The following is a 56875-nucleotide window of genomic DNA, read 5'->3' as shown; positions in this document are numbered from 1 at the left end:
GTTCCACTTCAGGCCGAGGTCGAGCGACAGCTCGTTCATCGTCTCGGCGAGGGCGGCGTCGGAGGCGATGATGTCGGCGGGCCGGGGGAGCGCCCGGGGGCGGCGGTCGTGCTCGGCGGCCGCGAGGAGGTCGCCGGGCTCGAGACCGAGAAGGTCGTCGAGGTCGGCCAGGGCGGCGAGCGACGTGGCCCGCGCGGGGAGGCTCCGACCGTTGCGCCAGTAGCTCAGCGTCGTGATGGACACGTCTTGGCCGCGCTCGGCCACGGCCCGATGGACGGCGTCGAGGGAGAGGCCGGCGTCGGCGATGGACGTCCGGAGCAGGACGGCGAACCGGTCGTTGGTCGTTGCCGGTGTCGTCACGGTTCCTCCTTCCTGCGGGGGTGACCGGCCTGGGCCGGTTCGGACACGTCCGACGGCGACTCCGGGTCAGCCCGACGTCGGAGCTGCCCAACGCTAACAGAGGCGACGGGGGTGTGGTCGGGTCGACAGTTAAAACGGAAACCTGGAAAAGCCGGCCATCCGAATGCGCGAAGCGCGCCGGAGCCCGGGGCGACGCGCGACGAATGCGGATAACCGTCCGAGTTCGCAACCCCCACAACGTCTTTGCGAATTCGGGCACGTCTTCGCAGGTCACGGCGGGCGGAGTCGGCCCCCCGGGGTGGCGACGTAACCCCTCAGCCCGGGGCCCCCCCGGCCGATCAGACAGTCGGCCACGGACGGCCCGGACCCGCCTCGACGCCGACGCGGTCCGACGCCACGGAACGGCACAGGACGCCCGCAGATTGCACGGCCGGCGGCGCGTGACCCGCGACCCGGCCACCCAGGGGGGACCCATGAGCGACTTCATCGGCGACGTGACGATGCGCACGCTGAGCCAGGCCATGTCCGGGCTCGCACTGCGCCAGCGCACGATCTCGGACAACCTCGCGAACGTCGAGACCCCCGGCTTCCTCGCCGGGAAGGTCGACTTCGAGGCCGCACTCAAGCAGGCGCTGGCCGACGGCGAGGACCCGCGTCTCGTCGAGGTCGCCACGGCCCGCTCGCTCGAGCCCACCCGCGTCAACGGCAGCAACGTCAACCTCGACGAGGAGACGCTCGCGGCGCAGCAGACGGTGCTGTCGACGCAGCTCGCCGCGCAGGCGATGACGAACAAGTTCAACGGCATCAAGACGGCGATCGGAAACTGACATGCCCATGTTCGACGCGATGAACATCGCCTCCTCGGGTCTGAGCACCAACCGCAAGTGGCTCGACGCCGTCTCCGACAACATCGCGAACATCAACGACGTGAGCGCGATGGACGAGGCCGCGTTCCAGGAGCGGTTCGTCGTCGCGCGTGCGGCGTCCTACGGCGAGCCCAAGGGCACCTACGTCGCCGGGAACATGTGGGGCGACCCCAACGGCCGCGTCGTCGAGATGCCCGACCACCCCCTGGCCGACGCGCAGGGCCGCGTCCGCCTGCCCGACATCAACCTCGGCGACCAGATGGCGCAGCTCATGATGGCCCAGCGGGCCTACCAGGCCAACGCCTCCTCGGCCGAGCGCGCCAAGACCACGTACGAAGCAGCGATCGGAATCGGCAAGTGAGCATCGCACCCATCCCGTCCATGCCCGACTTCGGGCTCGCGCCCGGGTTCGGCATCAACCCCGCCTACGGCGTCGCGGCCCAGGTGCCGCACACGGACGTGTCGTCGGTCGGCCGGGTCGAGGGCGTCGAGTCCTTCGGCACGATGCTGTCGTCCAAGCTCGGCCAGCTCGACTCGCTGCACGCCCGCAGCGACGCCCTCGCGGTGCGCGCCGTGACCGGCGACCTGCAGGACATCCACGAGTACACGATCGCCGCGAACGAGGCCGGCGTGGCCACGCAGCTCACCGTGGCCGTGCGTAACAAGGCCGTCGAGGCGTTCAACGAGATCATGCGGATGCAGATGTGAAGAACGCCAAGGTCCATCAGGTCATCACGCGCGTCCGCGGCACGTTCGACGGGTTCACCAACGGTCAGCGCGCCGTGACGGTCATCGCCGTCGTCATCGCCATCGTGGGTGGCGTCGTCTTCTTCCAGTGGGCCAACAAGCCGACGATGATGCCGCTGTTCACGTCGCTGTCCCAGCAGGACGCGAGCGCGATCACGCAGAAGCTCACCGAGTCGGGCACCCCCTACGAGCTCGAGGGCACGACGGTCCGGGTCCCCGCCGACGCGGTCGACCAGACCCGGCTCGACCTCGCCGGCGCGGGCCTGCCGGCCGACACGAAGGACGCCGGCGGGTACTCGCTCGTCACCGAGGCGCCGATGACGACCTCCGACAGCCAGCAGCGCATCCTCATCAAGCAGGCCACCGAGGGCGAGCTGCGCAAGACGATCGAGAAGATCGAGACGGTGCAGGCCGCCTCGGTCAACCTCGCGCTGCCCGAGCCCGACGTCTTCACCCGCGAGCAGGCCAAGACGACGGCGGCCGTGCTCGTCACGCCGCAGCCGAACAAGGAGATCACCGCGCCGCAGGTCGAGGCGATCGTGCACCTCGTCAGCTCGTCGGTGCCCAAGCTCGACGCGACGTCGGTCACCGTCACCGACAACGCCGGCAAGCTGCTGTCGGCGCCCGGCGCCGCCGGCGCCTCCGGCACGGGCGAGGCCCGCGTCGCGCAGCAGCAGGCGGCGTCGGCGACCGTGCGCCAGTCGGTGCAGGCCATGCTCGACAAGGCCGTGGGCCCGGGCAACTCCAGCGTGTCGGTGCAGGCCGAGCTCGGCTACGACGACAGCTACATCACCCGCAACGAGTACATCCAACCGCCGGCCAACGGGGTGCCGCTGCAGGAGGAGACGAAGACCGAGACGATGGACGGCTCGGGCCAGACCCCGGTCGGCGGCGTCCTCGGCCCCGACAACATCCCCGTGCCCCAGGCGAACGCGGCGGGCGGCACGTCGAAGTACGAGTCGAACACCGAGAAGAACATCAACGCCGTCGGCACGCAGACGACGGTGACGAAGCCGGCCGCCGGCGGTGTCAAGCGGCTCGCGGTGGCCGTCATGCTCGACTCGCGCCAGGCCGCGGCCGTCAACCAGGCGCAGATCCAGCAGCTCATCGCGACCGCGGCGGGCATCGACCCGAAGCGCGGCGACCTCGTCACCGTGCAGAAGGTGCCGTTCAACACGCAGGCCGCGCAGGCGCAGGAGGCCGCGGCCGCCGCGGCCGCCGAGCAGGAGCGACGCGACGACCTCATCGCGCTCATCAAGAACATCGGGCTCGGGTTGCTCGTCCTGCTCGCGCTGCTCATCGGGTTCCGCCAGAGCCGCAAGCGGACCCGCACCGTCGAGGTCTCGACCATCGAGGCCACGCCGTCCCTGCCGCAGCTGCCCGCCGGCGGCGGCGCCGCCGCCGCGATCGAGGCCGCGCCGTCGGCGTACGAGCTCGACGACGGTGACGACCTGCGGGTGCTCGAGGCGACGCCCATCGACGCCCAGGGCCAGGCGCGCATCGACGCGCGCGAAGAGATCGGGAACCTGGTCGAGGAGAACCCGGACGAGGTCGCTCGTCTGCTCCGCGGCTGGATGGCAGAACGGAACTGATCCCCCTCATGTCCACCCTCACCATGTCCGGCCTGCGCAAGGCCGCCATCCTCCTCGTCCAGCTCGGCCGGGAGCACTCCGCGTCGATCATGAAGACGCTCAAGGAGAGCGAGGTCGAGGCCCTCACGGCCGAGATCGCGCGCCTCGAGAGCGTCGAGGTCGACGTCCTCGACGACGTCCTCGAGGAGTTCCGGGCGCTCGCCAAAGCCCGCCAGTACTACGTCCAGGGCGGCGTCGGCTTCGCCGAGGAGGTCCTCGTCGCGACGATGGGCGAGGACAAGGCGGGCGAGCTCATGGCGCGCCTGTCGGCCTCGCTCGTCGAGATGCCGTTCGAGTTCCTCCGTCGCGTCGACGCGCGCATGATCCTGTCCTACCTGCAGGACGAGCACCCGCAGACGATCACCCTGGTCCTGGCCCACATGGGCGCGGAGCAGGCGGCGATCATCCTCTCGGGTCTGCCGCCGGAGGTGCAGGCCGAGGTCGCGCACCGCCTCGCGATCATGGACCGCACGACGCCGGAGATCGTCAAGCAGGTCGAAGGCCACCTCGAGCGGCGCATGTCGACGCTCGTGCAGGCCGCCGACACTACGGCGGTGGGCGGGCTCAAGCCGCTCGTCGAGATCATCAACCAGTCCGACCGGACCACCGAGCGCCTCATCCTCGAGGGGCTCGAGAAGCGCGACCTCGACCTCGCCGAAGAGGTCCGCGCGCACATGTTCATGTTCGAGGACATCGTCGGCCTCGAGGACCGCGCCATCCAGGTCGTGCTCCGCAAGGTCGACTCCAAGGACCTCGCGGTGGCCCTCAAGGGCGTGCGCGACGACGTGCGCGAGAAGATCACGCGCAACATGTCGGAGCGCGCGGCCCTGTCGCTCGCCGACGAGATCAGCGTGCTCGGCCCCGTCCGCCTCAAGCAGGTGGAGGAGGCGCAGGCCGTCGTCATCCGCCAGATCCGTTCGCTCGAGGAGGCCGGCGAGATCGTCGTGTCGCGCGGCGGTGGGGATGAGTTCGTTGCCTGATCCCGTGCGCCCCGCCTTCGTCATCCGCCGCGGCGAGGACCACGGCGCCCGCCCCGCCCGGCTGTCGACCGACCTCGCCCGCGCCGGGTTCGCCGGCGTCGGCGTCGCCGACGCGCGCCGGGTCGACCCCTACCTCGACGAGGTCATCGCCGCCGCCCGCGAGCAGGCGCACCGCGACGGGTACGTCGCCGGGCACGCCGACGGCATGGAGGTCGGTGTCCGCGAGGGCCGCGCCCTGCTCGCCGAGCAGCAGGCGGCGCTCCTGGACGAGGACGCCCGCGAGCGCGCCGCCCGGCGCGAGCGCCTGTCGCAGCTCCTCGGCGCCGTCGAGGAGGCCGTCGTCGGCGCCCTCGACTACCAGGCGCCGCGCGTGGAGGAGCTGCGCGACCTCATCGCCGGCCTGGCCGTCGACATCGCCGAGGCCGTCGTGGGCCACCACCTGAGCGTGGGGGAGTGCGCGGCGCAGGACGCGCTGCGGCGCGCCCTCGAGCAGGTGCCGCGGCGGACGTCCCTCGAGGTGCGCATGCACCCCGCCGACGTCGCGCTCGTCACCGACATCACCGGCGAGATCACCGAGTGGCACATCGCCCGCCTCGTGCCCGACCTGTCGGTCGAGCGCGGCGACGCCGTCGCGGTGGCCGAGAACCTCGAGGTCGAGGCGAGCGTGGCCGGCGCCTTCGAGCGCGTCCGGGCGGTGCTGCACCCGTGAACCCCCTGGCCGACCTGACGGCCGACCTCACCGCCGCCGCCCGACCCCGGGTGACCGGGGCCGTGACGAGCGCCGTCGGCCTGAGCATCGACGTCGCGGGCCTCGAGCTCGCCGTCGGCGAGGCCGTGCGCATCGAGGGCGACGAGGGGCCGATCATGGCCGAGGTCGTGGCCCTGCACGCGACGCACGCCACGTGCATGCCCGTCTCGGACCTGCGCGGCGTCCGCGCCGGCAACCGGGTCGCGCCCACGGGCGGCTCCCTGCGGGTGCCCGTCGGACCCGGCCTGCTCGGGCGCGTCGTCGACGCCCTCGGGCGCCCGATGGACGGCGGCCCGCCCCTGACCAACGTGCAGTACGTCGGCAGCGACGGCACGCCGCCGCCCGCGATGGACCGCGAGCGCATCGGCACCCCGATGCCGCTCGGGGTGCGGGCGATGGACACGCTCGTGCCGTGCGGGCGCGGGCAGCGTCTCGGGATCTTCGCCGGCTCGGGTGTGGGCAAGTCGAGCCTGCTGTCGATGATCGTGCGCGGCTCCGACGCGCCCGTGTGCGTGCTCGCCCTCGTCGGCGAGCGCGGCCGCGAGGTGCGGGAGTTCGTCGAGGGCGACCTCGGGCCCGAGGGCCTCGCGCGCTCGGTCGTCGTCGTCGCGACCTCCGACGAGCCGGCCCTCGTCCGCCTGCGCGCCGCCTCGACCGCCACCCGCATCGCCGAGTGGTTCCGCGACACCGGCGACGACGTCGTGCTGTGCATGGACTCCGTCACCCGCGTCGCGATGGCGCAGCGCGAGGTCGGCCTGGCCTCGGGGGAGCCGCCCGCGACCCGCGGGTACCCGCCGAGCGTGTTCGGGCTCATGCCCCGGCTGCTCGAACGCGCCGGCATGGCCAAGACCGGCTCGATCACCGGCCTGTACACGGTCCTCGTCGACGGCGACGACCTCAACGACCCCATCGCCGACAACGTGCGCTCGATCCTCGACGGGCACATCGTCCTGTCCCGCAAGCTCGCCACGCAGGGGCACTTCCCGGCCATCGACGTGCTCGAGTCGATCTCGCGTGCGAACAAGGCGCTGACGACCCCGGAGCAGCGCGCCGACGCGTCGGTGCTGCGTTCGCTGCTCGCGGCCCGCCGCGACGCGAAGGACCTCATCGACATCGGCGCCTACGTCCCGGGCTCGAACCCGACGGTCGACCGGGCGCTGCGGCAGGCCGACACGATCGACGGCTTCCTGCGCCAGGACATGGAGGACCTCACGCCCGCGGCGCTGAGCTGGTCCGCGCTGCACGACATCGCGAACGACGGCGCGCTGCCCGCCGGGCGCTGAGGGCCGCGACCGTGCCGAAGTTCACCACGCCCTACGACACCCTCCTGCGCGTCCGGCGCATCGAGGAGGACAAGGCGAAGGCCGCGCTCGCCGAGGCCAACCTCGGCGCGCGCCGGGCGGAGCAGGCGCTGCTCGACCGTCGGGAGCACTACCAGAGGCAGGCCGCGAGCCTGCCACATGGTGAGACGGACCTCGGCGGGTTCCTCGCGGCCGCGGCCCGGGGCACGGCGGCGGCGAAGGCCGTCGACGCGGCGCGTGCGGACGTCGAAACGGCCGACGCGGCAAGGGGGGTCGCCGTGCGGGCCACCTTGGCCGCCTCCCAGCGCACGCAGGGCCTCGAGCGCCTCGTCGAACGGGCGAAACAGGTCCGCGTGGAGGAAATGCTTGCCGCGGATCAGCGGACGGCCGAAGAGAGCATGGCCGGAGGACACGCGCGCCGACGCGGCGCGACCCCGCCGGCGCACCCGCCGCGGGACGCCGCGACGGACCCGAACCAGACGGACCCGAACCAGACGGACCCGAACCACCCGATGCCACCGGCGTCGGGCCCGACACCCCAGGCAGGAGCGGTATGACGGTCGAGGCCACGGGCATCGCGGGCACGCAGGGCCGGATCGCGGAGATCCAGGCCCGCGTCACCGCGTACCTCGGCACGACGTCGGGCGCCTCCCGCGTCGGCGCGGGCACGTCCGGCGCGGCGACGACGTCGTCCTCCTCCACGGCCGGCGGGTTCGACACCTCGATGCGCAAGGCCCTGACGAACGCCGCGCCGGCCACCGCCGCCGCGCCGTTCGTGTGGGACCCGAGCGCCCCGCCCACGCAGGTGGCCACCAAGCCCGGCGCCGCGCAGGCGCTCGCCGCGCCGCCGGCGACGACCGCTCCGTCGGCCGGAGCGGCCGCCACGACCCGCGGCTCGGGCGCCTCGGGCGACCCGTCGCCGGTGGCGGCGACCTCGGGCCCCACCGCGACCACGGCGACGAGCGGCCCGTCCGCCGTGACCGCCACCGACGGCACCGCCCGCGTCGACCGGCTCGTCGCGTCGGCGAAGAAATACCTCGGCGTGCCCTACCGCTGGGGTGGCACGAACCCGCGCACCGGCCTCGACTGCTCCGGCTTCACCCAGCTCGTCTACCGCGAGAACGGCATCTCCCTGCCGCGCGTCGCCCGCGCCCAGCAGGACGTCGGCACGCGGATCGGCTCGCTCGCGGACGCCAAGGCCGGTGACCTGCTCTTCTTCGGCGACCCCGCCACGCACGTGACGATGTACCTCGGCGACGGAAAGATGATCCACGCCCCGCGCACCGGCGACGTCGTCAAGATCGCCGAGGTCTACCGCAAGCCGACGACGATCCGGCGCTACCTGCCGGACTCGGCCTTCGTCTCCGGGACCACCCGCGGCGCCGGGACGACCGGCGACGCCCGCCTCGACGGCGTGGGATCGGCTCCGGCGGCTTCGATGGCTCCGTCGGCCACGACCGGTCCGACGTCGGCGCCCGGGGTGTCGGCCGTGCAGTCCGCCCGCGCCGCCTCGGCGGTCTCGGCCGCTCGCGCCGCCGTCGCGAACGCCGCGATCTCGCTCGGCTCGTCCTCTGCCGCCACCGGCGCGACGACGTCGGCCGGCGGCTGGGCCGGTGCGCCGGTCGACGACACGTGGGGCGACGCGTCGGCGACCGCCGCGAAGTCCGGGGTCGCCAACCTGCTCGGCGACGGCCTCGGCGGGGTCGAGGACGCGACGCCGGCGGCGTCCGTCGTCAACGCGACCACGGCCGTGCGTCCCGCGATGACCCGCCTGGGCAGGACGGGCGCGGCCCTGCCCGGCTCGGTCCTCGCGCAGGCGCCGGCCACGCTCCAGGCCCTGTTCACGGCGGCGGAGGCGAAGTACGGCGTGTCCGCCGACCTGCTCGCGGCCGTCGCGAAGCAGGAGAGCAACTTCACGACCACGGCGGTCAGCCACGCCGGCGCGCGGGGCCTCATGCAGCTCATGCCGGGCACGGCCCGCGGGCTCGGGGTGCGCGACTCGTTCGACCCGGCCCAGGCGGTCGACGGCGCGGCCCGCCTGCTGCGCGACCACCTCAAGACGTTCGACGGCTCCGTGCGGCTCGCCCTCGCGGCGTACAACGCGGGGGCCGGCGCGGTCCGGCGCTACGACGGCGTCCCGCCCTATGCGGAGACGCAGAACTACGTGCGCAAGATCATGGCCAACCTGGGGACGGTGTCCGCATGACCGATCTGAGCCTGCCCACCGCGGCGGTCGACGGCGTCTCGACGGGGCGCCGCGCGACCCGCACCGAGCGCCTCCGGCCCGCCGCCGGTGAGGCGTTCGGCCGCGCGCTCGACTCGGCCCTCGACGCCGCCGCCGGCGGGCGGACACGGATCGCGCGCGACGCCCGCGTGCCGGGCGGGGATCGCGGCGACACCGCCGACGCCTCGCCGGTCGGCTCCCGCTCCCGGGCCGTGGACCGCGAGCGGAACGGCGACGCGTCGACGCCCGTGGCCGCCGGCGACAGCGCCGCCGCCCTGCTCGCCCAGGCCGTCAACCGGTCCGCGTTCGAGGCCGTGCTCTCCGGGGCGGGCGAGGGGAGTGCCGCGGCCGGCGCCGTCAGCGCGACGAGCGGCGCGGTCACCGCCGCGACCGACGTCGCCCCTGGCACCTTCGCCTCCGCCGCCGGCCTGCCCGGCGCCGTCCTCCTGCCGGCCGGGGTCGCCGGGGTGACGGGATCCGCCGCGGCGACCGCCGCCGAGGGCGCCCTCCCGACGGTCTCTGCTGTGTCCGCTCTCTCCGCGGCCGACGCCGGCGGCCCGGCGGCGACGACCGCCGTGCCCACCACGGCGCTCGGTGCGGCCGGTCAGGGGCCCGCGGGCGCATCGAACGTGGCGACGGCCGGCGAGGTGACGTCGACATCGGCGACGGTCGGCTCCTCCGCGACGGACCGCCCGACGACCGGCGCGTCGGTTGCGGCGGTCGGTGCCACCGCGCCGTCGGCGACGCCCGCCGGCTCGGGTGCCGCCGGGGCGTTCGGCGTCTCGTCCGACGGTCTCCTCGCCGCGTCGGCGGCGGGCGCCGCCTCGGCCGCCGCCCCGGGACCCACCGCGGCCGCGCCGACGACGGCCGCGCCCTCGGCGCTCGCCGGTGGGACGGGCCCTGTCGGCGCGACCGGCCCGTCGGCGCTCGCGGCGACCGCGACCGCTCCTGCTTCTCCCGCGCCCGCCGCGTCGGAGGCGGCCGGCGCCACCGGTGCCGCTCCCGCCGCCCCGGTCGCCCTGGCCCCCGCACCGAGCGCGGGCGCCCCCGCCGGTGAGGTCGCACCGCAGGTCCCGGGCACGTCGGCGGCCCCCGCCGGCGCGACGACCCCCGATACACCGGCGTCCCCGGCGTCGCCCGTCGCGGCGACGCCCGTCCCGACCGACATCGTCGCCGACCCGGCGGGCCGGCCGGGCACGTGGGGTGGCGCCACGGCGGCCGCCGCTGCCGGGGCGACCGACCCCGACCCGAGCGCCGCGGTCCCGGGCACCCCGGGTACCCCGGCGACGCCAGACCCGACCGCGCCGGCCACCGACCCCGCCGGCACGCCCACCTCGAACACCGACGGCGACGCCCCGGACCAGGGCCCGAACGGTGGCTCGAGCGCGGGAACGAACGGCGGGGCCACCGGCGGTGGCTCGACCCCCGAGGGTGAGGTGCCCGTCCCGGCCGACGTCGACCTCGCCCCGCCGGTGGTCGCCACGCCACTGCCGGTCGACGCCGGCGGCGACGCCGTCGTGCTCCTGCCCGCGCCGGGTTCCACGACGTCGGCCCCGGCGGCCTCGGGCGTCGTCTCGGCGCTCGAGCCCGAATCGGCCGCCGACGCCTCGGCCCTCACCGGCGAGCCGTCCCGCACCGTCAACGCTGCGACCGACGTCGAGGCGCCCGAGCCGGCGCCGCGCGAGCAGCCTCGCCTGGACGTGACCCCGCGCGAGCGGGTGAGCGACTCGTTCGACCTGCGCGTCGACACGGCCCGCTCGTCGGCGACCGCCCGGGCCGAGGCCGCCGCCGCGGCGGCCTCGCCCGCGGCGGCGAACGCCGCGAGCCAGACGAGCTCCGCGTACGCGCCCCCGGCCGTGCCGACGCAGGTGCCGACGTCGTCGGCGCCGGTCACCCCCGCCGCGTCGACCGCGACCCTGGCCGGGAATGCGCCGGTGCCGGTCACGAGCCAGGTCGTCTCGGCCGTCGGCCCGCTGCTGCGGGGCCCCGACGGGTCCTACCACCTGCAGCTCAACCTCACCCCGGGCCACCTCGGCCCGGTGCGCCTCGTCGTCGAGATGCGGGGCGGGGAGGTGTCGATCCAGATGCACACCATCGAGACCGGCGCCCGCGACCTGCTCCGCGACAACCTCGACGGCCTCCGCCAGGAGCTCGCGCAGATGGGGCTGAAGTCCGGCTCCCTCGACGTGAGCACGAACCGCGACCAGGCCGCCCGCCAGTGGGCCCAGCACGCCGGCCTCGCCTCCGGTGACGGCGGCCGCGGCGGCCACGGCGCCCGGTCCGGCCACGGCGGCGGTCACGGCCACGGGGGCTCGCCCCACGGCGACGCGCCCCCATCGACCTCCGAGCCCATCACGAGGGACGCGGCCACCGGCCAGGCATCCCTCGACGTCCAAGTCTGAGAGGACACGCCATGAGCAGCCTGCCCGTGGGCCAAGCCGCCCCCACCTATGTCCCGTACACGCCGCCGAAGCCCGGTTACATCCGCGTCGACGGCCGCGAGGTGCCCTACACGCCGCCGACGGTGACCTCCGACGGCCAGGGCGGCTGGGTCTCGTCGCCCGCCGCCGGGATGACCGACACCGCGAAGTCGGTGAACAAGGTGACGTCCGGGTCGCTCGGTGCCGACGACTTCATGAAGCTCCTCGTCGCCCAGCTCAAGTACCAGGACCCGACGAAGCCGGCCGACACCGCGCAGATGATGCAGCAGACCGCGTCGATGGGCATGATCGAGCGCGTCAACGAGATGGCGACGAGCGCCGAGGCGATGAGCAAGGCCGTCGAGGCCCTCACCGCGACGACGCAGGCCGGCCAGTCGAGCTACGCCGCCATGCTCATGGAGCAGCGGATGAGCAGCGCCGTCGGCCTCGTCGGCAAGACGGTCACCTACGCCGAGGCGACGAACCCCGAGACCAAGGTGGACGGTGTCGTCGATTCGGTCAGGTTCGACACCGCCGGGCCGATCCTCATCGTGGGTGGCAAGGACGTGCCCCTCGCCTCGGTCGCCGGGGTGAAGGCGCCGACCGGCACCACCACCTCCTCCGCCACGGCCGGCACGACGACCCCGGCCACGGGGTCGGGCACCGCCTGACCGACCGGTCCGCACCGGTCTCATCACGAACCGCACGACGTCACGGATGACGACTCCCGTCAGGACGACGGACCCACCGAGAACGACAGCCCTCCGGTCGCGATCGGCCCCCGACGGACACCCCGTCCCGTATCAGCCAGCACGATCCTCGGGCCCCACGCGGCCCGACCAGGAGGAGTAATTCCATGATCCGTTCCATGTGGTCGGCCGTCTCCGGTCTGCGCAACCACCAGATCTACCTCGACGTCACCGGTAACAACATCGCGAACGTCAACACGACCGGGTACAAGTCGACCCGGGCGGTCTTCGAGGACAGCCTGTCCCAGGTCGTCCGGAACGCCTCGGGTCCCAACGTGGATAACGGCGTGGGCGGTATGAACCCCTCGCAGATCGGGCTCGGTGTGCGGCTCGGACAGATCTCAGGAAACTTCACCCAGGGTGGCCTCCAGGTGACCAACGTCGCCACCGACATTGCTATCCAGGGTGACGGCTTCTTTATCGTCGACAAGGGTGGGCAGAAGTTCTTCACACGCAACGGCGCGTTCTCCCTCGACAAGGAGGGGTACCTCGTGACGGGTGACGGCAGCTACGTCATGGGCGACGGTCCGGACGCCACGGATGCCAGCGGTGCCGAGAAGATCCAGATCAGCGCCGCTGCCTGGCAGAACTTCCAGATCGCCCCCAACGGGACGATCTCTGGTGTTGCTGTCGGGGATGCGACCGGCACGCTCGTCGACATCGGTAAGATCGCCCTGTCGAAGTTCAACAACCCGAACGGCCTCGAGCGAGTCGGTGGGACGATGTTCAAGGAGACGTTGAACTCAGGATCTCCTGAGCTGGCGTTCCCTGCCGACAACGAGAAGGGTATGGGCTTCGTCACCGCCGGAACGCTGGAAATGAGCAACGTCGACCTGGCCGGCGAGTTCACGAACCTCATCATGGCGCAGCGCGGATTCCAGGCGAACTCGAAGGTCGTGTCGGCCTCCGACGAGGTCCTCCAGGACCTCATCAACATGAAGCGCTGATCACTTGCGCTGATTCGCATCCTCCGGCCGCGGCGACCCACCCGGGCGCCGCGGCCGGGGCGCGCACCACCCCCTCACCCCCGTTCCGCCCGTATCGCCGTCGCGTCACCGAGGTGAGGACCCACCATGTTCCGTTCGTTCGACGTCGCGGTCTCCGGACTGCGTCAGCACCAGACGTACATCGACGTCACGGGCAACAACATCGCCAACGTCAACTCCGACGGGTTCAAGGCGAGCCGGGCGATGTTCGAGGACAAGCTCTCCCAGCTCGCGCGCGGCACCGGCATGACGCCGATGCCGCAGCCGAAGGGCGCCCGCAACGCCGCGATGGTCGGCCTGGGAGCCGACCTGCGCGGGATCGAGGGCGAGTTCCACCAGGGCGCGTTCAAGATCACGAACACGCTCACCGACTTCGCCATCGCGGGGGAGGGCTACTTCGTGCTGCAGGGCGCGAACGGGCCCGTCTACACCCGCAACGGCACCTTCACCTTCGACGCGAACGGCACGCTGCGCGCCGGCGACGGCAAGGCCGTCCTGGGCGTCGGCGGGCAGCCGCTCACCGTGCCGCAGGGCGCGGACCGGCCCCGGTCGATGACGATGAACGCCGCCGGCCAGCTCGTCGGCATGGGCGCGAACGGCGCCCAGAGGGTCATCGGGCAGGTGCAGCTCGCGCGGTTCACCAACGAGGCGGGCCTGGAGAGGGTCGGCGACACCGAGTTCGCGGCGACGAACGCCTCGGGCGCGGCGATCCTCGGCACGAGCGGCCAGAACGGCCTCGGCGACCTCATCTCCGGCGTCACCGAGCACTCCGGCGTCGACCTCGGCGCCGAGCTGACCCACCTGATCATGGCCCAGCGCGGCTTCTCCGCGAACGCCAAGGTCATGACGACGACCGACGAACTCGTCGACCGCATCAACCAGATGCGCTGACCCGGCCGCCGCCACCAGGCCCATCGCCCACCAGGCCGACCCCGGCCCACCAGGCCACGGACGCGTCGTCGCGGGACATCCCCGCCGGCGCCCGTGGCCTGCCGTCGTTTGCGCACGGCACCGCTCACCTGCGGTGATGCATCCGTCCGCCTATACCACGACCTTCAGCTCCACGGCAATGGTGCCGATGGGGATTCCGTCGGTCGAGGAACGTCCGGCAACGTCAGACCCCCGCCACGGATGGGACACCCGATGATCACAGTCACGCGCCGGAACGGCACGTCGTTCGCGCTCAACCCCGACCTCATCGAGCGGGTCGAGTCGACGCCCGACACCGTCATCACGCTGGTGTCCGGCACGCGCTACGTCGTCTCTGAGAGCGTCGAGGCGATCGTCGACGAGGTCTGCGGCTTCCGGGCCGCGGTGCTCAACGCCTCCGCCACCCCCGTCCAGCCGCGTGCGCCCAAGGGCCACCTGCGGTCCGTGTCGACTCCGGAGAACTGAGCCATGGACAAGGGAACCATCGTCGGCGTCGGCGTCACCTTCGCCGCCGTCATCGCCACCGCGATCCTCGACGGCGTCCACCTCAACGCCCTCTTCCAGCCGGCCGCGCTCGTGCTCATCTTCGTCGGCACGTTCGGTGCCGCCGCCGGAAGCCTCCTCATGTCGGAGTACAAGGTCGCGCTCGTCGGCTGTAAGGAGGCCTTCACGAAGAAGGCTCCGGACGGCTCCGGTCTCGTCGACGTCATCGTCAAGATGGCCGACCGCGCCCGCCGCGAGGGCCTGCTCGCCCTCGAGGACATGGCCAAGGAGATCGACGACCCCCTGCTCAAGGAGGGGATCCAGATGACCGTCGACGGCACCGACGCCGACGAGATCGCCGAGCTCCTCGACGCCCGCGTCGCCGCGAAGAAGGACCGCGACAAGATCGCCATCGGCTTCCTCGAGGCCCAGGGCGGATACGCCCCGACCATCGGTGTGGTCGGGGCCGTCCTCGGCCTCATCCACGCTCTCGGCAGCCTCGACGACGTGGGCGCCCTCGGCGGCATGATCGCCTCGGCGTTCGTCGCGACCCTGTGGGGTGTGCTCATCGCCAACGGCGCGTGGCTGCCGATGGCGGGCAAGCTCAAGCGGCTCAGCCAGCTCGAGGCCGCCAACATGGAGATGATCATCGAGGGCGTCCTCGCCGTTCAGGCGGGCACGAGCCCCCGCATGGTCGAGCAGAAGCTGCGCAGCGCCCTGCCCAACAGTGCGCCGGGCGACGCCAAGGAAGCGAAGGCCGCCTGATGGCCCGCAAGAAGAAGCACGAGGAGCACGAGGAGCACGCCAACCACGAACGGTGGGTGCTCTCCTACGCCGACATCCTCACCCTGCTGCTCGCCCTGTTCATCGTCATGTTCGCCATCAGCAAGGTGGATCAGAAGAAGTTCGAGGAGTTCAGCCGCGGCACGGCCGAGAGCTTCGGCCAGGCCAACCTCGCCCTCCAGGGCGAGACCGGCACCCTCTCCGGCTCCGACGGCATCATGTCGGACCAGAAGCCGGGCCAGGACAAGAACGTGCCCGCCGACGACCCGGCCGCCGCGCCCGCGCCGATGGCCCAGGCCGCGCTGCAGAAGCAGCAGGCCGCCGCGGCCGCCGCGCAGGCCGAGAAGGCGAACCTCGAGAAGCTCAAGGCCGACCTGGCCAAGCAGCTCAAAGCCGCCGGCCTCGACAAGGCGATCCAGTTCCAGCTCGACGAGCGCGGTCTCGTCGTCAACATCGTCACGGACAAGGTGCTCTTCGACACCGGCGCCGCCGACCTCAAACCGGGCGGGGTGAAGGTGCTCGACACCATCGCGCCGATGATCCGCAAGCTGCCCAACGCGATGACCGTCGAGGGGCACACCGACAACGTCCCGATCTCGGGCCGCTACAGCTCCAACTGGGCCCTGTCGAGCGCCCGAGCGACGACGGTGCTCGAGCGGCTCCTCGTCGACGGCATCCCGTCGAAGCGGATCTCGGCGGCCGGCTACGCCGACCAGCGTCCGATCGCGACGAACGTCAACGACACGGGCCGCTCCCGCAACCGCCGCGTCGCCGTCGTCATCCTGCCCACGGTCGCCCTCACCGGCGACTCGGCCGGCACGAAGGCCCCCACCGGTGCGGCCGCCGCGCCCATCCCGGAGGCGACCGGAGCCCCGAGCGTCGTGGACGGCGCGACCCCGGCCCCCGCGGCGGCCGGCGCCTCGTCCTCGGCGACTCCCGCGGCGGCGGCCACGACCATCACGTCCCTCGACCAGCCCGCCGGCCCCGTCGTCACGCCCGGGCACTGAGCCCGGGGTCCGACGCCCGACACCCGAACGAACCGACCCTTCCAGGAGAAGACCCCGATGAGCACAGCGACCGACGACACCGAGCAGGAGACCGAGAAGAAGGGTGGCAAGAAGCTCCTCTTCATCATCATCGGTGCGGCCCTCGTCGTGCTCATCGCGGGCGGCGTCGTCGCGTTCATGCTGCTCAAGCCGAAGGAGCCCGAGCCCGACCCGGCGAAAGAGCCGGGCGCGGTCGTCGCGCTCGAGGACGAGATGACCCTCAACCTCTCCGACGGCAAGTTCCTCAAGACGCAGCTCGCGCTGCAGCTCAGCGAGGCCGCGACGACCGCGGCCGGCGGCGAGGAGGCCCTCGCGAAGGGCGGCTTCGACGGCTCCAAGGCCCGCGACGCCGCCATCACGACCCTGTCGAAGTACAGCTACCAGCAGCTGCTCAAGCCCAAGACCCGCGAGGAGGCGCAGGCCGCGCTCTCCAAGGAGGTCAACGAGCGCTACGAGGGCGACGTGCTCAAGGTCTACTTCACCCAGTTCGTCATGCAGTGACGCGTCCGCCCATCCCTGCGCGTGCGGGCCGGTCACGGGCGCCCGACCTGCACCGCGACCCCGATCCGTCCCACCCTCCACCGACGGATAGCCCTCAGGTGGAGGCCGATTCGGCCGATGTGAGGTGCTGTGAACCCCGAACCGCTTCCCTACGACTTTCGTAGCCCGAGCCGGTTCAGTCGCGAGCAGGTCCGGGCGTTGCAGATGGTCAACGAGACCTTCGCGCGGCAGATGGCGACCGTGCTGTCGACGACGCTGCGCACCGTGGCGCACGCGACGTTGGAGGACGTCGAGCAGTCGACCTACGACGACTACACGCGCCGCCTGCCCGTGCCGTCCGTACTCGCGATCCTCAACTTCCCGCCCCTGACCGGCGCCGGCATCTTCCACCTGCCACTGCCGATCGTCATGAACGTCATCGACCGGCTCCTCGGCGGCCCCGGCCACGAGAACCAGCCGGAACGTGAGCTCTCGGAGATCGAGTCGGGCCTGATCCGCAACCTCGTGCAGCGGATCGTGCACGAGCTGGCGTACGCCTTCGACACGCTGGCCTCGATCCAACCGCAGGTCACGGCCCTCGAGGCGGACGCGACGTTCCTGCAGCTCGCCCCGCCGTCCGACCCGATGATCGTGTCCGACTTCGAGCTGAAGATCGGCGACCAGGTGGTCAACTCCAGCCTGTGCATCCCGGTCGCGACGCTGCAGCCGGTCCTCGACGCGATCGACGCGAAGCCGGAGCTCGAGCTCACGGGTGCGCAGGCGCTCGCCGCCGAGCACATCCAGGAACGCATGAGCGACGTGCCCGTGCGCGTCACCGTCGCGTTCGAGCCCATCAGCCTGGCCTCGAAGGACATCCTCCAGCTCGAGGTCGGCGACGTCGTGCCCCTGCGCCACCCGACCAATCAGCCCCTGACCATGACCGCCGACGGGGTCCCCGTCGCCAAGGCCGTCCCTGGTAGCCACGGCAAGCGCCTGGCCTGCCAGATCGTCAACGTCTGACCCACCCGCGAAGGAAGCCCATGTCAACCACCTCTCCGGACGTCGACGCCGCACTCGTGGCGGCCGCCCAGGTGCTGCCGGCGCATTTCGCGGACCCTGCCGAGCTGACGATCACGCCGCTCGACGCCATCCAGGCCACGACGATGTCGCTGCCCGGTGGCGCCTACGCCGTCGAGTCGGTGCTCAAGGGCGCCCCCGCGAACGTCGGCAACGTCACGCTCATCGTGACGGGCCTCGTCGACCACAAGGACGGCGAGATCTTCAGCCGCGACGACGCGCGCACCGTCTGGACCGCGGCCCTGACCGAGACGCTGACCGCCCTGACCGGCGAACTCGGGGAGTTCACCCCCGGCCAGCTCCACATGACGGACGCGTTCGACGCCCTCGACAAGGCCGACGAGGCGCAGATCGCCGGCGTCTTCAAGGGCGACACGCTCGCCGGCATGCTCCTCGCGATGCCCGCCACCTCCACCGGCGAGGGCGCGGCCGCTCAGCTCGCCGCCGCCGTCGCGGCGGCCGAGGCCGCGGAGGCGGGGGAGGACGCCGAGGAGTCCGAGGAGACCGACGCCTCGGGGGACACCGGGGCCGACGTCGCCGGGGCCGGCACCGGAGGCGCCGCCGAGGCGGCCGCCGCGGGCGGAGTCCCCGGCGGACCGGCGGGCGGGCCCGGCGACCCCGGGATGCCGGGCGGCGTGCCGGGGGTGCCGGGGGCCGGCTTCTCCGCGCAGGCGCAGGCCGCGGCCGCGGCGCGGGCCCAGCAGGACGCCGAGCGGTACGCGGCCGAGCAGGCCGCCCTCCAGGCCGGGGTCTCCGACGTCGCGTTCCAGCCGTTCGCGGGCGTGACGATGGGCTTCACCGACCCGCGCCGCATCGACCTGCTCCGCGACGTCGTCATGGGCGTCTCCGTCGAGCTGGGCCGGACGCGCCTGACCGTGCAGGAGATCCTCGGCCTCACCCCCGGGTCCATCGTCGAACTCGACCGCGCCGCCGGCGCGCCCGTCGACGTGCTCGTCCACGGCACCCTCATCGCGCACGGCGAGGTCGTCGTCGTCGACGAGGAGTTCGCCGTCCGCATCTCCGAGGTCGTCACCCCCGACCGGGACGGTCGGGTCACCACGTGACCGACGGCGGGACGCTCGTACTGGTCCTGCGCATGATCGTCTCGCTGGCGATCGTCCTCGGGCTGGTCGTGCTGTTCGCCCGCTGGCTCGAGCGCCGCGAGGCGAACGGCGCCCGCCGCGCCCGCCGCCGGCGGGTCCGTGGCGGCCGCTCCGCCCTCCCGGCCGTCGCCGTCGACGTCCTGGCGCGCCACCACCTCGCGCGGGGCGTCTCGGTCCAGGTCGTCCGCGTGGGCGGCCAACTGCTCGTGCTCGGCGTGACCGAAAACGGCGTTCAGGTGTTGACCGACCTCGGTCCTGCCGATCTGGAACCCGAGGAGGACGACGCCACCGTGCGATCCGTGCGCGCCCAGGGCGCCTCGGCCGTCGACCTCTTCGAGTCCATGCTCCGCAGGGAAGGGAAACACCGTGTCGGACCCCACGACGAGTCGCGTGAGTGAGACCCACTCGCCAACCCGCGTGACCGGCCGATCCGCGGCACTCCTGCGCGCGTGCGCGCTCGCCGCCCTCGCCGTGGGCGGGGTCGTCGGGCTCGCCGCCCCCGCCTCCGCCGCAGCCTCGGCGCACCAGGGCGCCGGGTCGGTGGTCGTCGTGCCCGCGTCGTCGGCGCGGACCGCGTCGGCGCACTCCGTGGCGGCGCCGTCGGCCGTCGCGGCGCTGCCCGCCGCGCCCGGCGACCCGAGCGCCCCGGCCACGCCGGCGCCGCCGGGCGCCCCGGGCATCTCGGTGGCCGTCGAGGGTGGGGCCGACCGCAGCCAGGCCGTGAAGATCATCGTCCTCATGACGGTGCTGTCGATCGCGCCGGCCATCCTCCTGCTCATGACGTCGTTCACGAAGATCGCCGTCGTCCTCGCCCTGACCCGGCAGGCGCTCGGCACGCCGACGATCCCGCCCAACCAGGTGCTCGCGGGCATCGCGCTGTTCCTGTCGCTGTTCGTCATGGGGCCGGTGCTCGGGCAGATCAACGACACCGCTGTGCAGCCGTTCCTCGGCAACAAGATCAGCCAGGACGTCGCCATCCAGCGCGGTTACGCGCCGATGCGCACGTTCATGCTCCAGCACACGGGCAAGAGCGAGCTCGCGACGATGATCAAGCTCGCCGGCGAGAAGACGCCCGAGACGCGGGAGAACGTGTCGTTCTCGACCCTCGTGCCCGCCTTCGTCCTCTCGGAGCTGAAGACGGCGTTCATCATCGGGTTCGTCATCTTCATCCCGTTCCTCATCATCGACCTCGTCGTCGCCTCGGTCCTCATGAGCATGGGCATGATGATGCTCCCGCCGGTGATGATCTCCCTGCCGTTCAAGCTCCTGTTGTTCATCATGGTCGACGGCTGGGCCCTCATCACGACCGCTCTCGTCACGAGTTATCGGTAGGGGCGCGCCATGAGCGACAACGACGTGATGCACATCGCCGTCCAGGCGATGATCCTCGGCGCGAAACTCGCCGGGCCCATCCTCATCGTCAGCCTCGTCATGGGGTTCATCATCTCGCTGCTGCAGTCGGTGACCCAGGTGCAGGAGATGACGCTGACCTTCGTCCCGAAGCTCGTCGCCGTCGCCGTGATCCTCCTGTTCATGGGCAACTGGATGATGCACGAGATGGTGGCGTTCACCACGGAGATGATCCGTGAGATCCCGGAAATGATCCAGAAGTGAGCGGCACCGCGCCGCTGGATCTGCTCATGGCGGTGCTGCTCGTCTTCACGCGGATCAGCGCGTTCCTCGTCCTCGCGCCGCCGTTCGCGAGCCGGTCCATTCCCGGGCGCATCCGGGTGCTGTTCGCGTTCGCGCTCGCGCTGCCCGTCGCGCCCCTCGTCGTGGGCCAGGTGCCGGAACTCACGAGCACGTGGGTCCTCGTCGGCGCGGTCGGGTTCCAGGTGCTGTGCGGCGCGACGATGGGGTTCATCACCCTGCTGCTCGTCTCGGCCATCCAGGCCGCGGGCGAACTCATCGACCTCTTCTCGATGTTCGCGATGGCGAGCATGCTCGACCCGTTCTCGAACACGAACAGCTCGATCTTCGGCCGCATCCAGTACCTCATCGGGACGACGCTGCTGTTCACCAGCGGCGGGCACCTGCTCATGATCCGCGGGGCCCTCAGCTCGTTCAAGGTGCTGCCCGACGTCCCGCCCGACCTCGGCGCCCTCGCCAAGCTGCTCATCGACGACATCGCGCGCATGTCGGTGTCGGCCGTCGAGATCGCGGGTCCGGTGCTTGCGTGCCTCTTCCTCGCCGACCTCGCGCTCGGCATGGTGAGCCGGGCCGTCCCGAGCCTCAACGTCTTCCAGCTCAGCTTCCCCGTGAAGACGATCCTCACGGTGAGCCTCGCGGCCGTCGCCGTCGCCCTCCTGCCCGTCGCGGTGACCGGGATCGTCGACCAGGTGGTCGGCCAGTACCAGCCCGCCCTCGTCATGTTGGGCGGGTGAGCCGTGGCCGGTGAGGACAAGTCGTCGAAGACCGAGAAGGCGACCCCGCAACAACTCAAGAAGGCCCGCGAGGAGGGCAACGTCCCGCGGACCGCCGACCTGTCGATGTGGCTCACGGTCCTCGTCTTCGTCGTGCTCGGGCGCGCCATGGTGAGCAACCTGTCGCGGGAGTTCGAGGTCCTCACGCACGGCATCGTGCGCATCATCGAGAATCCCGACCTCGGCGACGCGCAGAAGCTGTTCCGCGACGGCCTCCTCGCGTCGCTGCAGATCATGGCGCCGATCGTGCTCGGCTGCATGGTCGTGGGCGCCCTCGGGCACATCGTCCAGGGCGGCACGAAGATCCACTCGAAGCGGTTCAAGCCCAAGTGGAAGAAGCTCAACCCGTGGGCCGGGCTGAAGAACATGTTCGGCGCCCACGCCGCGTGGACGTTCGCGAAGACGCTCATCAAGTTCGTCGTGTTCGGGGTCATCGCCTATCAGATCGTGCAGCAGACGATGCGGGCCGTGACGGGCACGGGCGAGTGGTCCCTCATGTCCATCCTGACGATCACCGCCGACGCCGCCATGCGCGTGCTGACGATGATCTCGGTCGTCGGTCTCGTCATCGCCGTGGCCGACTACGCGATGGAACGGCACCGCGTCGGCAAGTCGCTGCGCATGAGCAAGGACGAGATCAAGCGCGAGAACAAGCAGCAGGAGGGTGACCCGCACGTCAAGGCCCAGCGCCGCGCCAAGCAGCGCGAGATGGGCTCGCGACGCATGATGGCGGCCGTGGGGGAGTCGACGGTCGTGCTCACCAACCCCGCGCACATCGCCGTCGCCCTCAAGTACGAGGCGGGGTCGGGGGCCCCGCAGGTCGTCGCCAAGGGCGCCGGCCACCTCGCCGCCCGCATCCGCACCGAGGCCGAGGCCAACGGCATCCCCCTCGTGCGGGACGTCATCGTCGCCCGCATGCTCTACAAGCTGTGCGAGGTCGACTCCTACATCCCGTTCGAGCTCTACGACGCCGTCGCGCAGGTGCTCGCGTTCGTCATGCGCATGTCCGACCTGCACGCGACGGACCGCACGCACGACTCGCCGCTGCGCCACCCCGAGTACAACGGCGTCGACCTGCCCGAGGACCTCACCGACGCCGCCCTCGGCATCGAGGCCTACGACACCGGCGACGAGGCCTCCGCGAGCCCGGCCGAGCCCCGGGTGGGCGCCGGCGTCTGAGACCCGCGCCGACCCCGCCCGGTCCCGGCCCCCGGGCCTGCCCGCACGCCGTTGCGCAGGGGTCGTGGCCGGCGGCCCCGCAGCTCAGGTCGGGTGCGCGCCGGTCGATGGGTTCGCGTAGGGCTGGGACCCGTGAGGTCACTTCTGAGAGTTCGAGGTCCGTGTGAAGTCAGGCACCATCGCACAGGTCGGGATCCCCGCGGCGATCATCGGCATCGTCGTCATGATGGTCGTGCCGCTGCCCACGCTGCTGCTCGACCTGCTGCTCGCGTTCAACATCGGCTTCTCGGTGCTCATCCTGCTCGTGAGCCTGCGGGTGACGCGCCCGCTCGACTTCTCGATCTTCCCGGCGCTCATCCTCATCGCGACCCTGTTCCGGCTCTCGCTCAACATCGCGACGACCCGCCTCGTGCTCCTCGACGGGTTCGCCGGCAAGGTCATCGAGGCGTTCGGCCACTTCGTCGTCGGCGGCTCGATCGTCGTCGGCCTCGTCATCTTCGTCATCCTCATGGTCATCCAGTTCGTCGTCATCACGAACGGTGCCGGCCGCGTGGCCGAGGTGGCCGCGCGCTTCACCCTCGACGCGATGCCCGGCAAGCAGATGGCCGTCGACGCCGATCTCAACTCCGGCCTCATCGACGAGAACGAGGCCCGGCAGCGGCGCAAGGACGTCGCCGCCGAGGCCGACTTCTACGGCGCCATGGACGGTGCGAGCAAGTTCGTCAAGGGCGACGCGATCGCCGCGGTCATCATCACGCTCATCAACCTCATCGGCGGCTTCGTCATCGGGATGGTGCAGAAGGGCATGGGCGCGAGCGAGGCCATCGAGGCGTACAGCCTCATGTCCGTCGGCGACGGCCTCGTCTCGCAGATCCCCGCGCTGCTGCTGTCCGTCGCGACCGGCCTCATCGTCACGCGCGCGACGACCGAGAACGACATGGGCACCGACCTGCTCAACCAGTTCGGTCGCCAGCGCCAGGCCGTGCAGATCGCCGGCGGGGCCGTGCTGTTCCTCGGCCTCGTCCCCGGCCTGCCCAAGCTGCCGTTCCTGCTCATCGGCGGCGGACTGCTCCTGCTCGCGACGCGGCTGCCCAAGCCGGAGGACCTCGCGGCCGCGGCCGAGGCCGAGGAGGTCGAGGAGCTGCCGACGACGCCGCAGAAGGACAGCCCGCTCGCCATCGCGCAGGACATGCGCGTCGAACCGCTCGAGCTCGAGCTCGCCTACGACCTCATCGACCTCGTCGACGCCGCGGCCGGCGGCGACCTGCTCGACCGCGTGCGGGCCCTGCGGCGAAAGCTCGCGCAGGAGATCGGCATCGTCGTCCCGCTCGTGCGCACCCGCGACAACCTCGACCTGCCGCCGCGGCACTACGCGATCCGCGTCCACGGCGTCGAGGTCGCGCGCGGCCAGGCGCCCGCCGGGATGATCCTCGCGATCGGCGACGACCTCGACCAGCTCCCCGGCACCCCGACGACCGAGCCCGTCTTCGGGCTCGCGGCCAAGTGGGTGCCCGCCGAGCTGCGCGAGCACGTGGCGCTCGCGAACTCCACCGTCGTCGACCGCAGCTCCGTCATCACGACGCACATGGCCGAGGTCGTCCGCGTCCACGCCGCGCAGCTGCTCGGCCGCGAGGACGTCAAGATGCTCGTCGACATGGTCCGCCAGTCCCACCCCGTCGTCGTCGACGAGCTCACCCCCGCGCCGCTGTCGCTGGGCGAGGTGCAGCGCACGCTGCAGGCCCTGCTCAACGAGCGCGTCTGCATCCGCGACCTCGTGCGGATCTTCGAGGCGATGTCGATGCGGGCCAAGCAGAGCCCCGACGCCGAGGGTCTCGTCGAGGCCGCGCGCACCGCGCTCGGGCCCGCCATCGCCGCCGGCCACGCCGTCGACGGTCGCCTGTCGGTCATCACCTTCGACCCGATCCTCGAACAGCGGATGCTCGAGTCGCTGCGCACGAGCGACTCCGGCTCCTTCCTCATGCTCGACCCCATGACGGCCGAAGGGTTGGCCGTGGAGACCGCACGCGTCGTCGCCGCCGCCGAGGGAGCCGGGGATCCCCCCGTCCTCGTGTGCGCGCAACCGCTGCGGCTGTCGGTCCGGCGCCTGCTCGAGCAGGCCGCGCCGCGCACCCCGGTGCTCTCCTACTCGGAGCTGGGTGGCCAGCTCACCCTCGTCACGTCAGGAGTGGTGAATGTCGCCGAAGTCACGGCCGCCTAAGGGGAAGAAGGGCAAGAAGGGCGCCAAGGGGACCGCCGGCTCGACCACCGAGACCGTGGTGGAGGAGACCGGGGGCGTGCCCTTCGGCATCGTCGTCCTCGGGGCCTTCGTCATGTCGCTGCCCGCGATCATGGGCTTCGTCGAGGGGACCATGCCCTTCGACGAGACGTGCCTGCGCTTCCTCGCCGCCCTCGCCGTGGCGTGGCTGCTGTCCCACCTCGTCTACGCCGTGGCCGCGAGCTTCCTCAAGGAGGGCCCGAACGCCAAGGTGAGCGAGACGCGGACGACCGAGACGTTCTCCGACGGCGGGTTCGATCCCAACATGTTCGCCTCGTCCGAGCAGCGCACGCCCTGACCCCTCACGCCGGACCACCGCCTCGCGACCGAGAACGACAGCGCCCCCGACGCCGTGAGCGTCGGGGGCGTCGCCGTGGCCGAGGACCCATCGGTCAGACGTGCGCGTGCAGCGCGGTGCGCTCGGTGCGCAGGTGCGCGCGCAGGGCCGACAGGTAGCGGTCGAGGCTGCCGCGTTCGAGATGCCCGGACATGTCGACGTGGGCGCGGTAGCTGGCCTCACGGCGGGGGGATCCGGTGCGTCCGCCGGCCGCGACGACGAGGCGCCGCTGGTGGTCGCGCAGGTTGCTGAAGAGGTCGACGAGGTAGGGGTTGCTGCACGCCGCGACGAGGCCCAGGTGGAAGCCGGTCTCCGCGTCGTAGAACTCGGCGGCCGTCCCGCTCTGCAGGCCGGTCTGCATGTGCGACAGGTGCAGCCACATGTTGTCGAGGAGGGCGGCCGGGAGGTGCTCGTTCTCGCTGAGCAGCTTCTCCGCGGCGAACGTCTCGATGATCTCGCGGGCCTCCATGACGGAGTCGACCTCCTCGGCCGACACGGGCACCACGACGGCACCCCGCTTGGGGTAGAGCTGCAGCAGCCCCTCCGCCTGCAGGCGCAGGAACGCCTCGCGGACGGGGGTACGACTGATACCGAGGGCGGTCGATACCTGACCCTCGGTGATGACGTCGCCGCCGGCCAGGACACCGTCGAGGATGCGTCCTCGTGTGTCGTGGTAAGCCCGGTCGGTCGCCGACTTCGGACGCGTCATGACCCCTCCATCTGGCCCGTCTTGCCGTGCGCACCGATACGTCACCGGGCACACGGTTCCCCCAAGAAGGACATCTCCGCTTTCGAAGGTAACCCGTCCGACACCTGTGAGCAAACTGCATCGCTGCAGGTGAGAGGGCCTTTTTACCGGTCGCACGTCCAGTTGGGAGCTGCCGGTCGACTGGTCGGTCGACCGTCTGCGAGCCCGGGTGGACCGATCGGTCCATCTCTCGTGTCCTCGCCTGTCGCTCTCCGATGGGTCACGATGGAGCCGTGAACCTCTTCGTCTCGCCCGGAGCCTGACCGTGGGTGGCACCGCGCGGTTCGGCGGCGACGACGACTTCCCACGCGTCGAGGACGTCGTGCGCGGCCGCGGCAGCCCCGGATACCCTCCGGGCGGACCGCCGCCACCCGGCTCGCCCGCGCCGGCGGGGTCACCGCCCGGCGGCGACCCCCCGTCGACCCCCGGCCGGGGCGTCGGCCATCCCCGTCATCTGCCCCGCACCCGACGCCGCCGACTCGCCGGCTGGGCGGTCGCCGGAGGCCTCGCGGGTCTGCTCGCCCTGAGCTTCGGCGGTGAACGACTCGTCATGACCACCTCCCGGCACGACGCCACGGTGGCCGCCGGGGTCGAGCGGATCGAGATCCGCACGGGGGACCGCGACCTCACCGTCCGCCCCCAGGCGAACGCGAACGCGGTGCGGGTCGCCATGCGCGGCCCGCGGTCCGAATGCACGGCGCGGTCGTGGCGGGAGGACGCGACCCTCGTCGTCGACACGTCGTGCACCGCCCCCCTCTCGCGCGCGGCCGAGGTCACCATCCCTCCCGGCTCGAACGTCGACGTCGTCGCCGCGTCCGGCGACGTCGAGATGGGGGGCGGCTGGTACAACAGCGTCCGCGTGACCTCGCAGGACGACGTCGACCTCGACGGCGTGGGGGGAAACGTGGCGGTGACGACGTCGGGCGACGTGCGCGGGCGTTCCGCCGGCGCCGATGTCGCCGTCACGGCGGGCGGCGACGTCCGCCTCGACCTCTCTGACCCCTCGTCGGCCCTACGCTCGGCCGACGTGCGGACCACGGACGGTGACGTCGACCTCGAGCTCCCCCGGGCGCCGAGTTACCGGATCGACGTGCAGACGAGCGGCGAGAACGACGTGGACGTGCAGGACGACCCGAAGGCCCAGGGTGTCGTGCGCGTGCGCTCCCAGAGCGGCGACGTCGACATCGAGCACTGACGTACGGCCACACCGGGCCGGCGGACGTGCGGCGGCGCGTCCGGGGTGACCCCGTGGGGCGCGCCCCACCCGAAAACTCGCTTCGGCCCCGCGCGGGGATGACCCAGACTGGTTCCCCGTGGGACACGTGGACCTGGCCGGCATCCGATACGACCTGCCCGACGGGCGGGTGCTGCTCGACGACGTCGCGCTCCGGGTGGGCGACGGCGCGAAGATCGCGCTGGTCGGCGCCAACGGGGCCGGGAAGACGACGTTGCTGCGGATCGTCACCGGCGAGCTGACCCCCCACGCGGGCGCGGTGACGCGCAGCGGCGGCCTCGGGATCATGCGCCAGCGGGTCGGCCGCGACGACGAGTGCGTGCGCGACCTGCTCCTGTCCGTCGCGCCCCCGCGGGTCCGCGCCGCGGCGGCCGAGGTCGACCGGCTCGAGCTCGCGCTCATGGAGACCGACGACGAGGCGACCCAGTTCGCGTACGCGCAGGCCCTGTCGGACTACGCCGACGCCGGCGGCTACAAGGCCGAGGTGCTGTGGGACGCGTGCTGCACGACGGCGATGGGGGTCCCGTACGAACGCTGCCGGTGGCGCGAGCTGTCGAGCATGTCCGGCGGGGAGCAGAAGCGGCTCGTGCTCGAGGCGCTGCTGCGCGGTCCCGACGAGGTGCTGCTGCTCGACGAGCCCGACAATTACCTCGACGTGCCGGGCAAGGTGTGGCTCGAGGAGCAGCTCGCCGCGTCGGGCAAGACCGTCCTGTTCGTCAGCCACGACCGGGAGCTCATGGCCGCGGTCGCCACGCGGGTCGCGACGATCGAGCTCGGCGCGGGCGGCAACTCGCTGTGGGTGCACCCCGGCGGCTTCCGGACCTATGCGCAGGCCCGCCGGACGCGCTTCGAGCGGCTCGAGGAGCTGCGGCGGCGCTGGGACGAGGAGCACGAGAAGCTGCGCGCCCTCGTCTTCATGTACAAGCAGAAGGCCGCGTACAACGACGGCCTCGCCTCGCAGTACCACGCCGCCCAGACCCGGCTGCGTAAGTTCGAGGAGGCGGGCCCGCCGCAGGGCATCCCGCGCGAGCAGCAGGTGACGATGCGCCTGCGCGGCGGGCGGACGGCCAAGCGGGCCGTCGTGTGCGAGGGCGTCGAGCTCACCGGCCTGATGCGGCCGTTCGACCTCGAGGTCTGGTACGGCGAACGCGTCGCCGTGCTCGGGTCGAACGGGTCGGGCAAGTCGCACTTCCTGCGCCTGCTCGCCGCCGGTGGCACCGACCCCGACGTCGAGCACCGGCCGGTCGAGGACCGTCCCGTGGACCCGGTCCCGCACACCGGCCGCGCCCGGCTCGGGGCGCGCGTGCGGCCCGGTTGGTTCGTCCAGACCCACACCCACCCCGAGCTGGCCGGGCGCACGCTGGTCGAGATCCTGCACCGCGGCGACGGCCATCGCGAGGGGCGCGGCCGCGAGCAGGCGGCCCGCGTGCTCGACCGCTACGAGCTCGCCCACGCCGCCGAACAGACCTTCGACTCCCTCTCGGGCGGTCAGCAGGCGCGCTTCCAGATCCTGCTGCTCGAGCTGAGCGGCGCGACGCTGCTGCTGCTCGACGAGCCGACCGACAACCTCGACGTGCAGTCGGCGCAGGCCCTCGAGGAGGGCCTCGACGCCTTCGACGGCACCGTCGTCGCGGTGACCCACGACCGCTGGTTCGCCCGCGGCTTCGACCGGTTCGTCGTCTTCCGCGCCGACGGCCGCGTCGTCGAGTCCGCCGAGCCCGTGTGGGACGAGGGGCGGGTGGAGCGGACGCGCTGATCCGGGGGCGCCGGTGCCGGCGCGGATCAGGCGCCGCGCCGTGGGGTGGCCGAGATCGAAGAACCGTATCGACGACACGGACCGCCTCACCCGCGAGGGTGCAGGCCCGTGACCGGCGCAGATGCACAAGCGCGTCCTGCCGATGTCGTCGGTACGGTTCTTCGTCCGCGGACCCCCGCCCGCCGAGGCTGCAGAGGGAAGCGGGGAACGACGAAGCCGCAGGGTCCCGGGGAGGGAACCTGCGGCTTCCGTGGTGGCCAGGGGCGGGGTCGAACCGCCGACCTTCCGATTTTCAGTCGGACGCTCGTACCAACTGAGCTACCTGGCCCTGGTGAATCAGAGCGACCCCGACCGGGCTCGAACCGGCGACCTCCGCCGTGACAGGGCGGCGCGCTAACCAACTGCGCTACGGGGCCTCGTTGAAGAGGGTACTTCTGGTGGTGCGTATCCCCAACGGGATTCGAACCCGTGCTACCGCCGTGAAAGGGCGGGGTCCTAGGCCGCTAGACGATGGGGACCTGGTGTCTCGTCAGGCCCCGCCGCCTTCGCTGTACCTACGCCTGCGTACCGCAGCAGCTCGGATCCGTTCGAGGACTCGATGAGCATAGGGGAGAAATGCGCCCAACTCCAAAACGGCTCCGCGGCGGGGTTCCGGACCCCTCGCGAGGGGATCGGCCGGGCCGGGACCGGGGCGCCGCCTCACGCCGCGGGTTCCGGTCGGGCCCAGGCGAGGAGCTGATCGACCGGCCACGTCGTGATGATCCGATCGGCGGGAACGCCGAGGCGCTGGGCGCGCTCGCAGCCGTAGGCGAGGAAGTCGAGCTGGCCGGGGGCGTGGGCGTCGGTGTCGATCGAGAACAGGCACCCGGCGTCGAGGGCGAGGCCGATGAGCTCGTCGGGCGGGTCGCACCGCTCGGGGCGCGAGTTGATCTCGACGGCGACGTCGTGCTCGGCGCAGGCCGCGAACACGGCGGCGGCGTCGAACTCGCTCTGGGGTCGCGTGCCCCGCCCGCCGGTGACGAGCCGGCCGGTGCAGTGGCCGAGGACGTTGGTGCGCGGCCGGCTCACCGCCGCCACCATCCGCCGCGTCATCTGCGCCTTCGGCATCTTCAGCTTGCTGTGCACGGAGGCGACGACGACGTCGAGCCGGTCGAGCATCTCCGGGGTCTGGTCGAGCGTGCCGTCGTCGAGGATGTCGACCTCGATGCCGCGCAGGAGGCGGAAGTCGTCGCCGAGGTGGCCGTTGATCGCGTCGACGATGCCGAGCTGGCGGGTGAGGCGTTCGGCGCTGAGCCCGTTGGCCACGCGCAGGCGGGGGGAGTGGTCGGTGAGGGCGAGGTACTCGCGCCCGAGTTCCATCGCCGTCGCCACCATCTCCTCGATGGGAGAGCCCCCGTCGGACCAGTCGGAGTGGCTGTGCAGGTCGCCGCGCACGGCCGCGAGCAGCTCCTGCCCACCCTCGACGAGCGGACCGGCGGCGGTCGCCTCCAGCTCGGCGAGCCGGTCGGGGACCTCGCCCGCGGCGGCCGCCGTGATGGCAGCCCCGGTGCTCTTGCCGATCCCGGGCAGGTCGGTGATTGTCCCGTTCGCGATGCGCCGGGCCACCTCGTCGGCCGGGGTGGCCAGCAGCGTCGCCGCCGCCTTGCGGTAGGCCTCGACCCGCCGCGTCTCGCCCCGCGTGCGTTCCATGAGGAAGGCGATCCGGCGCAGCGCGTCGACGGGTTCGAGGGGGGCGGGGGTGCTCATGTCGGCCAGGGTAGGCGCGCCCGCCGGGGCCCGCCCGGGACCGGCCCGCCCGCCGCGCCTCCGGCCGACGCGAGGCCGCCCGCGCGACGCCCCGAAGGCGCCCGGGCGCGTCGCGTCGCGCGCCCCTGTCGCGGGTGTGGTGCATCTGACAGACTCGCGACATGAACACGCTGAACCAGTCGCTGGCCGAGGTCGACCCCGAGATCGCGCAGGCCCTCGACGCCGAGCGCAACCGCCAGGAGACGACGCTCGAGATGATCGCGTCCGAGAACTTCGCGCCGGTCGGGGTCATGCAGGCGCAGGGCTCGGTCGCGACGAACAAGTACGCGGAGGGGTACCCCGGGCGTCGCTACTACGGCGGCTGCGAGCACGTCGACGTCGTCGAGAAGCTCGCCATCGACCGCATCAAGGAGCTGTTCGGGGCGGGCTTCGCCAACGTGCAGCCCCACTCGGGCGCCCAGGCCAACACGGCCGTGTTCTTCGCGCTGCTCCAGCCGGGCGACACGATCCTCGGCCTCGACCTCGCCAACGGCGGGCACCTCACGCACGGCATGAAGATCAACTACAGCGGCAAGATGTTCGACGTCGTGCCCTACCACGTCGACGGCGAGGGGCGCGTCGACATGGCCGAGGTCGAGCGCCTCGCCCAGGAGCACCGGCCGAAGATGATCATCGCCGGCTGGTCCGCCTACCCCCGCCAGCTCGACTTCGAGAAGTTCCGCGAGATCGCCGACGCGGTGGGCGCGTACCTCATGGTCGACATGGCCCACTTCGCCGGCCTCGTCGCCGCGGGCCTGCACCCCAACCCCGTCCCGCACGCGCACGTGACGACGTCGACGACGCACAAGACCCTCGGCGGCCCCCGCGGCGGCATCATCTTGTCCAACGACGCCGACATCGCGAAGAAGATCAACTCGGCCGTCTTCCCCGGCATGCAGGGCGGGCCGCTCGAGCACGTCATCGCCGCGAAGGCCGTCTCGTTCAAGCTCGCGGCCACCGAGGAGTTCAAGGACCGCCAGCGCCGCACCCTCGAGGGCGCCCGCCTCCTCGCCGAACGCCTCACCGCGCCCGGCATGGCCGAGAAGGGCGTCAAGGTGCTCTCCGGCGGCACCGACGTGCACCTCGTCCTCGTCGACCTGCGCGACAGCACGCTCGACGGCAAGCAGGCCGAGGACCGCCTGCACCGGGTGGGCATCACGGTCAACCGCAACGCGGTCCCGAACGACCCGCGGCCCCCGATGGTCACCTCCGGCCTGCGCATCGGCACGCCCGCGCTCGCGACGCGCGGGTTCGGTCCGGAGGAGTTCACCGAGGTCGCCGACGTCATCGCCGAGGCGCTCGACCCGGAGCTGTCCGACGAGCAGGCGACCGCGCTGCGCTCCCGGGTGGAGGCGCTGGCCGCGCGGTTCCCGCTGTACCCCGCGCTGGCCGGCTGAGCCGGGGCGGCGGACATGGCGCTGTCGGTCTTCGACCTGTTCTCCGTGGGCATCGGGCCCTCGAGCTCGCACACGGTGGGCCCGATGCGGGCGGCGGCGACGTTCGCCGACACCCTGCGCGAGGGCGGTGACCTGTCGCGGGTGCGTCGGGTGCGGGCCGAGCTGTTCGGGTCGCTCGGCGCGACCGGCCACGGCCACGGCAGCGACACCGCGGTGCTGCTCGGGCTCGAGGGCGCCCACCCCGAGAGCGTCGACCCCCGGGCCGTCGCCGGGAGGCTCGACCAGATCCGCGCCGACAAGAGGCTGCGGCTCGCGGGCGAGCACGACATCGCCTTCGACGAGAGCGACGACCTCGTCATGCACCGGCGCCGGTCCCTGCCGCTGCACCCGAACGGGATGACGTTCACGGCCTACGGCGGGGGCGGCCCGCATGCCGGCCCCGGCGACCACGACGTCGTCATCGACGCGCGCACCTACTACTCGGTGGGCGGCGGGTTCGTCGTCAACGACGTCGCCACCCGACCCGAGGACCGCGTCGTCGAGGACACGACCCCCGTCGCCCACCCGTTCCGGACGGGTGACGAGCTGCTCGCCGTCTGCGCGGCGTCGGGCCTGTCGATCGCGCAGGTCATGCTCGCCAACGAACTGTCGTGGCGCACCGAGGGAGAGGTGCGGGCGGGGCTGCTGCACATCTGGGCCGTCATGTGCGAGTGCATCGAGAACGGGCTGAGCACCCACGGCACGCTGCCCGGCGGGCTGCGCGTGCGCCGCCGGGCCCCCGACCTCTACCGCTCCCTGTGTGAGCGCCCCGACGACGACGACCCGATGCGCGGCATCGACTGGGTCGAGGTGTTCGCGCTCGCCGTCAACGAGGAGAATGCCGCCGGGGGGCGGGTCGTCACCGCCCCGACGAACGGCGCCGCCGGCATCATCCCCGCCGTCCTGTCGTACTACTCCCGGTTCGTGCCGGGCGCCTCGGACGACGGGATCGTCGACTTCCTCCTCACGGCCGGCGCGATCGGCGTCATCTACAAGGAGAACGCGAGCATCTCCGGCGCCGAGGTGGGCTGCCAGGGCGAGGTCGGGTCGGCGTGCTCGATGGCCGCAGGCGCGATGTGCGCCGTCATGGGCGGTTCGCCCGGGCAGGTGGAGAACGCCGCCGAGATCGGCATGGAGCACAACCTCGGCCTCACGTGCGACCCGGTGGGCGGGCTCGTGCAGATCCCCTGCATCGAGCGCAACGCCATCGCCTCGGTCAAGGCCATCGCCGCCGCCCGCACCGCGATGCACGGCGACGGCTCCCACGTCGTGAGCCTCGACAAGGTCGTCAAGACGATGCGCGAGACCGGCGCCGACATGAAGGTGAAGTACAAGGAGACGGCGCGCGGGGGCCTGGCGGTCAACGTCATCGAGTGCTGACGACGCGGCCGCCGACACCGGGTGGGTGCGCCCGGAGTGGTGGGCGGGTGTGAGGAAGCGCGACCAGAGGCTCGAGTGCTGACGACGCGGCCGCCGACACCGGGTGGGTGCGCTCGGAGTGGTGGGCGGGTGTGAGGAAGCGCGACCAGAGGCTCGAGTGCCGACGACGCGGTCGGCGGCCCCCGACGCGACCCTCGCCTTCGTCGCCCGAGGGGCGCAGGCCGACGCCGGAGCCGCCCCCGGCCCGCCGCGCGACGCCTCGCCGCGGGCGGGCAGGATGTGGCCCATGACGTACTCCGCCTCCGACACGCGCTACGACGACATGGTCTACCGGTTCTGCGGACGCAGCGGGCTGAAGCTGCCGGCGGTCTCGCTGGGCCTGTGGCAGAACTTCGGCGACGACAAGCCCTTCGAGACCCAGCGGGCCATCGTGCGCCGCGCCTTCGACCGCGGCGTCACGCACTTCGACCTCGCCAACAACTACGGCCCGCCCTACGGCCAGGCCGAGATCAACTTCGGCCAGCTGCTCGCCACCGACCTCGCCCCGTACCGCGACGAGCTCATCGTGTCGACGAAGGCCGGCTGGGACATGTGGCCCGGCCCGTACGGCCAGGGCGGCGGGTCGCGGAAGTACGTCCTCGCGAGTCTCGACCAGTCGTTGCGCCGCCTCGGCCTCGACTACGTCGACATCTTCTACAGCCACCGCTTCGACCCCGACACGCCCGTCGAGGAGACCATGCGCGCCCTCGACACCGCCGTGCGGTCGGGCAAGGCGCTCTACGCGGGCATCAGCAGCTACTCCGCGGCCAAGACCAAGGAGGCCGCGCAGATCGCGCGCGACCTCGGGACGCCGCTGCTCATCCACCAGCCGTCGTACAGCATGCTCAACCGCTGGATCGAGGAACAACACCTCCTCGACGAGCTCGAGGCGCAGGGCATGGGGTGCATCGCGTTCACCGCCCTCGCGCAGGGCGTGCTCACCGACCGGTACCTGAGCGGCGTGCCGCAGGACTCCCGGGCCGCTCGGGACGGCTCGCTCGACCAGGGGCACCTGTCCGAGGAGACGCTCGGGCACGTCCGGGCGCTCGACGCCATCGCGAAGGAGCGCGGCCAGACCCTCGCGCAGATGGCGATCGCCTGGGTGCTGCGCGACCCCCGCATGACCTCGACGGTGCTCGGGGCGAGCCGCGTCGAGCAGCTCGACGCCAACCTCGACGCCCTGAAGAACCTGTCGTTCTCCGACGAGGAGCTCGCCGAGATCGACGAGCACGCCGTCGAGTCCGGGGTCAACCTCTGGGCCGCGCAGACGGCGAACTGACGGGCGCGTCTCGCGGTCCGGTCGCCGCCGCGCCGCCGGACGGCGGGCGGCGCCGGGGCCCGCAGGTGCACGATGGTCGGGTGCGCCTCGAGGACTGGTTCCTGACCGAGGGGGAGCGAGGCAACCCCCACACCCGCATCGACGCCCGGCATCCGGGCGGGCACGCGTGGTCGTCGGGCAACCGGGCCGATCCCCTCGTGCACGGCGCCACCTACTACGGGGACCTCCACGCCCGCATCCAGGCGATGGGCCCGGGCGACCTCGTGTTCTTCGTCGACTGGCGCGGCGACCCCGACGAGCGGCTCACGGGCGAACCCGGCAGTGAGGTGAGCGCGGTCCTCGAGGACGCGGCGCGCCGGGGTGTCGACGTCCGCGGACTGGTGTGGCGCTCGCACTGGGACCGGCTGGGCTACTCCAGCACCGAGGCCGACCACCTCGGTGAGGAGATCGAGGAGGCCGGCGGGGAGTGCCTGCGCGACATGCGCGTCCTCTCGGGCGGGTCGCACCATCAGAAGTTCGTGGTCCTGCGCCACGGCGACGACCCGACCCGCGACGTCGCCTACGTCGGCGGCATCGACCTGTGCCACTCGCGTCGCGACGACGAGCGTCACCTCGGCGACCCGCAGCCGGTGTCGATGTCGTCCGCGTTCGGCGACACCCCCGCCTGGCACGACGTGCAGGTGGCCCTGCGCGGACCGGTCGTCCACGACGTCGAGACGGCGTTCCGGGAGCGCTGGGAGGACTCCAACCCCCTGACGCGGCACCCGGTCCAGCGGCTGCAGAGCTTCCTGTCCCGCGAGGACCAGACTCCCGATCCCCTTCCGCGCCAGGCGCCTCCGCCCCCGCCCGTCCCCTCAGGCGACGGCGGCACCCATCACGTGCAGATCCTCCGGACCTATCCGCGGCTGCGTCACGGCTACGACTTCGCGCCGCAGGGGGAGTACAGCGTCGCCCGCGGGTACGCCAAGGCGCTGACGCGGGCGCGGCGGATCATCTACGTCGAGGACCAGTACCTGTGGTCGGCGCCGATCGCGCAGACGTTCGTCGACGCGCTGCGGCGCGAACCCGACCTGCGGATCGTCTGCGTCCTGCCCAGGCTGCCCACCCAGACCGGCCCGATCGCCACCCCGCCGTCGCTCGTCGGACGGCGCGAGGCGATGGCCGCGATGCGCGCGGCGGGCGGCGACCGCGTCGCCTTCTACGGGCTCGAGAACGAGGCCGGCCTGCCCATCTACGTGCACGCCAAGGTGTGCGTCGTCGACGACCGGTGGGCGTCGATCGGCTCCGACAACTTCAACCGGCGCAGCTGGACCCACGACACCGAGCTCACCGCCGTGGTCTGGGACGACGAGCCGGTGCCCGGCCCGGCCTCCGACGGGCACCCCCCGGCCCGGTACGCCCGCGACCTGCGCCTGCGCCTCTCCCGCGAGCACCTCGGCGTGCCCGAGGGGGAGGACCGCCCCGATCTGGAGGACCCGCACGTCATGGCCGGCGCCATGGCCGCGTGCGCGCTCGACCTCGACGAGTGGCACGACGGCGGACGCCTCGGGCCCCGGCCGCCCGGCCGGCTCCGGACCCTGTCCGTGCCGACGGTGGCGGCCTGGCAGCGGCCGTGGGCGACGCTCCTCTACCGGCACGTCTTCGACCCCGACGGCCGCCCGCGCGGCCGGCGCGGTTCGACGGAGTTCTGAGCGACCCGCGCCCGGTGCGCCGACCCGGTGGCCGGTGCGCCCCGGCGTTCGCGGGGCGGGTGTCACAATCGGCGATGGTCCACCCGGGACCGCGGGGGAGGAGGTGAGGCGTGGCGTCGTCGTTCCAGCGCGCGATGCTCAAGCCGGTGCGGCTCGTGCCGGCCGCGTTCCTCGCCGTCATCCTGTTCGGGACCGCGTTGCTGCTGTTGCCCGTCTCGCACCCGGGCGACGTGCAGGTTCTCCCGGCGATCTTCACGGCCGTGTCCGCGACGACGATCACCGGCCTGACCACCGTCGACACGGCGACGTACTGGACCCCGTTCGGCAAGGCCGTCATCATCCTGCTCACCCAGATGGGCGGGTACGGGATCATGTCGTCGGCGACGCTGCTCGCGCTCATCGTCCGGGGGCGGATCCAGCTCAGCGACACCCTCGTCGCCCAGACCGAGACCCAGACCCAGACCCTCGGCGAGGTGCGCCGGCTGCTCGTGCGGATCGGTGTCCTCATGGCGAGCATCGAGGTGGCCGTGGGTGTCGTTCTCGGTATCCGGTTCTGGCTCGCCTACGGGATGGGCCCGTTCGCCGCGCTGGGCCACGGCCTCTTCTACTCGTGCATGTCGTTCACGAACGCGGGGTTCGCGCTGCACAGCGACAGCATCATGGGCTTCGTCGCCGACCCGTGGGTCATCGTCCCGATGTGCCTGACCGTCGTGATCGGCAGCCTCGGCTACCCCGTGCTGTTCGAGCTGTGGCTCAAGCGGCGCCGTCCCGACCACTGGACCGTGCACACCCGCATCACGTTCTACGGCTGGATGCTGCTGCTCGGGGTCGGCATCGCGACCTTCCTGTGGTTCGAGTGGACCAACCCGGCCACCCTCGGGCCCATGGCCGTGACGGAGAAGATCAACGCGTCGCTCGCGGGCGGTGTCATGCCGCGCTCGGGCGGGTTCAACATCGTCGACTACGCGGTGATCCGCGAGGAGACGGTGCTCGTCACGATCATCCTCATGTTCATCGGCGGCGGCAGCGCCGGCACGTCCGGCGGCATCAAGGTGACAACGTTCATCCTTCTCTCGTTCGTCATCCTCTCGGAGATCCGCGGCGAGACCGACGTGACGATCGCCCACCGGCGCATCAGCGAGGCGACCCAGCGTCAGGCCCTCGTGGTCGCCCTCATCAGCGTGGGGTTGGTCGCGCTCGGGTCCATGGTCATCGTGTCGGTCACCGACCTGCCGCTGACGCCCGTCGTGTTCGAGTCCGTCTCGGCGTTCGGCACGGTCGGGCTCTCGCTCGGACTCACGCCGCGACTCGACACCTCCGCCCAGGTCGTCATCATGGTGCTCATGTTCGTCGGCCGCGTGGGCACGATCACGGTCGCCTCGGCGTTGGCGCTGCGCAGCCACCGCCGCCACTACCACCTGCCCGAGGAGCGTCCCATTGTCGGTTGACCAACGCCGCGCGACCGAGGTGCGTCGTGATCGGTAGGAAGACGAACCGGCGGGTGCCCGAGTCGATCCTCGTCGTCGGACTGGGCCGCTTCGGATCCGCGGTGGCCAAGAGCCTCGTCGACATGGGCAAGGAGGTGCTTGCGATCGACGAGAACCCCGACCTCGTGCAGCGCTGGTCCTCGGAGCTGACCCACGTCGTGCAGGCCGACACCACCGACGAGGAGGCGCTGCGCCAGCTCGGGGTCGCGAGCTTCGACCGGGCCGTCGTAGCGATCGGCAGCGACATCGAGGCGAGCGTCCTCACCGTGCTCGCGCTCAGCGAGGCCGGGGTGGAGGAGATCTGGGCCAAGGCGATCACGAGCAAGCACGGCAAGATCCTCGAACGCGTCGGCGCCGATCACGTCGTCTATCCCGAGCGACAGATGGGTAAGCGGGTCGCGCACCAGATCTCGGGGTCGCTCGACGACTACCTCGAGTTCGAGGGGTACGCCCTGGCCCGGATCAAGGCGCCCGCGATCCTGTGGGGGGTGCCGCTCGGGAAGTCCGACATCCGCAGCCGATATCGCATCACGGCCGTCGGGGTGCGCCGGGCGGGGGAGACGTTCACGTACGCCGACCAGGACACGATCGTGCACCGCGGCGACGACCTCGTCATCTCCGGGTCGGTCAAGGCCATCGAGAAGTTCAGCGCTCTGCCCCACGACGCGCCCGAGCGCATCGACGAGGGCTGAGCGCCGGCCGCCGGCCGGGGTGGGAAGGGACGGTACGGGCGTCGCCCGTGACGTCTGCGGCTCGCTCGCGATCGTGGGGCAGGTGTCACACTCGACGCCGCTCGGTGAGGTCGCGGTGGCGGCCCACGTGGTCGCAGCGGATCGTGGCCACGAACCCGCCCCACCGGGGATCGACCTCCCCGGCGCGCGGCGCGATGCCCTGGGGTGCCCGTGACGACCCTCGTCGCGCCGCACGACCGGCGGACGGTCGGTGTGCCGGGAGGGGTGGGCGTCGGCGATCGTCGGGCTCTTCTCGCTGGTGGGGTTGCCACCGACGTCGGGCCTGTGCCGCCAGGCGCGTCGCCCCGCGCCGAGGCCGAGCGTGGCCGCGGAGTTCCTCGATCGGGAGTTCGGCGATCGCGTCGCGGCGTTGCGCCGGTCGGGCCGTGGCGGCGGGGAAGCCTGGCCGCGAAACTGCACGATCGCGCAGAGGTGGTCTACGCCGGTCGGGCCGTCGCGGCGGGCGAGACGAGGGTGGGCGACGGGGCGGGGCGGTGCTGACGCCGGGGCAGATGGGGTGCTGATCCGGAGCACCGCGTTGGGTATACGGCCCGTCAGGTCGGAGTTTTCACGACAACTGCACTGCCTTTGGCGGCGCCGTTTTCATCGTCGCTGGTCACAGGGTTGGCTCTCTCGCCGGTGCGCCATTGGCAGTGCAGTTGTCGCGAAAACTCAGCACACCGGAGGAGAGGGCGGCCGACCTGACGCCGGTCGGGTGCGTCGGGATGATTCGGGGTGGTGCCCCGAGGCCCCGCCCGACTCACGCATCTATGAGGACGAGCTCGCCGTCGCTATCGGCCGCACATGCGCGCTGCGTCGCTGGTCAGAGGGGTTGGCCTTCTCGCGGTGGCTGTGCAGTCGTCGCGAAGACTCAGCACACCGGAGGAGGGGGCGGCCCGACCTGACGCCGGGCCGGGGTGAATCGGGGTGGCGCCACCCGAGATCCCGCCCGAGCCACGCACCGATGAGGACGAGGTCGCCGTCGATCGGCCGCACGGGCACGCGGCCGGACGATCGGCAGGTGCCCCGCGTCGGGGGTTCGGGTCGGCCCGCTCTCGTGGTCTGACCGAGGGGTCAGACCACGGCGACGGGACCCGGCGAGCCGCCCGTCGGGCGTCGTGGCGGCCCGGGCATGATGGGAGGCATGCGGCTCCTCCTCGTGCGTCACGGCCAGACCACCTCGAACGTCGGTCACCAGCTCGACACGGACGTCCCTGGGGCCGACCTCACCGAGCTCGGTCGGACGCAGGCTCAGGCCGTCCCCGCGGCGCTCGCCGACGAGGCGATCGACGCCCTCTACGTCTCGGACCTCGTGCGGACGTCACAGACGGCCGCGCCCCTGGCGCAGGCCGTCGGCCTCAAGCCCCGGGTGCGCGGCGGGCTGCGCGAGATCCCGGCCGGGGACGTCGAGATGCGCAGTGACGAGGAGGCCGTCGATGCCTACCTCGGCACGATCTTCGCGTGGGACGTCGAGCCGGATCGGCGCGTGCCCGGCGGTGAGTCGGGGACGGAGGTGTTCGCCCGGTTCGACGAGGTCGTCGCCGAGGCGCACGCCGAGCACCCCGACGGGACCGTCGTCATGGTCAGCCACGGCGCGATGATCCGCGCGTGGGCGGCAGCCCGCGCCGACAACGTCGACCTCGACTACGCCGGCGAGCACTGGCTGCCGAACACCGGCCTCGTCGCCCTCGAGGGCGACCCGGGCCGCGGCTGGACCGTCGTGTGCTGGACCCAGGAACCACTCGGCGGCCCCGCCCTCGCCGACCGCGCCCACACCGGCCCCGGCGGCGAGCCGGAGGACGACGACGCCGCCGATGAGGCGGACGCGCCCGACTGACGCCGCGCGGGTGGTTGCGTCGGCCGCGGGCCGGTGATCTCGCGCCCTGGACCATGCCGATGCGGCCGATTTATGCCGCCGGCGCGGCAGGAGGGAGCGCGACCGGCATAGTTCAGATCGCCAAGCGACGGCCGGCCGGTCACGACCGCGAGGCCGGGCGGGGCTTCGCCCTGTGGGCCTGGCCGATCCGACCGATCTCTGCCGCCATGGCGGCACGAACGGTATGGCCGGCGTCGTGGCCCGGCCGTGATCCGACCTCGTCGCCCGCCCGCTACCTCCCGGACTGTCCGGCCTCCACGAACTACCGTGAATGACAACCGGTTTGGTGCTCGACCACGGAGAACCCCCGTCCATTCCCCTTGAGTCGAGGCCCCGGTGGTCCGATGTGGAACGAGGTGGAGTCCGCCCGGGCGCGGATCGGGCCGAATCGTCGGCCCGCATCCGAGCAGTGGGGGATCGGGAGAGTACGGAGGTCGGACATGGCGCGACGCGTCGATCAGACGACCGACGACACGTCGGTCGACATCCGTTCGGCCGCCCGGCGCGCCGACGACGCCCAGGCGTCCGCCGCCGACGCGCTCGCTCTGGGCGACGGCCACGTCGCCGCCGACGCGCTCGAGGGTGGCGATGACCATGTGATCGCTGGCCGTGCTCGCGACCGGGCTGCCGTCGACGATCCCGGGCGGGGCCACGCTGCCACCGACGATCCCGGGCGGAGCGACGACCACCCTGCCGACACGCTCGCGCAGGGCCACGGCCGCGTCGCCACGGACGGCGCTCACGACCGCGCCACGGCCGATGGCCCCGGTGTCCACCTCGTCGCGGACGACACCGCCGCGCTGCCCGTCGCCGGGTCGGATGGCGACGGGCTCGTCGCCCCCACTCGCCACGAGCGGCGCGAACGTCGCCGCCGGGAGCGCCGCGTCGCGACGACCCGCGCGGCCACCGCCGGCGTCCTCGCCCTGGCCGTGGCGGGGGGCGCCTACGCGCTGACGCGTCCTGACGCACCTGCCCCCGACGCCGCAGCGCCGCCGTCGACGCCCTCGGTCGCCTCCGCCTCGTCCCCCGCGTCGTCGGCCTCGCCCGGTGGCGCCTTGCCGTCGGCGCAGCCCTCGGTGAGCAGCCCGGCTCCGTCGGCGGCGCAGCCGTCCGCTCGGCCGTCGCCGCCCCCCGCGGCCACGCCCGTCACCGCTCCGACCACGCCCGTCACCGTCGCGGCGGGGCCGCCGAGTGTGCGGGCGCGAGGCCTGGTCGCCGCGTTCGAGCGCCTGTATACCGCGGGCGGGGGCGGCGCGCTCGTCGCGACGGCGCCGCTGGGGGAGAACGTGGCGTCGACGCCCGTGCAGGTCGTCGGGGCCGGGGCGGCCCAGGTGCAGCGTGCGGTCCGGGCGGGCAAGGTCTTCGGTTCTGGGGTCTCCGCGACGCGGGCCGCGAGCGGGGTCGTGACCGGCCCGGGGCGGCGTGCGGTGCGCCCGGCGCTGATGACGCCCGCGGCGGCGGTCGCGCAGCTCGCCCAGGCGACCTCGGCGCCGTGCCCGACGTGCCGCGCCGTGGGCCTCACCGGCCCCACGCCCACGCGCATCGCGTTGGAGACGACCGCCGGCCCGGTGACGGCGCCGGCGTGGTTGTTCGGGGTGCGGGGTAGTCGCGCCCGCGTCGTCGTGTCGGCCGTCGCGCCCGCCTCGTGGATCCAGGTGGCGCCGCCGTTCCGGACCGCCGCGCCGGCGGCCGTGGCGGCGAATCAGCTGCCGCTGTGGAAGGTGGCCGTGTCGCCGAACGGCCGGACGGTCGTCGCGAACATCGACCGGAAGGCGATGGCGGAGAAGCCCGGCTGCTGGCGGCTCGTCCCCGTGGAGTCCGCGCACGCCGTCGCCCTCACCGCGACGCGCGCGAAGGCCGACGCGACCGGCGCGTGCGCCCCGGCCTCGGGCCGGGTCGCCGCGACCCTGCCCCGCGCCCTGGGCACCCGCACGCTGCTCGACACGTACTGGCAGCGCGCCATCCCCGCTCGCTGACGGCGGCGGTCGCGCTCAAACGTCTCGCCTCGGCCACGGCTCGGCCGCGCCTCGGCCACGAAGGATATGAAATCGCGTTCACTGCGCGCTGAGGTTTGCGGCCGCCTCGGTCGCGTCTCGGTCGCGTCTTGGTCGCGCACCTCGGTCGCGCCTCGGCCCCCATGGCCCGCCCACGCCTGCTTCCGGGTGCGTCGGCGCTTGCCACCGTTCGACTGCCGCGGCCCGAGGCGCCTGCACGGCCGTGTCGCCGGACGTCGTGCCATGTCGGCCCCTTCGACACCCCGCGCCCGACCGCGCCAACTCGCTGACCTGCGCATCTTCCAATGCGGTCACGGTGGGGAGGCATCGAGGGGGCCGACATGGCACGATGCACTCCCGCGCGTCCGGCCACGAACACGGCCTGCGCTGCCCGAACGGGTGGTGGCGGGGCGGCGGCGATGCCCCAGGGTCGCCGTCGCGGGTGGGCCTTGTCGGGCTCGAACCGACGCGCTTCGGATTAAAAGTCCGCTGCTCTGCCAACTGAGCTAAAGGCCCGGGGTCTCTCACCGACCTCCGGGGCTCGCTCGCCCGGCGAATCGGCCACGCGAGGACCCACCCAGAGAGTATGCCGCAGGCGGTGTCCGCATCGGCCACCCGGAGGACGTCGAGGACGTCGCCGACGGTGATCGACGCGTATCGGGTGCGGCGGGTGCGGCCTCGGCGCAGGCGCTTCTGCTCGGCCCCCCGAGGCGGCGTGCCGTCAGACGGGGTCCGGTCTACGCCTCCTCCGGCCGCCGGAGCAGGATCAGGGCAGCAGCACCCCGTCGATGACGTAGATGGTCGCGTTCGCGGTCTGCACGTTGCCGCACAGCACCTTCGCCTTGTTCGCGCCGACGGTCATGTTCTCGCCGGACCCGGCCACCGTGAGCTGTCGACCGGAGAGGGTCGTATGGGTGCCGGCGACCTGCTCGGGAGTCAAGCGTTGCTGGACGACGTGGTACCGGAGGACGTCGCCCAGGGACTGCGGGTCGGCCATGAGTCGGGCCAGCCTCGAGGCGTCGACGTTCTGGAACGCAGCGTTCGCCGGGGCGAACACGGTGACGTCCTGCGCCGAGTCGAGCGTGTCGAGCAGGCCGGCCCGCTCGGCGGCACCCGCGAGGGTCGAGAGCAGCGGGTTGTCCTTCGCCGCCGTGCCAACCGGGGAGTCGGCCATGTCCTCGAACGACCCGGGGCCGCTCGCGGGGATCTGGGAACAGGCGGGACCGAACCGGGCCGCGGCTGCGTCGGTGGCGGGCGACGCCGAGTCCGTCGGTCCGCTGGGGCCCGTGGTGCCGGGCATGGCGGACCCGCTCGGCGCGCTGTTCGCGGACGGGGTCTCGGCGGGAGCGTCGGTGCTCCCGCTCGAGCAGCTCCCCAGTGCCAGCGCAGCGGTGAGAGCGAGCGCGGCGGTGGTCGTGGCGCGACGGGGGTGCATGTCGATGGCTCCATCCCTGGGTCGGTGACGATGGTTCGCTTCGATGACGACCGTTCCAGCATGGAGGAGTCGACGCGATCGAGCCCGCGCAGGGGCGCGAGGAACCTGGGTGTGAACGTACCGGTCGCCGTGGGAGGACGACGTGCGCCACGTGGACGGGACCGGTTCCGGTTGGCCGGCCCCCGATCAGGGTCGCGCTCGACCGGGGCGCCCAGCGGACTGATCGGCGCCGCCTCGTCAGCTCAGGTCTGCCAGCAGCCACGGGTCCGGTTCGGTGCCGTTGCGCAGGATGCTGATCTGACCGTTGCGTTCGAGGGTGACCCGGTGGACCTGGTCCAGGTGCGTCACCCCTGCGAGCCGGAGGCGCTGGCGCAGGTCGTCGTGACTCACCCGGGAGCGGCTCAGGACCTCCTCGTCCAGGCGGCCGTCGCGCAGGAGGACCAGCGGGGGCGGGGACAGGACGGATCCCAGGAACCGGTTACGGCGGAGCGTGGAGAGCAGCAACTGCATTCCGAACAACACGGCGAGGGCGACGGCCCCGGTCTCCAGCGTCGGCACCGCGAGGAGTGTGGTGCGACCGACGACGGCGCCCACGGCCACCACGCAGGCCAGGTCGGTCGGGGCCATCGTCGACAGGCTGCGCGGCCCCATGACGCGGACCAGAAGCAGCAGCACGAGGTACATCGCGATGGTGACCCCGATGACGTGCAGGGGGCTTGCCGGATGGAGCGCAGGCTCGGTCATCAGGATCCTTTCGTGTCCGGGATGTCGCCGCGAGCGGGAGCCGGCGACCCTCGTCGGCTGCCGCGGGGCGTCGCGGTGGTGGACGCTACCCGAACGGCGGGGCGGGGTCCGGCGGTCCGCAGGTGAGTCACCGTGGTGTCGCTGACGAGCACGCTGGTCGACGCGCAGTTCTGCGCGAATCCAGGTCGGAGCCGATGCCGTCTCCGGTCGTCAGCACGACGGCTACGGGATGATCGACTCGGTCACCACGGTCCGGCGGAACGACGTCGCCTCACGCGTCGGCGGCCAGGTCAGAGCCTCGTCGAGGTCGAACGGGCCCTGATGGTGTTCCTCGGCGTCGCCTGACTGCGCGCGTCGGCCTCGTCGCCCCGGTCAGCAGACGAGGCAGATGCCGCCCGCCTGTGGTTCACTCGTCGACGAGGTCGGTGGCGCGCAGGGGGATGGTGTGGTCGCCGATGCGGATCGTGGCGGCGGTGCCGTCGGTGTCCGGGGTCGCGTAGGCGCCGTCGACGATGCGGTCGAAGAGGACGACGGTGGGGCGGGGTCCTCGCACGTCGACGAGCAGGTAGGCGGGGATGCCGGCCCGGGCGTATTCGGCGCGTTTGGTGATGGCGTCGGTCTCGACCGAGCCGGGGGAGATCACCTCGACGACGAGCGCGATGTCGCTGGGCGTCACGCGGTGATGGGTCGGGTCGACTCCCCGCCTGACCACCGCGAGGTCGGGCTGCCGTACCGTGTGCCCTCCCTGCGACCGGCCGAGGTCGACCGCAAAGTGCGGGAGCGGCATCCAGTCGGGTCGGATGACGGGGTCGAACAGAGCGATGAGTCGCGCTGTCGCATCGACATTGTGCAGGGCTTCGTTGGGGGCCACGGTGGGGATGCCGTCGACGAGCTCGTACGCGTCCTCGCGCTGGGAGTAGTCCTCGTCCCACTCGGCCAGGCTCACGTGCGCCAGTGCGAGCGGAGGCGTGGCGATGCTCATGTGGCTCCTCCTCTCCATAGGTCGAAGTATCGGCGGGTTCGCCGTCGTCACGCTAGGGGTGTGGCCGTCCTCATGACGGCCGCGCCGTCGACGTCTGTGGACGGCTGACATGTCCGCCACCGCGGCGACCGCGCGACCCCGCACCGCACCTCAGGGCAACAACGCCCGGACGCGGCGCTCGTCGTCGTCGCTGAGCCCGGCGAGCCGCGGGGTGGTGCGCGCCTCTTCGTCCCGCAGGGCGGCACGCAGGGTGTCGCGCAGGTCGCGGGTGGTCAGGCCCGCGGCGCGCGCGGCGCCGGCGTCGTGGGAGGTGAAGAACCGCCAGTCGGGGTCGTCGACCCACAGCGGGAGCGAGCTGGGGCCCATCCACCCCGACACACCCGCCTCGGTGAGCACGTCGGTGGGCACCGGTCGGATCGCGGCGTCGCTGCCAGCGACCTCACGGGCCGCCTCCAGCACCTCGCCGAGCGGCGTGGTCGGTCCGCCGGCGTTGAAGACGCCCTGGACACGGCCGCGGGCGCACGCGACGATCCACGCCGCCAGGTCCCGGACGTCGATGATCGAGCACGGGAACGTGCGGTCCGGGGGCACGAGCACGTCGTCGCCGGTGGGGTGGGCGAACCGCCACGGGTAGTACCCGACCCGGCCGGTCTCGTCGCCGGGGCCGCCGATGAGGCCGGAGCGGAGGACGGTCCAGCTGTCCTGGTGGTCCCGGACGGCGTTCTCGCACGCGACCTTCGCCGGTCCGTACTGCGACATGTCGGCCAGGACGTCGTCGACGAGGGGCTCGTGCACCTCCGCGTCCTCGGCCTGCTGCGGTCGGTCGAACCGGGTGTAGACGTTGACGGAGGAGACGAACACCCAGTGGCCCGCGCGCAGCTCACGGGCGGCGCGGCGGGCGTGCCCGGGTTGGCTGGTCAGGTCGACGACCGCGTCCCAGGAGTGGTCGGCCACGGCCGCCAGTGCGTCGGTGCGGTCGCGGTCGGCCCGGACGAGCCGCACACCGTCGGGCGCCGCGGCGCTGCCCCGGGCGAGGCAGGTCACCGTCGCCCCGTCGGCCAGGGCTGCCCGCGCCACTGCCCGGCCCAGGAAGGCGGTGCCACCGAGCACGAGGACGTCCATGCCGTCCACCCTGACAGCCCTGGTCCCACGCCGCTCGGCGCGGCCGTTCGGCAGCGCACCCGTCGCGGAACACGGCGCCGTCTCGGGTGGGGACCCTGGCCGCGACCGACGTCGAGGTCCTCAGTCCTCGAAGGCGAGCGAGGCGGACAGGTCCTGGTGGGCGTGGGCCTGCTCGAGCAGCGACGCGGCCTTGGTCTCGAACGTCTCCACCGCGTCGGCGCCGGCGGCGAAACGGGCGGGCGGGTCCGCCAGCGCGGCGAGCCGCACGAGCGCGTCGGCGAGCTTGGCGGGGTCACCGCCCTGCTGCCCGTCCATGCCGCGCCACGTCTCCATGAGCTGAGCCCGGCGCTCGTCGTAGTCCTCGACGGACGCGTCGGCGTACTGCGTGGAGGTGGGGGTGAGCAGCTCGGTGCGGAAGAAGCCCGGCTCGACGAGCATCGTGCGGATGCCGAACGGCGCGACCTCGGGGGCGAGCGCCTCCATGAACCCCTCGACGCCGAACTTGGACGCCGAGTAGGCGGTGAGGAAGTCGCCGGCCGGGAGGATCCCGGCGGTCGCCGAGATCGTCATGAGCAGCCCCGACCGCTGGGCCCGCAGCTGCGGCAACGCGGCCCGGACGACGTTGACGGGCCCGAACAGGGTCGTCTCGATCTGGGAACGGAACGCCTCGGGCGTCATCTCCTCGAAGAACCCGGCCTCGAAGCTGCCGGCGTTGTTGACGACGACGTCGAGGCGCCCGAACCGCTCGACGGCCGCGTCGACGGCGGCGCTCGCGGCACCCGGGTCGGTGACGTCGAGGGCCACGGGGAGCAGGTTCTCGTGCTCGCCGACGGCCTCGGTGACCTTGCGGGGGTCGCGCGCCGTGGCCACGACGGCGTGCCCGGCAGCCAGCGCCGCCCGCACGATGTCGACGCCCAGGCCGCGGCCGGCTCCGGTCACGAACCACACGGTCTTCTCGGTCACGGGGGATCAGCATCCTTCGTTCGTCGGGGTATCGGCGCCGAACGCGCCGTCGGGAGGGCCGACCCCGATCCTCGCAGAGCTGCGCGACGGACCAGGGGCCCTCGCCGGGGAACCGGCGACCCCTGGCTGAGCGGGGTGCGAAGGGTGTGGGCGACCAGCGAGGCCCACGGGCGGCAATGCCACCATGATGCTACGTTTGTGGCATGCCGAAGGTTCGGGTCAGCACGACCGTGGACGAACACCTCCTGGCCGAGGCCCGGGCGGCCCACGGAGGTGGAAGCGACGCGTCCCTGCTCGAGGCCGCGCTCAACGAGTTGCTGCGCGGGCACCGCCGGGCCGAGATCGACGCCGCCTACGCACGGGCGTACCGCGACCACCCACTCGACGAGACCGACGCGTGGGGCGACCTGGGGGCGTGGCACGAGTCCGTCTCGGCGGCCCGTGGTTCCGCTGTCGCGGAACGGAATCCGCCTCGATGACGAGCCTGCCCGAGCGCGGCGAGATCTGGTGGTGCGAGGTCCCGCAGGTGGGTCGCCGTCCGGTCCTCGTGATGTCTCGCGATCAGGCGATCGTCGCTCGGCGTCTGGCCGTCGTGGCGCCCTGCTCGACCCGGGTGCGGGGCCTCCCCAGCGAGGTCGTGCTCGACCCCACGACGGATCCCGTCCCGCGCCCGTGTGTGATCTCGCTGGACTCCCTGGAGAGCGTCTCCGCCGCCTGGTGCGTGGAACGGCTCGGGCGACTCGGCGATCTGCGGATGCGCGAGGTGTGCGCAGCACTGGGCGTCGCCCTGGACTGCGTCTGAGAACCGGGTCGGCCCTAGGGGGTGCGTCGCGCCGAGAACCGTCGAACCAGGAACCGGCGGCTATGACGCTCCGCTCGGATGGCGAGACGAGTTGTCCGGTGAGTGGTCGACGGTCAGCATGGAGAGGTGACTGCCGCGCTCGACACCGCCCTGCCCACCGCCCTCGACGTCGAGGCGGCGTTCGTGCGCCTGCGCGCGGTGATCCGCGAGTCGCCCCTGCAGCGCAGCGAGCGGCTCTCGCAGCGCACGGGCGCGAACGTGTGGGTCAAGCGCGAGGACCTGCAGCCGGTCCGCTCGTACAAGCTGCGGGGCGCGTACAACCTCATCTCCCAGCTCGACGCCGCCGACCGGGCCCGCGGCGTCGTCTGCGCGAGCGCCGGCAACCACGCCCAGGGCTTCGCGTTCGCGTGCGCCGCCCTGGGGCTCGACGGGCGCGTCTACGTCCCCCGGACGACCCCGCGGCAGAAGCGCGACCGCATCGACGCGCTCGGCGCCGGCCGGGTCGAGGTCATCGTCGGCGGCGACACCTACGACGACGCGGCCGCCGCGGCGCTCGCGGACGCCGACCTGACGCAGGCGGTCCTCGTCCCCGCCTTCGACCACCCCGACACGATCTGCGGCCAGGGCACGATGGCGATCGAGATCGTCGAGCAGCTCGGCCACGCGCCCGACGTCATCGTCATCCCGGTCGGCGGCGGCGGGATGCTCTCCGGTTGCCTCACGTGGCTGCGCGCGCGCCACCCCGAGACCCGCGTCGTCGGCGCCGAGCCCGCCGGGGCCGCGTGCATGGCGGCCGCCGTCGAGGCCGGTCAGCCGCTCGAGCTCGACGACATCGAGACGTTCGTCGACGGGGCGGCCGTCCGCCGCGCGGGCGACCTCACGTATCCGATCGTCCGCGACGCCGGCATCGAGCTCGTGTCCGTGGCGGAGGGGCGCATCTGCACCGAGATGCTCGAGCTGTATCAGACCGACGGCGTCATCGCCGAGCCCGCCGGCGCGCTCTCGTCGGCCGCGCTCCTCGACCGGATCCACGTCGAGGAGGGCCAGGACGTCGTCGTCGTGCTCTCCGGCGGCAACAACGACGTGTCCCGCTACGCCGAGATCGTCGAGCGCTCCCTCGTCGACGAGGGGCGCAAGCACTACTTCCTCGTCGACTTCCCCCAGGAGCCGGGCGCGCTGCGCCGCTTCCTGTCCGAGGTGCTCGGCCCGGAGGACGACATCGCGCACTTCGAGTACGTCAAGCGGTCCAACCGCGAGACCGGGCCCGCCCTCGTCGGCATCGAGCTCGGCCGCCGCGAGGACCTCGAGGGCCTGCTGGCCCGGATGGACGAGAGCCCCATGTCGGTCGAGCGCATCTCCGCCGACAGCCCCGCGTACCGCTTCCTCGTCTGATCCCCGTCCGCCCTCAGCCGTGCGAGTCGTGCGGCGCGCCGACGGGCTTGGACTTGGGCGAGCCGCGTTCGCGCAGGTAGATGGTGAACACGGCCATGGTCCCGACGGCGAGCAGCTCGGACTGCCAGTTCTGCAGGGTGCGCGACCAGAAGTCCGGCGAGGTCAGGTACGCCCCCGTCGACAGGGGCGGGCGGAGGTCGCGCAGCCGCTCCTCGTTGAGGGCGACCCGGCCGGCGAGGCCCTGAGCGGCCCACGACAGCACGAACACCAGGCCCATCGTCAGGGTGAGCGAGTGGCCGTAGAGGCGGGCGCGCCATCCGCCGGCCCGCACCCACGCGGGGGCGTCGTCGGGGGCGAAGCGACCGGCCCGCGCGTCCTCGTCGCTGCCCGGCCCCGCCGCGTCGACGGGCTTCGACTCCGGAGAGCCCCGCTGAACGAGCCACACGGTGAGCCAGATGAACAGGAGGAACTGCAGGAACTCCGACTGCCAGTTCTCGGCGACGTCCACGGCGAAGGCGGAGCTGCTGACGTACGCGGGCAGGTCCAGCGTCTGCAGGCGGGCGGCGCGGGCCTCGTCGTTGTACAGGGCCAGCCCGGACAGGGCCTGCCCCGCGAGGACGAGCAGGAACAGCGCGGCGAACACGAGGCCGAGCCCGTTGTCCCGCCACCAGGACCGACGACTCGTCATCGCCCGAGCACCGGGAGGGCGAAGCACCAGGCCAGCCCGGCCGCGATGAGGACGGCGTAGAGCCAGAAGAGGCGTCTCATCATTCCCCCTGAAGGTCGCGGTCGTCGGGGAGGTCGCCGTCGCGGGCCGTGCACCCGGCGGCGGTGACGCGCCACCCGTCGGCGAACCGCGCGAGGTAGATGCGTTCCGCATCCGTCCGGGCGACGGCAGAGTGCCCGGCCACCTCGACGGACACGGACCCCGTCGTGGTCGGCAGGTCCTCGTCGGGCAGCGCCTGTGGGCACGGCGCCTCCGCACGGTCCTCGAGGGCGGTCCGCGTCGCGGGTGCCAGGCGGCCGCAGGCGCGCGGGAGGGGTGCGCACGTCGGCGACGAAGGCCCGGGCCGCCGCCTCGGCCTCGCCCTGCTCGGGCGGGGTCGCGCACGCGGACGTCGTCCCGACCGCGAGGGCGCACCCGACGGCCGCCACGCCCCGGCGTCCGCCGCGACCTCCGATCCGGCGTCCGACTTCCGGTCGTCCTCGACGCATTCGGCATCCACTCCGATCCGCCCGTCCCGCGCACCCGGTCACCCGCGCCGAGAGCGGAACCAAGCCTACCGACCCGGCCTCCCTCGCGCGCGGTACGCGGCGCCGCCCGCCCGTCTGGCGGCCTGCGACCATGGGAGGGCGATGACGACTCTCACGGACCTCCTGCCCACCGACGGCACGACCGACCCCGACGACCTCTACGCGGCCTTCGCCGAGTGGATCGAGGGGCGCGGGCTGCCGCCGTACCCGCACCAGGAAGAGGCGCTCCTCGAGCTCGTCACCGGCAGCAACGTCGTCCTCGCCACGCCCACCGGATCGGGCAAGTCGCTCGTCGCCGCCGGGGCCCACTTCTTCGACCTCGCCCGCTTCCGCGCGACGGGCGCCCGCAGTTACTACACGGCCCCGATCAAGGCGCTCGTCAGCGAGAAGTTCTTCGACCTGTGCGAGACGTTCGGCGCGGCGAACGTCGGCATGCTCACCGGGGACGCCGCGGTCAACCCCGGCGCGCCGATCGTGTGCTGCACCGCGGAGGTGCTCGCCAACATCGCCCTGCGCGAGGGCGCCGACCTGCGCGTGGGCTGCGTCGTCATGGACGAGTTCCACTTCTACTCCGAGCCCGACCGCGGGTGGGCCTGGCAGGTGCCGCTGCTCGAACTGCCGCAGGCGCAGTTCCTGCTCATGAGCGCGACCCTCGGCGAGGTGGAGTTCTTCCGCGACGACCTGGCCCGGCGCACCGGCCGCTCGACCGCGGTCGTCGCCGGCGCGGAACGGCCCGTCCCGCTCAGCTTCACCTACGCCCTCACCCCGATGCACGAGACGCTCGAGGAGCTGCTGACGACCAACCAGGCGCCCGTCTACGTCGTGCACTTCACGCAGGCCGCCGCCCTCGAGCGGGCGCAGGCACTGATGAGCCTCAACGTGACGACCCGCGCCGAGAAGGACGCGATCGCCGAGCACCTCGCCGACTTCCGGTTCGCGAAGGGCTTCGGCGCGACGTTGAGCCGCCTCGTCAAGCACGGCATCGGCGTCCACCACGCGGGGATGCTGCCCAAGTACCGCCGCCTCGTCGAGACCCTCGCGCAGAAGGGCCTGCTCAAGGTCGTGTGCGGCACCGACACCCTCGGCGTCGGCATCAACGTGCCCATCCGCACCGTCGTGCTCACCGGCCTGAGCAAGTTCGACGGGACCCGGCAGCGGCTGCTCAAGTCGCGCGAGTTCCACCAGATCGCCGGCCGCGCCGGCCGGGCCGGGTTCGACACGAGCGGGTCGGTCGTCGTCCAGGCGCCCGACCACGTCGTCGAGAACCACAAGGCCCTGCTCAAGGCCGGCGACGACTCGAAGAAGCAGCGCAAGGTCCAGCGCAAGAAGCCGCCGGAGGGCTTCGTCAACTGGAGCGAGGACACGTTCGAGAAGATCGTCGCCGCCCCGCCCGAGGCCATGGTGAGCCGGATGCGGGTCAGCCACTCGATGGTCCTCAACGTCATCGCCCGCCCCGGCGACCCGGTGCGCGCGATGCGCCGCCTCCTCACCGACAACCACGAGGACCCCCGCCGGCAGGCCCGCCACCAGCGGCAGGCGATCGACATCCTGCGCAGCCTCCTGCTCGCGGGGGTCGTCCGGCGCCTCGACGAGCCCGACGAGACCGGCCGGACCCTCGCGGTCGTCGACGACCTCCAGCGCGGTTTCGCCCTCAACCAGCCGTTGTCGACGTTCGCGCTCGCCGCGATCGACCTCCTCGACGAGGAGGACCCCGACTACGCCCTCGACGTCGTCAGCGTCATCGAGGCCACCCTCGACGACCCGCGACCCGTCCTCATGGCGCAGCAGTTCAAGGCCCGCGGCGAGGCCGTGGCCGAGCTCAAGGCCGAGGGCGTCGAGTACGAGGAGCGCATGGAGCTGCTCGAGGACGTGACCTGGCCCCGCCCGCTCGCCGAGCTGCTCGAGGCGGCGTTCGAGACCTACCGGCAGAGCCACCCGTGGCTCGGGGAGGGGATGCTGTCACCGAAGTCGGTGGTCCGGGACCTGTACGAGCGGGCGATGACGTTCGGCGAGTTCGTCGCGTACTACCAGCTCACCCGCGGAGAGGGGGTCCTGCTGCGCTACCTCTCCGACGCCTACAAGGCGTTGCGCTCGACCGTGCCCGACGCGCGGAAGACCGACGACGTCGACGACCTCGTCGAGTGGCTGGGCGAGCTCGTGCGCCAGACCGACTCCTCGCTGCTCGACGAGTGGGAGGCGCTGACCGACCCCGACCGGCCGGAGGACGCCCCGGTGCGCCCCCACGACTCCGGCACCCGCCCCTTCACGGCCAACGTCCGCGCGCTCACCGTCGCGATCCGGCGGGCCATGTGGCGCCGGGTCGAGCTGGCGGCGCGGCGCCGCTGGAACGACCTCGCGGCCCTCGACGAGGGCGCCGGCGGCGACCCGATGGAGGCCCAGGACTGGGAGGAGGCCCTGGGGGAGTACTTCGACGAGTACGACGACATCGGCACCGGCCCCGACGCCCGCGGGCCCGGCCTGCTCGTCGTCCGCCGCGACGGGTCCGATGCCCCCGAGGGCCTCTGGCTCGTCGAGCAGATCCTCGACGACCCGGCCGGCGACCACGACTGGCGCATCTTCGCCGAGGTCGACCTGCCCGCCACGGACGCCGCGGGCGAACTCGTCCTGCGCGCCACGGACCTCGACCGGGTCTGAGGCGCTTCTCGCCACACGGACCGCCGCGCTGCCGAGTGCGGGCCCGGCGGAACGCACCGATACGGTGGTCTACCGACGGGCCGTCGACGGGCCGCCGGGGCGACACCCCGGGGTCCGCGATGCCACCTCGCGGCCGGCGACGCCCGCCCCGACGCCCACCTCGCGTGACCACCCCGAGCAGGAGCCCGAATGCCCACCGTGACCGCGACGTACCGCCTGCAACTCCACGACGGGTTCGGGTTCGCCGACGCGGAGGCCGTCGTCCCCTACCTCGCGCGGCTCGGCGTCAGCCACCTCTACCTCTCGCCGATCCTGCAGGCCGTCGCCGGCTCGCAGCACGGCTACGACGTCGTCGACCACACGCGCATCGCCGAGGGTCTCGGTGGCCGCGACGGATTCGAGTCCCTCGCCCGCGTCGCGCACGACCACGGGCTGGGCATCGTCGTCGACGTCGTCCCCAACCACATGGCCTTCGTCGCCCCCGAGAACGCGAACCTGCCCCTGTGGCAGCTCCTGCGCGACGGCCGCGACGCCGCCACCGCGGACTGGTTCGACGTCGACTGGCGGGCGGGCGGTGGGCGCCTCGGCCTGCCCGTGCTCGGCGACGACCTCGAGACCGTCCTCGACGCGGGCGAGCTCGTCATCGACGAGATCGAGACGGCCCCCGGGCCCGGCGAGGAGCCGGTGCCCACCCTCGTCGTCCGCTACCACGACCACGTCTACCCGATCGGGATCGGGACCGAGGGCGACGCGAAGGTCGGCGACTCCGACCCGGCCACCCTGCGGGCCGTGCTCGACCGTCAGCACTACCGCCTGACGAGCTGGCGGGACAAGGACGAGGTCCTCAACTACCGCCGGTTCTTCGAGGTCGACGGCCTCATCGCGGTGCGCGTCGAGCTCCCCGAGGTGTTCGAGGCCACGCACGCGCTCCTGCTCGAGCTCGACGTGCGGGGTCTCGTCGACGGGTTCCGCATCGACCACCCCGACGGCCTCGCCGACCCGGCCGGCTACCTCGAGCAGCTCCGCCGCGCGACCCGCCGCGGCACCCTCGTGTGGGTCGAGAAGATCCTCGAGGGCGACGAGCACCTGCCCTCCTCGTGGCCGTGCGCCGGCACGACCGGCTACGACGCGATGCGCGCGATCCAGGCCGCGCTCGTCGACACGGACGCCGCCGCGGACATCTCCGGAGCCTGGCAGAGCGCGGGCGGGGAGCCCGCCGCCTCCGACGCCGTCGAGGCGGCGAAGCGCCAGGTCGTGCAGGAGTCGCTCGTCCCGGAGGTCGACCGGCTCACCCGCCGCGCCCGCGAGGTGCGCGGCGACCTCGATCCCGAGCGCCTGCGCGAGGCCGTCGTCGAACTCCTCGTCGCGGGCGAGGTCTACCGCGCCTACGTCCGCCCCGAGGAGCAGCGCCTCGGCCCCGAGGCGCGCGAGCGCCTGACGACGGCGTTCGCCGACGCGCTCGGCCGCCGCCCCGACCTCGAGCAGGAACTGCGCGCGCTCGCCCCGCTCGCGACGGCCGACGACGAGTCCGACGCCGCCGCCGTCGACTTCGCCGTGCGCCTCCAGCAGACCTGGGGCCCGGTCATGGCCAAGGGCATCGAGGACACGACGTTCTACCGCTGGCACCGCCTCATCGCCCTCAACGAGGTGGGCGGCGACCCCGAGGACCTCGACCACGGATCGCCGAACGCCCTCCACCGGTGGGCGGGCTACCAGCAGGCCAACTGGCCGCAGGGCATGACGACCCTGTCGACCCACGACACCAAGCGCAGCGAGGACGTGCGCGCCCGCCTGCTCGCCCTGGCCGGCGACCCCGCCGCGTGGCGGGCCTGCTCCGAGGCGGCGCGCCAGACCGGCGAGGCGGCCGGGGTCGACGCGCCCACGGCCCACTTCGTGTGGCAGACCGTGGCCGGGACCATGCCCATCACGCAGGACCGCCTCGAGGCGTACCTGCTCAAGGCCCTGCGCGAGGGCAAGCAGCACACTGCCTGGGTCGATGGCGACGCCGAGTACGAGGAGCGGGTCGTCGCCTTCGGCCGCTCGATCCTCGCCGGCGGGCCGCTCCACGACGCCATCGCCCGCGCGCTCGACGCCGGCCGGGAGGCGATCCGCGCGACGACGCTCGCCGCGAAGACCCTCGAGCTGACGATCCCCGGCGTGCCCGACACCTACCAGGGCTGCGAGATCGTCGACCTGTCCCTCGTCGACCCCGACAACCGGCGCCCCGTCGACTTCGACCTGCGGACCCGCCTGCTCGACGTGCTCGACGCCCCGCACGAGCCTCTCGGCGACGTCGACCCGGCCCTCGCGTCCGCCGTCGCGGCCGCGGCCGGCGGCGCGAGCGCGGCGGAACCCGCCCCGGACGGCGCGCCCGCCACGGGCCTCGACGCCGAGAAGCTCCTGTTCACCCACCGCCTCCTGCGTCTGCGGGCGGCCGAGCCCGACCTGTTCGGCTCCGGCACCTACGAGCCGCTGCCCACCGACTCCGACCACGCGCTCGGGTTCTCCCGCACCCTCACCGCGGGCCGCATCGCCGGCGCGCTCGGGTTCGGGCGCGACGCCGCCGCGGTCACCCTCGTCACCCGCGCACCCGCGCGCCTCGCCGCCGCCGGCGGCTGGGGTGACGCGACCGTCACGCTCCCCGAGGGGGAGTGGGAGGACGTCGTCACCGGCGCCGTCGTCGCCGGCGGGACGGTGCCCGTCGCGACCCTGCTCGACACCCATCCGGTCGCGGTCCTCCTCCGGCGCTGAACCCCGGTGCCCTCGAACGCGACCCGGCATCATCCCCCCGCCCCGCCAGCCAGGAGCTCCAGACGCATGGCCGACAGCCCCGCCCCCGCCGCCACGACCGACCGCACGTTCACGCTGTGGGCCCCCACGGCGGAGTCCGTCGACCTCGTCCTCGACGGCTCGCGCCACGCCATGACGTCGCGTTCGTCGGGGTACTGGAGCGTCGAGGCCG

The 56875-nt window shown here is 72.8% G+C and carries 52 protein-coding genes and 4 tRNA genes (2 of these 56 running past the window's edge); 42 read left to right on the top strand and 14 right to left on the bottom strand.

Features of this window, described 5'->3' with window-relative positions; genetic code table 11:
• On the bottom strand, nucleotides 1–360 hold the 5' portion of the coding sequence (locus tag ICW24_RS14505; protein ID WP_226346430.1) for a hypothetical protein. It extends 525 nt beyond the left edge of the window; only the first 360 of its 885 coding nucleotides appear in the window; it begins with the start codon at nucleotides 358–360; its stop codon lies off the left edge, out of view.
• A 473-nt stretch (nucleotides 361–833) separates the two neighbouring features.
• Between ICW24_RS14505 and ICW24_RS14500 the strand changes: the two genes are divergently transcribed.
• The 26 genes from ICW24_RS14500 (at nucleotide 834) to ICW24_RS14375 (ending at nucleotide 25089) form a co-directional block, all read left to right on the top strand.
• Nucleotides 834–1187: a flagellar basal body rod protein FlgB gene (locus ICW24_RS14500; RefSeq protein ID WP_226346429.1), complete on the top strand. Its 354-nt coding sequence runs from the start codon at nucleotides 834–836 to the stop codon at nucleotides 1185–1187.
• 1 nt (nucleotide 1188) lies between these two features.
• Nucleotides 1189–1587 carry a flagellar basal body rod protein FlgC gene (locus tag ICW24_RS14495; protein WP_226346428.1) on the top strand — a complete coding sequence of 133 codons (399 nt, stop codon included), beginning with the start codon at nucleotides 1189–1191 and terminating at the stop codon, nucleotides 1585–1587.
• Nucleotides 1584–1934, top strand: coding sequence for a flagellar hook-basal body complex protein FliE (gene fliE / locus ICW24_RS14490; protein ID WP_226346427.1), 351 nt, complete (start codon nucleotides 1584–1586; stop codon nucleotides 1932–1934). The genes ICW24_RS14495 and fliE overlap by 4 nt, the downstream gene beginning before the upstream one ends.
• A complete protein-coding gene (fliF, locus tag ICW24_RS14485) occupies nucleotides 1931–3565 on the top strand; it encodes a flagellar basal-body MS-ring/collar protein FliF (protein WP_226346426.1) in 1635 nt (544 codons plus the stop codon). The genes fliE and fliF overlap by 4 nt, the downstream gene beginning before the upstream one ends.
• 8 nt (nucleotides 3566–3573) lie before the next feature.
• Nucleotides 3574–4584 carry a flagellar motor switch protein FliG gene (fliG, locus tag ICW24_RS14480; protein ID WP_226346425.1) on the top strand — a complete coding sequence of 337 codons (1011 nt, stop codon included), beginning with the start codon at nucleotides 3574–3576 and terminating at the stop codon, nucleotides 4582–4584.
• Nucleotides 4568–5293, top strand: a complete 726-nt coding sequence (locus ICW24_RS14475) for a FliH/SctL family protein (RefSeq protein WP_226346424.1) — start codon at nucleotides 4568–4570, stop codon at nucleotides 5291–5293. The genes fliG and ICW24_RS14475 overlap by 17 nt, the downstream gene beginning before the upstream one ends.
• Nucleotides 5294–5298: 5 nt before the next feature.
• Nucleotides 5299–6615 carry a FliI/YscN family ATPase gene (locus ICW24_RS14470; RefSeq protein WP_226346458.1) on the top strand — a complete coding sequence of 439 codons (1317 nt, stop codon included), beginning with the start codon at nucleotides 5299–5301 and terminating at the stop codon, nucleotides 6613–6615.
• 11 nt (nucleotides 6616–6626) lie between these two features.
• A complete protein-coding gene (locus tag ICW24_RS14465) occupies nucleotides 6627–7190 on the top strand; it encodes a flagellar FliJ family protein (RefSeq protein WP_226346423.1) in 564 nt (187 codons plus the stop codon).
• Entirely contained in the window at nucleotides 7187–8839 is a 1653-nt protein-coding gene (locus tag ICW24_RS14460; protein ID WP_226346422.1) for a transglycosylase SLT domain-containing protein, read from the top strand. The genes ICW24_RS14465 and ICW24_RS14460 overlap by 4 nt, the downstream gene beginning before the upstream one ends.
• The gene (locus tag ICW24_RS14455) at nucleotides 8836–11259 is read left to right on the top strand and encodes a flagellar hook-length control protein FliK (RefSeq protein ID WP_226346421.1); all 2424 of its coding nucleotides are present in this window, start codon (nucleotides 8836–8838) and stop codon (nucleotides 11257–11259) included. The genes ICW24_RS14460 and ICW24_RS14455 overlap by 4 nt, the downstream gene beginning before the upstream one ends.
• 11 nt (nucleotides 11260–11270) lie before the next feature.
• A complete protein-coding gene (locus ICW24_RS14450; RefSeq protein WP_226346420.1) occupies nucleotides 11271–11948 on the top strand; it encodes a flagellar hook assembly protein FlgD in 678 nt (225 codons plus the stop codon).
• A gap of 185 nt (nucleotides 11949–12133) precedes the next feature.
• Nucleotides 12134–12973: a flagellar hook-basal body complex protein gene (locus ICW24_RS14445; RefSeq protein WP_226346419.1), complete on the top strand. Its 840-nt coding sequence runs from the start codon at nucleotides 12134–12136 to the stop codon at nucleotides 12971–12973.
• Between the two features lie 126 nt (nucleotides 12974–13099).
• Entirely contained in the window at nucleotides 13100–13903 is an 804-nt protein-coding gene (locus ICW24_RS14440; RefSeq protein ID WP_226346418.1) for a flagellar hook-basal body protein, read from the top strand.
• Between the two features lie 252 nt (nucleotides 13904–14155).
• Nucleotides 14156–14407 (top strand): flagellar FlbD family protein, encoded by a 252-nt coding sequence (locus tag ICW24_RS14435; protein WP_226346417.1) that lies wholly within the window; start codon nucleotides 14156–14158, stop codon nucleotides 14405–14407.
• 3 nt (nucleotides 14408–14410) lie between these two features.
• Nucleotides 14411–15190 carry a motility protein A gene (locus tag ICW24_RS14430; protein WP_226346416.1) on the top strand — a complete coding sequence of 260 codons (780 nt, stop codon included), beginning with the start codon at nucleotides 14411–14413 and terminating at the stop codon, nucleotides 15188–15190.
• On the top strand, nucleotides 15190–16215 hold the full coding sequence (locus tag ICW24_RS14425) for a flagellar motor protein MotB (protein WP_226346415.1): 1026 nt from the start codon (nucleotides 15190–15192) through the stop codon (nucleotides 16213–16215). The genes ICW24_RS14430 and ICW24_RS14425 overlap by 1 nt, the downstream gene beginning before the upstream one ends.
• A 57-nt stretch (nucleotides 16216–16272) precedes the next feature.
• A complete protein-coding gene (locus tag ICW24_RS14420) occupies nucleotides 16273–16755 on the top strand; it encodes a flagellar basal body-associated FliL family protein (RefSeq protein ID WP_226346414.1) in 483 nt (160 codons plus the stop codon).
• A 129-nt stretch (nucleotides 16756–16884) separates the two neighbouring features.
• On the top strand, nucleotides 16885–17754 hold the full coding sequence (gene fliM, locus ICW24_RS14415) for a flagellar motor switch protein FliM (RefSeq protein WP_226346413.1): 870 nt from the start codon (nucleotides 16885–16887) through the stop codon (nucleotides 17752–17754).
• A 20-nt stretch (nucleotides 17755–17774) separates the two neighbouring features.
• Nucleotides 17775–18875 (top strand): flagellar motor switch protein FliN, encoded by a 1101-nt coding sequence (fliN, locus tag ICW24_RS14410; protein ID WP_226346412.1) that lies wholly within the window; start codon nucleotides 17775–17777, stop codon nucleotides 18873–18875.
• Complete coding sequence (locus ICW24_RS14405) at nucleotides 18872–19312, top strand: flagellar biosynthetic protein FliO (protein ID WP_226346411.1); 441 nt, start codon at nucleotides 18872–18874, stop codon at nucleotides 19310–19312. Before fliN ends, ICW24_RS14405 begins: the two co-directional genes overlap by 4 nt.
• A 19-nt stretch (nucleotides 19313–19331) precedes the next feature.
• Complete coding sequence (gene fliP, locus ICW24_RS14400) at nucleotides 19332–20246, top strand: flagellar type III secretion system pore protein FliP (protein WP_226346410.1); 915 nt, start codon at nucleotides 19332–19334, stop codon at nucleotides 20244–20246.
• Between the two features lie 9 nt (nucleotides 20247–20255).
• Nucleotides 20256–20528, top strand: coding sequence for a flagellar biosynthesis protein FliQ (fliQ, locus tag ICW24_RS14395; protein WP_226346409.1), 273 nt, complete (start codon nucleotides 20256–20258; stop codon nucleotides 20526–20528).
• The gene (locus ICW24_RS14390) at nucleotides 20525–21298 is read left to right on the top strand and encodes a flagellar biosynthetic protein FliR (RefSeq protein ID WP_226346408.1); all 774 of its coding nucleotides are present in this window, start codon (nucleotides 20525–20527) and stop codon (nucleotides 21296–21298) included. Before fliQ ends, ICW24_RS14390 begins: the two co-directional genes overlap by 4 nt.
• A 3-nt stretch (nucleotides 21299–21301) precedes the next feature.
• Nucleotides 21302–22516: an EscU/YscU/HrcU family type III secretion system export apparatus switch protein gene (locus ICW24_RS14385; protein ID WP_226346407.1), complete on the top strand. Its 1215-nt coding sequence runs from the start codon at nucleotides 21302–21304 to the stop codon at nucleotides 22514–22516.
• A 163-nt stretch (nucleotides 22517–22679) separates the two neighbouring features.
• Complete coding sequence (flhA, locus tag ICW24_RS14380) at nucleotides 22680–24734, top strand: flagellar biosynthesis protein FlhA (protein ID WP_226346406.1); 2055 nt, start codon at nucleotides 22680–22682, stop codon at nucleotides 24732–24734.
• Nucleotides 24709–25089 (top strand): hypothetical protein, encoded by a 381-nt coding sequence (locus tag ICW24_RS14375; protein ID WP_226346405.1) that lies wholly within the window; start codon nucleotides 24709–24711, stop codon nucleotides 25087–25089. Before flhA ends, ICW24_RS14375 begins: the two co-directional genes overlap by 26 nt.
• Before the next feature lie 94 nt (nucleotides 25090–25183).
• Here ICW24_RS14375 and ICW24_RS14370 read toward each other — a convergent pair whose 3' ends face one another.
• Nucleotides 25184–25837: a GntR family transcriptional regulator gene (locus ICW24_RS14370; RefSeq protein WP_226346404.1), complete on the bottom strand. Its 654-nt coding sequence runs from the start codon at nucleotides 25835–25837 to the stop codon at nucleotides 25184–25186.
• Nucleotides 25838–26426: 589 nt separating this feature from the next.
• Between ICW24_RS14370 and ICW24_RS14365 the strand changes: the two genes are divergently transcribed.
• Together ICW24_RS14365 and ICW24_RS14360 are read left to right on the top strand one after the other, a co-directional pair.
• Nucleotides 26427–27071 (top strand): DUF4097 family beta strand repeat-containing protein, encoded by a 645-nt coding sequence (locus ICW24_RS14365; RefSeq protein ID WP_226346403.1) that lies wholly within the window; start codon nucleotides 26427–26429, stop codon nucleotides 27069–27071.
• Nucleotides 27072–27189: 118 nt separating this feature from the next.
• Nucleotides 27190–28866 carry an ABC-F family ATP-binding cassette domain-containing protein gene (locus ICW24_RS14360; RefSeq protein WP_226346402.1) on the top strand — a complete coding sequence of 559 codons (1677 nt, stop codon included), beginning with the start codon at nucleotides 27190–27192 and terminating at the stop codon, nucleotides 28864–28866.
• Nucleotides 28867–29117: 251 nt separating this feature from the next.
• Here ICW24_RS14360 and ICW24_RS14355 read toward each other — a convergent pair.
• The 4 genes from ICW24_RS14355 to ICW24_RS14340 form a co-directional block, all read right to left on the bottom strand.
• Nucleotides 29118–29194: transfer RNA gene (locus tag ICW24_RS14355), tRNA-Phe, on the bottom strand.
• A 14-nt stretch (nucleotides 29195–29208) separates the two neighbouring features.
• A tRNA-Asp gene (locus ICW24_RS14350) sits at nucleotides 29209–29282 on the bottom strand.
• A gap of 29 nt (nucleotides 29283–29311) precedes the next feature.
• Nucleotides 29312–29384 (bottom strand) — tRNA-Glu (locus ICW24_RS14345).
• Nucleotides 29385–29565: 181 nt separating this feature from the next.
• On the bottom strand, nucleotides 29566–30612 hold the full coding sequence (locus tag ICW24_RS14340) for a PHP domain-containing protein (RefSeq protein WP_226346401.1): 1047 nt from the start codon (nucleotides 30610–30612) through the stop codon (nucleotides 29566–29568).
• A gap of 161 nt (nucleotides 30613–30773) precedes the next feature.
• Here ICW24_RS14340 and glyA point away from each other — a divergent pair, with 161 nt between their 5' ends.
• From glyA to ICW24_RS14300, 8 genes are all read left to right on the top strand, one after another.
• On the top strand, nucleotides 30774–32048 hold the full coding sequence (gene glyA, locus ICW24_RS14335; RefSeq protein ID WP_226346400.1) for a serine hydroxymethyltransferase: 1275 nt from the start codon (nucleotides 30774–30776) through the stop codon (nucleotides 32046–32048).
• Between the two features lie 15 nt (nucleotides 32049–32063).
• Nucleotides 32064–33467 (top strand): L-serine ammonia-lyase, encoded by a 1404-nt coding sequence (locus tag ICW24_RS14330; RefSeq protein ID WP_226346399.1) that lies wholly within the window; start codon nucleotides 32064–32066, stop codon nucleotides 33465–33467.
• 286 nt (nucleotides 33468–33753) lie between these two features.
• On the top strand, nucleotides 33754–34785 hold the full coding sequence (gene mgrA, locus ICW24_RS14325; protein WP_226346398.1) for an L-glyceraldehyde 3-phosphate reductase: 1032 nt from the start codon (nucleotides 33754–33756) through the stop codon (nucleotides 34783–34785).
• Between the two features lie 80 nt (nucleotides 34786–34865).
• Nucleotides 34866–36476 (top strand): phospholipase D family protein, encoded by a 1611-nt coding sequence (locus tag ICW24_RS14320; protein WP_226346397.1) that lies wholly within the window; start codon nucleotides 34866–34868, stop codon nucleotides 36474–36476.
• A gap of 110 nt (nucleotides 36477–36586) precedes the next feature.
• Complete coding sequence (locus ICW24_RS14315; RefSeq protein ID WP_226346396.1) at nucleotides 36587–37924, top strand: TrkH family potassium uptake protein; 1338 nt, start codon at nucleotides 36587–36589, stop codon at nucleotides 37922–37924.
• Nucleotides 37925–37950: 26 nt separating this feature from the next.
• Nucleotides 37951–38655: a potassium channel family protein gene (locus tag ICW24_RS14310; protein WP_226346395.1), complete on the top strand. Its 705-nt coding sequence runs from the start codon at nucleotides 37951–37953 to the stop codon at nucleotides 38653–38655.
• 1183 nt (nucleotides 38656–39838) lie between these two features.
• Entirely contained in the window at nucleotides 39839–40531 is a 693-nt protein-coding gene (locus tag ICW24_RS14305) for a histidine phosphatase family protein (protein ID WP_226346394.1), read from the top strand.
• A 479-nt stretch (nucleotides 40532–41010) separates the two neighbouring features.
• Nucleotides 41011–42546, top strand: a complete 1536-nt coding sequence (locus tag ICW24_RS14300; protein ID WP_226346393.1) for a hypothetical protein — start codon at nucleotides 41011–41013, stop codon at nucleotides 42544–42546.
• A 461-nt stretch (nucleotides 42547–43007) separates the two neighbouring features.
• Here ICW24_RS14300 and ICW24_RS14295 read toward each other — a convergent pair.
• The 6 genes from ICW24_RS14295 to ICW24_RS14270 all read right to left on the bottom strand — a co-directional run bounded on the left by ICW24_RS14295 (nucleotide 43008) and on the right by ICW24_RS14270 (nucleotide 47810).
• Nucleotides 43008–43080: transfer RNA gene (locus ICW24_RS14295), tRNA-Lys, on the bottom strand.
• 250 nt (nucleotides 43081–43330) lie between these two features.
• Nucleotides 43331–43999 carry a fasciclin domain-containing protein gene (locus ICW24_RS14290; RefSeq protein ID WP_226346392.1) on the bottom strand — a complete coding sequence of 223 codons (669 nt, stop codon included), beginning with the start codon at nucleotides 43997–43999 and terminating at the stop codon, nucleotides 43331–43333.
• A gap of 237 nt (nucleotides 44000–44236) precedes the next feature.
• Entirely contained in the window at nucleotides 44237–44743 is a 507-nt protein-coding gene (locus tag ICW24_RS14285) for a DUF421 domain-containing protein (RefSeq protein WP_226346391.1), read from the bottom strand.
• A 406-nt stretch (nucleotides 44744–45149) separates the two neighbouring features.
• The gene (locus tag ICW24_RS14280) at nucleotides 45150–45725 is read right to left on the bottom strand and encodes a Uma2 family endonuclease (RefSeq protein ID WP_226346390.1); all 576 of its coding nucleotides are present in this window, start codon (nucleotides 45723–45725) and stop codon (nucleotides 45150–45152) included.
• 150 nt (nucleotides 45726–45875) lie between these two features.
• A complete protein-coding gene (locus ICW24_RS14275; RefSeq protein ID WP_226346389.1) occupies nucleotides 45876–46847 on the bottom strand; it encodes an NAD-dependent epimerase/dehydratase family protein in 972 nt (323 codons plus the stop codon).
• Nucleotides 46848–46967: 120 nt separating this feature from the next.
• Nucleotides 46968–47810, bottom strand: a complete 843-nt coding sequence (locus tag ICW24_RS14270) for an SDR family oxidoreductase (RefSeq protein WP_226346388.1) — start codon at nucleotides 47808–47810, stop codon at nucleotides 46968–46970.
• A gap of 203 nt (nucleotides 47811–48013) precedes the next feature.
• Between ICW24_RS14270 and ICW24_RS14265 the strand changes: the two genes are divergently transcribed.
• From ICW24_RS14265 to ilvA, 3 genes are all read left to right on the top strand, one after another.
• Nucleotides 48014–48289 (top strand): antitoxin MazE5, encoded by a 276-nt coding sequence (locus ICW24_RS14265; protein WP_226346387.1) that lies wholly within the window; start codon nucleotides 48014–48016, stop codon nucleotides 48287–48289.
• The gene (locus ICW24_RS14260; RefSeq protein ID WP_226346386.1) at nucleotides 48286–48612 is read left to right on the top strand and encodes a type II toxin-antitoxin system PemK/MazF family toxin; all 327 of its coding nucleotides are present in this window, start codon (nucleotides 48286–48288) and stop codon (nucleotides 48610–48612) included. The genes ICW24_RS14265 and ICW24_RS14260 overlap by 4 nt, the downstream gene beginning before the upstream one ends.
• Before the next feature lie 126 nt (nucleotides 48613–48738).
• A complete protein-coding gene (gene ilvA / locus ICW24_RS14255) occupies nucleotides 48739–50004 on the top strand; it encodes a threonine ammonia-lyase IlvA (RefSeq protein WP_226346385.1) in 1266 nt (421 codons plus the stop codon).
• Between the two features lie 13 nt (nucleotides 50005–50017).
• Here the strand turns inward: ilvA and ICW24_RS14250 are convergent, their stop codons facing one another.
• On the bottom strand, nucleotides 50018–50692 hold the full coding sequence (locus tag ICW24_RS14250; RefSeq protein WP_226346384.1) for a DUF6766 family protein: 675 nt from the start codon (nucleotides 50690–50692) through the stop codon (nucleotides 50018–50020).
• A 79-nt stretch (nucleotides 50693–50771) separates the two neighbouring features.
• Nucleotides 50772–50927, bottom strand: a complete 156-nt coding sequence (locus ICW24_RS14245; RefSeq protein ID WP_226346383.1) for a hypothetical protein — start codon at nucleotides 50925–50927, stop codon at nucleotides 50772–50774.
• A gap of 433 nt (nucleotides 50928–51360) precedes the next feature.
• On the opposite strand from ICW24_RS14245, the gene ICW24_RS14240 reads away from it, so the two are divergent.
• The 3 genes from ICW24_RS14240 to treZ all read left to right on the top strand — a co-directional run.
• On the top strand, nucleotides 51361–53913 hold the full coding sequence (locus tag ICW24_RS14240; RefSeq protein WP_226346382.1) for a DEAD/DEAH box helicase: 2553 nt from the start codon (nucleotides 51361–51363) through the stop codon (nucleotides 53911–53913).
• 189 nt (nucleotides 53914–54102) lie between these two features.
• Entirely contained in the window at nucleotides 54103–56664 is a 2562-nt protein-coding gene (treY, locus tag ICW24_RS14235; protein WP_226346381.1) for a malto-oligosyltrehalose synthase, read from the top strand.
• A 66-nt stretch (nucleotides 56665–56730) separates the two neighbouring features.
• Nucleotides 56731–56875: the 5' end (the start) of a malto-oligosyltrehalose trehalohydrolase gene (treZ, locus tag ICW24_RS14230; RefSeq protein WP_226346380.1), read on the top strand. It continues 1646 nt past the right edge of the window; the window shows 145 of its 1791 coding nt (coding positions 1–145); the start codon lies at nucleotides 56731–56733; the stop codon falls past the right edge of the window.

It is taken from the genome of Agilicoccus flavus, assembly GCF_014857905.1.
GTDB classification, from domain to species: Bacteria; Actinomycetota; Actinomycetes; order Actinomycetales; family Dermatophilaceae; genus Agilicoccus; species Agilicoccus flavus.
The sequence above is the reverse complement of the archived record's forward strand: the minus strand, read 5'-3'. Positions and strand labels throughout refer to the sequence as shown.

What these genes read in the sequence shown, in the direction of transcription:
- ICW24_RS14500 (WP_226346429.1), top strand. Translation starts at nt 834, where the DNA reads ATGAGCGACTTCATCGGCGACGTGACGATGCGCACGCTGAGCCAGGCC.
- ICW24_RS14495 (WP_226346428.1), top strand. Translation starts at nt 1,189, where the DNA reads ATGCCCATGTTCGACGCGATGAACATCGCCTCCTCGGGTCTGAGCACC.
- fliG (WP_226346425.1), top strand. Translation starts at nt 3,574, where the DNA reads ATGTCCACCCTCACCATGTCCGGCCTGCGCAAGGCCGCCATCCTCCTC.
- ICW24_RS14475 (WP_226346424.1), top strand. Translation starts at nt 4,568, where the DNA reads ATGAGTTCGTTGCCTGATCCCGTGCGCCCCGCCTTCGTCATCCGCCGC.
- ICW24_RS14460 (WP_226346422.1), top strand. Translation starts at nt 7,187, where the DNA reads ATGACGGTCGAGGCCACGGGCATCGCGGGCACGCAGGGCCGGATCGCG.
- ICW24_RS14455 (WP_226346421.1), top strand. Translation starts at nt 8,836, where the DNA reads ATGACCGATCTGAGCCTGCCCACCGCGGCGGTCGACGGCGTCTCGACG.
- ICW24_RS14450 (WP_226346420.1), top strand. Translation starts at nt 11,271, where the DNA reads ATGAGCAGCCTGCCCGTGGGCCAAGCCGCCCCCACCTATGTCCCGTAC.
- ICW24_RS14445 (WP_226346419.1), top strand. Translation starts at nt 12,134, where the DNA reads ATGATCCGTTCCATGTGGTCGGCCGTCTCCGGTCTGCGCAACCACCAG.
- ICW24_RS14440 (WP_226346418.1), top strand. Translation starts at nt 13,100, where the DNA reads ATGTTCCGTTCGTTCGACGTCGCGGTCTCCGGACTGCGTCAGCACCAG.
- ICW24_RS14435 (WP_226346417.1), top strand. Translation starts at nt 14,156, where the DNA reads ATGATCACAGTCACGCGCCGGAACGGCACGTCGTTCGCGCTCAACCCC.
- ICW24_RS14430 (WP_226346416.1), top strand. Translation starts at nt 14,411, where the DNA reads ATGGACAAGGGAACCATCGTCGGCGTCGGCGTCACCTTCGCCGCCGTC.
- ICW24_RS14425 (WP_226346415.1), top strand. Translation starts at nt 15,190, where the DNA reads ATGGCCCGCAAGAAGAAGCACGAGGAGCACGAGGAGCACGCCAACCAC.
- ICW24_RS14420 (WP_226346414.1), top strand. Translation starts at nt 16,273, where the DNA reads ATGAGCACAGCGACCGACGACACCGAGCAGGAGACCGAGAAGAAGGGT.
- fliN (WP_226346412.1), top strand. Translation starts at nt 17,775, where the DNA reads ATGTCAACCACCTCTCCGGACGTCGACGCCGCACTCGTGGCGGCCGCC.
- fliQ (WP_226346409.1), top strand. Translation starts at nt 20,256, where the DNA reads ATGAGCGACAACGACGTGATGCACATCGCCGTCCAGGCGATGATCCTC.
- ICW24_RS14375 (WP_226346405.1), top strand. Translation starts at nt 24,709, where the DNA reads ATGTCGCCGAAGTCACGGCCGCCTAAGGGGAAGAAGGGCAAGAAGGGC.
- ICW24_RS14370 (WP_226346404.1), bottom strand. Translation starts at nt 25,837, where the DNA reads ATGACGCGTCCGAAGTCGGCGACCGACCGGGCTTACCACGACACACGA.
- ICW24_RS14365 (WP_226346403.1), top strand. Translation starts at nt 26,427, where the DNA reads ATGACCACCTCCCGGCACGACGCCACGGTGGCCGCCGGGGTCGAGCGG.
- ICW24_RS14340 (WP_226346401.1), bottom strand. Translation starts at nt 30,612, where the DNA reads ATGAGCACCCCCGCCCCCCTCGAACCCGTCGACGCGCTGCGCCGGATC.
- glyA (WP_226346400.1), top strand. Translation starts at nt 30,774, where the DNA reads ATGAACACGCTGAACCAGTCGCTGGCCGAGGTCGACCCCGAGATCGCG.
- ICW24_RS14330 (WP_226346399.1), top strand. Translation starts at nt 32,064, where the DNA reads ATGGCGCTGTCGGTCTTCGACCTGTTCTCCGTGGGCATCGGGCCCTCG.
- mgrA (WP_226346398.1), top strand. Translation starts at nt 33,754, where the DNA reads ATGACGTACTCCGCCTCCGACACGCGCTACGACGACATGGTCTACCGG.
- ICW24_RS14305 (WP_226346394.1), top strand. Translation starts at nt 39,839, where the DNA reads ATGCGGCTCCTCCTCGTGCGTCACGGCCAGACCACCTCGAACGTCGGT.
- ICW24_RS14300 (WP_226346393.1), top strand. Translation starts at nt 41,011, where the DNA reads ATGGCGCGACGCGTCGATCAGACGACCGACGACACGTCGGTCGACATC.
- ICW24_RS14290 (WP_226346392.1), bottom strand. Translation starts at nt 43,999, where the DNA reads ATGCACCCCCGTCGCGCCACGACCACCGCCGCGCTCGCTCTCACCGCT.
- ICW24_RS14285 (WP_226346391.1), bottom strand. Translation starts at nt 44,743, where the DNA reads ATGACCGAGCCTGCGCTCCATCCGGCAAGCCCCCTGCACGTCATCGGG.
- ICW24_RS14280 (WP_226346390.1), bottom strand. Translation starts at nt 45,725, where the DNA reads ATGAGCATCGCCACGCCTCCGCTCGCACTGGCGCACGTGAGCCTGGCC.
- ICW24_RS14275 (WP_226346389.1), bottom strand. Translation starts at nt 46,847, where the DNA reads ATGGACGTCCTCGTGCTCGGTGGCACCGCCTTCCTGGGCCGGGCAGTG.
- ICW24_RS14265 (WP_226346387.1), top strand. Translation starts at nt 48,014, where the DNA reads ATGCCGAAGGTTCGGGTCAGCACGACCGTGGACGAACACCTCCTGGCC.
- ICW24_RS14260 (WP_226346386.1), top strand. Translation starts at nt 48,286, where the DNA reads ATGACGAGCCTGCCCGAGCGCGGCGAGATCTGGTGGTGCGAGGTCCCG.
- ICW24_RS14250 (WP_226346384.1), bottom strand. Translation starts at nt 50,692, where the DNA reads ATGACGAGTCGTCGGTCCTGGTGGCGGGACAACGGGCTCGGCCTCGTG.
- ICW24_RS14240 (WP_226346382.1), top strand. Translation starts at nt 51,361, where the DNA reads ATGACGACTCTCACGGACCTCCTGCCCACCGACGGCACGACCGACCCC.
- treY (WP_226346381.1), top strand. Translation starts at nt 54,103, where the DNA reads ATGCCCACCGTGACCGCGACGTACCGCCTGCAACTCCACGACGGGTTC.